Genomic DNA, 57,671 nt, shown 5'->3' on the forward strand with positions numbered 1-57,671 from the left:
ATAGCCATCATCTTCTTACGCTTGGCGGGGCTGGTTTCGGTCGTGGTCATGCTTTGCATCTGGGCGTCCATTGTCTGCATCTTGGCAGCCATTTCCCCCATATGTTTTTGCATGTCGCCCATATGAGCTTTCATGTCAGACATGCCGCCAGGTGCCATTGGCATCGCCGGCGACGTTTTCATCGGTGCCGTCATAGGCATCGATTGGTTTGGCGTCGTCGCAGTTTGGCCGTGCACTGTTCCGACAGAAAGGGCCAAGGCAGAGACCAGCAGAACAGATTGGAACTTGATATTCATGGTATTTCTCCAGGTGTTGTGATTGGGAAGGTGGGTCACCAGCTTTTGCGTCTGTTGCCAAAGAGGTAGAGCAACTGCAGGAAGAGGTTTATGAAGTCGAGATACAGGGTGAGAGCGCCCAAAATGACGATCTTGCCCACGCCTTCACTTTTGTCGGTGAGCGTTGCGTACGGCAGCTTCAGTTTTTGGGTGTCGTAAGCCGTCAGGCCGATAAAGACGAGGACTCCAATGATGGAGATCCCGAACTGCAGGGCATTGCTCTTTAGAAACAGATTGACGACTGATGCGGTAATCACGCCGATCAGCCCCATGATCAGGAGCGCGCCAAGGCCGGCGAGGTCGCGCTTGGTCGTGTAGCCGTAGAGGCTCATCAACCTTTTCGGGTCAACCGGGCGCGTGGGCAAACCGGGCGTAAGCGCGTAGCTGTGGCCCTTTAGGGCTTGTAGTTCCAGGGCATCAACGCCTCGATACTGCTGCTCGGCCAACGGTTTGCGATGTGCGTCAGAGTCTGCGTCAGCCAAGCCAGCGGATCGACATCGTTCATTTTGGAGGTCTGCAGCAAGGTGGCGATAGCGGCCCAGGTGCGACCGCCGCCGTCGGAGCCGGCGAACAGCGCATTTTTTCTAGTAATGGTCTGGGGCCGGATTGCCCGCTCGACGATGTTCGAGTCGATTTCGATGCGGCCGTCCTGCAAGAAGCGCGTGAGCGTTTCCCGGCGCGTCAGAGCGTAACGGATATCTTCAGCCAGCTTGGATTTTCCGGAGATGCGCGGCAGCGTGTCCTGCCACAGCTTGAACAGGTCCGAGACGATGGCGCCCGATGTCTGTTGTCGTGCGGCAGCACGCACGTCTGGCGCCTGACCTCGCACCTGCGCCTCGACCTCCCAGACCCTGGTGAGTTGTTCGACAGTCGATGTCGCGACCGTCGACGTGCCGGCGACATGGTGTTCGTAGAACCGTCGCCTCAGATGTGCCCAGCAGCCGGCCAGGCGTACACCTTCGTTGCCCTGATCCGTCCGGGCCAAGGTGTTGTAAGCCTGGTAGCCATCCACCTGAAGGATGCCTCTATAACCGTGAAGGTGCCGTTTGACGCAGTCTCCGGCGCGGCTGTCCTCGAAGCGATAGGCGATCATAGGTGGGCCACTGCCGCCGAAGGGGCGATCGTCCCGAGCTTAGGCCCATAGATAGGCGGTTTTGACCTTGCCGCTGCCCGGAGCCAGTGTCGGCAGGGTCGTCTCATCAGCGAAGACCCGTTCGCCACGCTTGATCTGTGCGAGCACGTAGTCCGCCAGGATTTCCAGCTCGAAGCCCACCTTGCCCATCCATTGGGCCATCAGCGAACGGCTGATCTCGACCTTGTCGCGCGCGTAAATGGCTTCCTGACGGTAGAGGGGAAGACCATCGGCATATTTGGAGACGGCGATCTGGGCGAGCAGAGCTTCGGTCGGGATGCCGGCCTCGATGATGTGCGCCGGCGCCAGGGCTTGGATGACGCCGTCCTCGTTTCGGAAGGCGTATTTGGGGCGGCGGGTGACGATGACGCGGAACCTGGCCGGCGTGACGTCGAGCCTTTCGGAGACATCCTCGCCGATCTTGACCTTCTCCTTGCCGGCGTGTTCGGGAAGCTCTTCAGGCTCAATGACGACCTCGACCCGTTCCAGGTGAGCGGCAAAGCCCTTGCGCGGACGCGGCGTGCGCTTGGCAGCACCGGAGCTCTTGCCCTGGTCGACCTGGGCCTGCAATGCCGCGATACCCGTGGCGATCTCGTCGAAGACAAACGCGCTTTGCTCGTCGTCGATCGCGGGAGTTGCGCGCTTTTCCGAACGGCGCCCGAACCGTGCCCGGTCAAACGCCTTCAGGATCGACGTCAAGCGCTCGATGCGCGCGTCCGCCGCTGCTTTCAGCGATTTGAGTTCTGTATTTTCAACCTCCAGCACGTCGGCACGCGCCGCTTTTTCCGCCATGGCCAGGGCAAACGCCCGCAATTCTTCAACGGTTTCCGGAAGGGCGATTGCAGGAGCGGACATGCCCAGCTTATAGCAAAAAGCCCTTTATCTGCATAGGTTTTTGGGCCGATGGGCTCTAGTTTTTCCGAGCTTCAGCCCACCGTCTGTGGCCGCCGGACGCTTTGCGGACGAACGCGTTTCCAGTCAAGGCCGTCGACCAAAGCGATCAGCTGAGCATGGCTCATCTGGACTCGGCCGTGCCCGCCCTTCGGCCAGCAAAACCGGTCCTTTTCCAGCCGTTTAGCGTACAGGCACACGCCAGTTCCATCCCACCAGACGATCTTGACCCGATCGGCTCGCTTCGCCCGGAAGGCATAGAGCGCGCCGCTGAAAGGGTCGCTGCCAGAGTCCCTCACCAGGGCAAGCAAGCTGTCGGGACCCTTGCGGAAGTCGACAGGGTGCATAGCCAGGAACACCTTCACACCAGACTGGATCATGATTGGCGCACAGCCCGGATCACACGGCGCAGATGCGCCTCATCGAAGCCCGCTTCGCAGCGGATCGTGGCACCGCCAAGGCTGATCTCGATCGTGGGGATACGCGTCTCCGGCACGGGTAAAGCCTTCGTCGCCGCTGGCGCAGGTGCCTGCGAGATCCAGCCAGCCCGAACCGCCGCTTTGCGCCATTGGTAGATTTGCGAGGCATCCACCCCGACGCGCCGTGCAATTTCCGAAACCTTCGCGCCCGGAATCAGCGACTCCGCCGCGATCTCCGTCTTGAAGGCATCCGACCAACGCCGGTGAACCTGCGCCGGAGCGCCTTCGAAAGGTTCGGCCACCGCCTCGATCATCTGGAACGTCGCAGGAGAAGTCATAGGAGGTCTCACGGGAGGCAACACAGGCGGCCTCACTACGATCTCGTATTCCTCAGTACCAGATGGGAACCGCTACGCGCTTACAACCGGGCCAGCGAGGCCTCATCAGTTGAAGTCCGCGACAGATGTTATTTCAGTCCCTCATGTGATTGAGGGAGTGAGAGTTGAACACCTTGCCGGGCCATCTGCGACAAGAGAGCTGGCCACGTTGGTTTGGACACGTATTGGGCTGATTTAAGTGGGATGGCGCCGCTTGCCAGGAAGAAGAGGACGAAATCAAACCGCAGCCCAAGGGCAGGGCAACCTTGATGAAATCCATACCCATGGGTGAAAACACGGCTTAGGATCGAGTTCTGAGTTCCCGTTCGGACGATTTACACTGTTCGGCAAGCGCAATGGGGGGAACCAGTTCGCGCGTGGCAGCATTTGAAAGTGCTGTCACGCGCGGTTACGTCGAAGGTCGACTGTTGTATAAGCGGCCGCTAGTTCTTAGCGCGAATGGCTGTGACCTCTGTGTCACTGCCCTTTACTGAAACATCGAACGAAATGCTCTGGCCGACCTTGGCATTGGAAAGGATCTCCGGGCCGGCCTTGAAGGCCATTGTCATAGCAGGCCAACCAACTGCCGGGATTGGCTCATGACTGATGGTTACGGTCCCGGCAGTCTTGTCGATTTCAGTAATCGTGCCGGTGCCGCTGCCAGTCTTCGCATCGGCCTCCATCGCCATCCCGGACATACCGGACATGTCACCCATGCCGTCCATGGGAGGCGCGGCTTCGCTGGAAGGTGCAGTGTCCTGGTTCTCGGGCTTCGGACTGCACGCGGATACAAGCAGGGTTAGACCAAGCAGCGAAATGGTCGTGAATATTTTCGCTCTCATGGAAGGCTCCTTTTGTTGAGTGATGGAGAACGGATTGCTCGCCGGCGGTGCAGCAGTAGATAACCTGCAGGCACCACGAGCATCGAGAGAAGCGGCGCCGTCAACATGCCGCCGATCATGGGTGCTGCGATACGACTCATAACTTCTGACCCAGCACCGTGGCCAAAAAGTATCGGGAGAAGACCTGCGAGGATCACGGCGACCGTCATTGCTTTTGGTCGCACGCGAAGGAGCGCGCCTTCACGCAACGCGGCTTCGATTTCAGCCATTGTCGGATTAGGTCCGCGTGCCTTCAATGCGTCCTTCAGGTAGATCAGCATTATTACGCCGAACTCCGCTGAGACGCCCGCAAGGGCGATGAAACCTACGCCTGTGGCGACTGACTGGTGAAATCCGAGCACATATAATGTCCAGATGCCGCCTGTCAGTGCGAACGGAAGCGTGAGCATGATCAGAGCCGCCTCATCGAAGCGCCTGAAAGTGACGTAGAGCAGAAGAAAAATGATAGCAAGCGTGGCCGGAACGACAATCTTCAGCCGCGCGACGGCCCGCTCAAGGTACTCGAACTGCCCAGAGTAGGCGACAGAAACGCCGGGAGCCAGCGGCACGTTTTTCGCGACCGCTGCCTGCAAATCCTTGACGACCGAGGCCAGATCGCGTCCACGCACGTCGACATAAATCCAGGTCGAAGGCCGTCCGTTTTCCGTCTTCAGCATGGGTGGGCCTTCGGTGATTTCCACCCGTGCTACGGTACCCAAAGTGATCTGCTGACCTGAGGGGGTCAGTACCGGCAGATTTCGCAGGCCTTCAAGGCTGTCGCGCAGTTCGCGCGGATAGCGGACGTTGATAGGGTAGCGAGCCAATCCTTCGACGGTCTCGCCTATATTCTCCCCGCCAATGGCGCCCGAGACAATGGACTGCACGTCGGAGATATTGAGTCCGAAACGTCCCGCGGCGGCCCGGTCGATTTCTACATCGACATATCGTCCGCCGGTCAGGCGCTCTGCGAGGGCAGAACTGACTCCTGGCACCGTCTTGGCGACAGTCTCGATTTGATGCGCGATTCGGTCAAGTTCTGAGAGATTGGCCCCGTAAACCTTCACGCCGATAGGGCTCTTTATCCCGGTCGCCAGCATATCAATGCGATTGCGAATAGGCGGGACCCAAACATTGGCGAGACCGGGCACCTTCACCACGCGGTCGAGTTCATCGACGAGCTTATCCGGCGTCATACCGGGCCGCCATTGATCCTTGGGCTTAAACCTGATGGTCGTTTCGAACATCTCAAGGGGCGCAGGGTCCGTCGCACTTTCGGCGCGGCCGGCTTTGCCGAAGACACTTTCAACTTCCGGGACCGACTTTATCATACGATCAGTCTGCTGAAGGAGCTCCGCAGCCTTGCTGGCCGAGAGGCCGGGCAGCGCGGACGGCATGTACAGTAGGTCGCCTTCATCGAGTTGCGGCATAAACTCACCACCCAGGCGGCTTAGGGGCCAAAGCGTGGTGGCAAATGCCACGGCTGCTATGGCGAGTGTCGCTTTCGGATGCTTCATGGCCGCGTCGAGAACAGGCTGATAGACGCTTGTAAGAAAGCGATTGACGGGGTTTACCTCTTCCTTCGGAATTCGCCCACGGATCAGATATCCCATCAGGACAGGGATCAGCGTCACCGACAGGATGGCGGCACCGGCCATGCTGTAGGTCTTGGTGAATGCCAAAGGCGAGAACAGGCGGCCTTCCTGGCCTTGGAGCGTAAAAACGGGAATGAAGGAGAAGGTGATGATCAGCAGGCTGAAAAATAGCGCCGGTCCCACCTCGACTGCAGCTTCAGTCAGAACACTCCATCGTTCGGAACCCTCGAGTCGATCTTCGGGGTGATCGTGTTCCCAGTGCTCGATTTTCTTGTGGGCATTCTCTATCATCACCACGGCCCCGTCCACCATGGCACCGATGGCGATGGCGATGCCTCCTAGCGACATAATGTTGGCGTTCACCCCCTGGAGGTTCATCACGATGAACGCAAGCAAGATGCCGACTGGAAGCGTGACAATGGCGACAAGCGCCGATCTCACATGCCAGAGGAACAGGGCGCAAACCAGGGCCACGACGACGAACTCCTCAATCAGCTTTTCACTAAGATTGCTGATTGCATGGTCAATCAGCTGCGAGCGGTCATAGGTCGTGACGACCTCGACACCAGGAGGCAAGCTCTTCCTCAATTCCGACAGCTTCTGCTTCACGGCCGCAATGGTCTCGCGAGCATTATCACCCGATCGAAGAATGACGACGCCGCCTGCGACTTCACCCTGACCATTCAGTTCTGCTATGCCTCGGCGCATTTCTGGGCCGACTTGAACCGTCGCCACTTGACCAAGGGTAATTGCCAGCCCGCCTGAAGTTTTGATGGGTACCGCACGGAAGTCGCCGAGGGACTTCAGATAGCCATTGGCGCGGACCATGTATTCCGCCTCAGCAAGTTCCAACACAGAGCCACCGCTTTCCTGGTTGGCGCCCTGGATAGCGGACACGACCTCCTGATGGGTAACGCCATAGGATGCCAGCTTCACCGGGTCGAGGACAACCTGATATTGTTTGACCATGCCTCCGATACTGGCGACTTCGGCAACCCCTGGAAGGCTCTTGAGTTCGTATCGCAAAAACCAGTCCTGCAGGGACCGCAGCTGAGACAGGTCATGGCGGCCGGTTTTGTCGATGAGGGCATACTCGAATACCCATCCAACTCCAGTTGCATCCGGCCCCAAGGCAGGCTTGGCACTTGCTGGCAGCCGTCCCTGGACCTGGTTCAGATACTCAAGCACGCGAGATCGCGCCCAGTAAAGATCGGTGCCATCTTCGAACAGCACATAGACGAAACTGTCACCGAAGAAGGAGTAACCGCGTACGGTCTTCGCACCGGGCACGGACAGCATGGTCGTTGTCAGCGGGTAAGTGACTTGGTTCTCGACAATTTGAGGTGCCTGGCCCGGATAAGGTGTTCGGATGATAACCTGTACGTCCGACAGGTCCGGAAGGGCGTCCACGGCCGTCGAGCGCATGGCGAACACACCCGCGATGATGACCGCGATCGTGGCGAGGATCACGAAGAAGCGGTTGGCGACCGACCAACGAATGATGGCAGCAATCATCGTGCTGTGCCCTTTCGCATGGTTTCGACAATTGGCCCTTCGGCCTTTTGAGCGAAGCTGAAATCGACCTGATCCCCCACCTTCAAGCCGGTTGCAATTGATGGGGAGGCGAGCTTGAATGTCATGGTCATGGCAGGCCAGCTAAGTGCCGGAACAGGCCCGTGGCTAAGTGTCACTTGTTCAGTCGTCAACGTTTCAATGCGGCCCTGGGCCGTAAAGACCTTTGCTGTTGCTTCTTGCCCTACGCCTTCTCTATCCTGGATCGCCCTGGCGGAAATTCCCGACAGATTTGCTTCGGAGTCGACGAGAAACTGGCCCGACGCGACGACGTTTTCACCTTCGGTAAGCCCTGCGAGGACCTCCGTACGATTTTCCGACTCTCGGCCGACCTGAATTTCGACGGGCTCGAAGCGCCCGTCGCCCTTTGAAAGCATTACTATGGTTCGCTTTCCGGTGCGAATAACGGCTTCGCTAGGTACGCTCAGAGCCGTCGAAGTGTTTCCTGGAAAATGTACAGTGGCATACATCCCTGGACGCAGACGTCCGTTCCGGTTGGCCAGTTCAACCCGGACACTGAGCGTCCGGGTATCCGATTGGGCGGTCGGCAGAATAGCGGACACCTTTCCTGAGAAGCTCTCGCCGGGAAACGCTGCGAGCTTGGCCTTAACCGGTTGTCCCAAGCTAACTTGTGATGCGAGGGCTTCGGGAACTGCGGCATTCAGCCAGACGCTGGACAGGCCGGAAACCTGGGCCAGGGTCTGGCCCGAGTTCACTGTCATGCCTTGTCGGACGTCCAAGGTTTGGATTGCTCCGCCAACAGGTGTCGAAATAGTAACGATTGTGTTGGGCTTCCCCGAACGGGAAACCTGATCGATCAGTCCTTGAGACATGCCAAGCAGAGTCAATCTTTGCCGTGCCGCACGCTCGAGTGCCGGATCCGCTGTACGCCTTACCGCAAGATACTCCGACTGTGCCGCGGCCCAGGACGGAATGAGAATATCAGCTAAGGGAGCGCCGGCACCGACTATGTCTCCGGGTGCACGGGCGTATACACGTTGGACAAAGCCGTCCGCGCGTGCCTGGACGATAGCGACGTCACGCTGGTTGAACTCAACAGTACCGGCCACTGTAAGATCCAGGGCGAAGTCCGTGCGCTCAACCTGTGCCAGCCGGATGCCCAAGTTTTGTAAACGGCCAGGGTCGATCTTGACGCCGCCCGCCTTCGCCTCCTCATCCGCATACTTCGGCACCAAGTCCATGTCCATGAAGGGCGATTTTCCCGGATTCTCGAAGTGCTGGCCCGGAACCATAGGGTCGTACCAATAGAGAACTTTTCGACCACTGGCCTCTGAGGTAGAGGTGAGGGCCTTTGACGTGTTCAGTCGTGATATCCCATAGCCTGTGCCGGCAGAGACGAGAGCAATGGCGACCCCATAAGCGAGGATCTGTTTCCGGCTGAGCGTGATGTTGCGGATCATTGCTCGTGCTCCCCGTACGTAAAGTGAATGCGGATGCTGTTGCGAGCCAAGCTGGCTTCCCGCGCAACGGCGTCGATCCGCGCTTCGGCGAGCAGAATTTGGGATTGAAGAACATCTGCGAGACTAGCCGTACCTGCGCCGTAACTTGCGAGTTCAAGGTCAGCTTTCTGCTGCGCAAGCGGCAATATTACCGTTTGTGCACGAACCAAACGTTCATAGTGCATAGTGTGGTCGGCCAAGTCGGATTGAAGCTGAGCCTCAACTTGACGGCGCGCGGCATCCTCATTGTGGCGGGCGCGCGTGGAGAGCTTTGCCTTGCTTTCGATCATCGGGTCTTGCCGATTTTTCGAGAACAACGGGAGGCTGATGGTAACGCCTGCAGAAATCATGTCGCCCCAGATGGGATCACGCCGCTGGTAGCTAACCTCCCATCCCCAGTCGGGGCGCTTTTCTGCTGTAGCAGCCGCCACGTCAGCGTCGCTGCGTGCCGTCATGGCGCTCATTGCCGCAAGGTTCGGATTACGGCCTAGCCCTGCATGCAATGCGATTGGATCGATCTCAAATTGCGGGGCTTCACCTGAGATGTCCGCGGTGGGATCACCCGTCCATCGTATGAGTTCTGCCCGGGCCTTCGTGGCCTCGGCCGTCAGTTCGGACCGGCGGTCTGCAATAGCGGCTTCCAATTCTGCGGCTTCGAGCGACTGCGCTGGACGCAGGTTTCCAGCTTCGACTTGTGAGGTTGCCGTGGATTTTAGAGGGGCAATCGCTTTTTCGACCTCATCCAGCGCCTTGAGCTTGCGCCTCGCAAAGTATAGGTCGACCCAAGCGAGTCCGGCGCTGAGGCGTGCGTCTCTGGCATCGACCGCATATGCCGCTTCCGCTGAGAGAATTTCCGCCGATGCCTGTTTCTTTGCGGCGCGGCGTTTTGCGCCATTTGGTACGTCCTGCATGATGCCAAAACTCTGCATGGTCATGCTTTCACCCGATAGAGATCCGGCCATCGGCCCAGAAACCGGATAGTTCTCGAAACCGGCGCGAAATTTTGGATCAGGCAAGCGCCCGACGGAACGAGAGGCGGCCGTCGCCGCATCGATTTCCGCAACTCTCGCGGCAAGGGAAGGGGCTGACTGTTCCGCACGCGTCAACGCCTGTTGAAAAGTAAGTGGTTCGCCGAAGGCAGGCGCTGCCAGGATCGATATTCCCGCAGCCAGGAGGAAAGAGGTTCGCATTGAAAAACACCTGGGACATCGAGTTGCGCGGCGGTCGGCCACGGAAGCGCAGCCTCCCGCAGGCGGTGGCAGCCTGCTCAGGAACGACGGCGCGCTCTAGGTGCGGCGAGGGCCGCACACAGTTCAGGTGTGGAAGCGGGGAGGGGGCACAAAGAGCGCCGGTTCATCTGCATCGAAATTGACAGGCGAACGCGTGAAAACGACGAGTTCGATATGCAAAATCGGAAGACTTACAGGCACGTGGGTGTCGGACGTAGCGCTGATCCCGCACATTGCGATGCAGTTTTGAAAGCAGGCCTGATCCGACGACTTGGTAGGCTTTTCGTCTTCGCAACATGGCATGGCCATATCCGAGTGGGCTTGGGAGTCTGCCATGGTCATCTGCATCGGCTGACTCATTTCGAGACACGCGTTTTGGGCCGCCTGTGCGCTTACAGGCGAAATCAAAAGACCCAGAAGGGCAAAGATGTAGAGAACAGCCTTTAACATTGTCCGCCAGGATAGATTTCAATCGTTAAAAGTCAATGAGCCAGCACCGAGCATGCCGAATGTAACCTGTTCTCACTTTTCACCGAGTTTCTCGGCCAGCAATTTTCTGGCGCGGTAGACTCGCGTCTCGACCGTCTTACTGGTGACGCCGAGGATTTCGGCGGCTTGTTTCTGTGAAAAGCCTTCGAGTGCCGTCAACAAGAGCGCCTCTTTGAGGTTTGCCGGAAGGCGAGCCAGGGCCTTTTCGAGCTGCGACACTTCGTGATCGAGGATAAGGCGATCGTCTGCGTTGATTGATCGATCAGTAACATTCATAACTTCGAAGTCATCAGAGGACTTCGTGCCGAATATCAGGTTACGCACCTTCTGCCGGCGGCCGCGATCCCGGGCTTTATTAATGGCGATCGTTCTTAGCCAAGCGCCAAATGGCCGACGGGCATCATATCGACGGATTGCCTTCCACGCGGCGATAAACGCTTCATGTGCCGCTTCATAAGCCTCGTCGGAATTACCGTTGTAGCGGCGCAAGAGCCGATAGACGGCCTCCTTGTGTCGGCCGACAAGAATGCTGAACGCGCGGTCGTCGCCTCTTGCTGCTGAACTTGCTAGCACCTCATCTGAAACTTCGGCATCGGAAGTCACTTTTGCTCTTCGGTCAGAGAATTAACGACTGTCTGATCGAATTCCACAGCCTGCTGCGGAGTGAGGACCGACCGCATTTCGAAGGTATGGTCAATCGTCTCCTTTTGCAGGTCCCCCATAGCGGCGTGAAACCGGTCGATCGCGGCCTGAACCTCAGGGGTATAGGCGTGTTTTTCTTGGAATGCTTTGGCAAGATCGGCGTTTGCAGCGCGCATCTCCGCTTCCAATGCCTCCTTTACCTCCGCATGTTTCTCTTCCATTGCAGCGATGCGGTGCGTCTGTTCATCTGTTAAGTCCAGTCTACGATGCACAAGCTCATGCATCGGCGTCGGCTTTTGCATCTTGTGAATGACGTACTGAGCCCCCCCGAAAGCTCCCAGAGCTGCTCCCACGAGCGACAGTACTAAAGTGACAATCATGCTGCGGGCGAGCGTCATGGGTACCCTTCGAGGAGGCTTGAGGGTGCGAGCCGCAAGGATGAGTCAAACGGCTCGGCATGGTCTCTTATCTCGGATGACAAGGCCGCCGCGCCGCCGGCTGTTGTGCCGACTACAAGTGCAAGTGCAAGAGATGCCGCTCGAAGCGGCATAAGAACCGTGACGGTTCGAGCCTCAGTCCTTTGAAGCTCGATATTTCGGGAAATGTTTTGTTCAAGATCCGCCAGCGATCGGTCGATCGGCCGGGTCTTCAATTGCGCCAACAGCGCATCAATACGGTCACTCATGTACTTGTCCTCGCCTCCCAGTACATAATACGCATAGCGAAGCAATATCCCTCATACCAGGTATTTCTAATTTCTAGACGCCTGATCTTGGACATTAGTTACCCATATTTTTCGCCGGAAAATGCTGTTTTCAGCTTTCGGGCGGGCTATGACCGGAATGCCGTGCATTCTTGTTTTCCAACCTATTTCTAACATGTGCTTTTTTATGAGGGCATCCGCCTTTTGAGACGTAACTATCAAAGGAGGGATCAACGCATTCCCTCCCTGACTAGGACCTCCAAATGACAGATATTCATCGGCGCAAGCTCCTGCACAACCTGTCGATATTCGGTACGGCGAGTGCGGTCGGCGGGTTACTGCCATCCTGGGCGAGGAGCGCGACGCCCGGATTGAACCACACGCTGCAAACTGTTTCCGGTTCTGAGATCCGGCTGAAACTTGAACGCGCCCGTTGGCCGATCGACGGAAAGCTTGGCAATGCCATAACGATCAACGGCACGCTTCCAGGGCCGATCATTCGTCTCAAGGAAGGGCAGAACGTCAAACTCGTTGTGGAAAATCACTTAGACGAGACATCCTCAATTCACTGGCATGGTCTCCTGGTACCGTTTCAAATGGACGGTGTCCCAGGCGTAACCTTTCCCGGCATCCCGGCACACTCGACGTTCGAGTACGAGTTCGAACTCAAGCAAAGTGGCACGTACTGGTACCACAGCCACTCGGGCTTACAGGAACAGGAAGGGCTTTATGGTCCAATAATCATAGAGCCGAAAGATCCTGATCCGGTACAATTCGACCGTGACTATGTGATTATTCTTTCTGACTACAGTTTCATTCGGCCCGAAACCCTTTTCAAGCGTTTGAAAGGGCAGTCCGGTGTCTTCAATTATCAACGTCAAACGATTTCGGGACTGCTGGCCGGAAAAGATCAGACTCTAGCGGAGCGGATCGAATGGGCAAAGTCGCTAATGGATCCGACCGACGCCTCTGATATCACTGGAGCCGTCTATTCGTTCCTTATCAATGGCCACGGACCGAAGGACAACTGGACTGGTCTTTTCACGCCGGGTGAGCGCGTGCGCCTTCGCTTTATCAACGCTGGCGCACAAATGGTCTTCAATGTCAGAATTCCCGGTCTGAAAATGACGGTTGTGGCAGCCGACGGCTTAAATATTCGGCCTGTTGAAGTCGATGAGTTCCAGATCGCGAATGCTGAAACGTACGACATCATTGTTCAGCCGATCGAGGACAAAGCCTATACCCTTGTATCCGAAGCTGTTGATCGTTCCGGAATGGGGGCGGCGACGCTCGCACCACGCCTGGGCATGACAGCGCCAGTTCCTTCGCTGCGTGAGCGCCCCCTGGCCACGATGAAGGATATGGGTATGGACATGTCCGGCATGAGCATAGGTGGAGCGGACACGGCAGGGCATGACATGTCGTCAATGTCCATGGATCACGGTTCAATGGAAATGACGTCGGTGCATCCCCCTGGTATGGCACCGCCGAAACCCAGGGGGTCGGACATAATGGCTGACATGGGCGGCATGGAAATGTCCATGCGAGACCCTGCTAACGCGCCCCAGATCAAATTAGGGCCTGGAGTTCAGACGATCTCGCCAATGCCTATGGATCGGACCGGTGACACGGGACAAGGTTTGGAAAGCGTTGGGCATCGCGTCCTCGTTTACAAGGATCTTGTCGCGCTTGAGCCGAACCCGGACACCCGCACCCCGACGCGTGCCCTCGAAATCCGCCTTACCGGCAACATGGAACGCTTCATGTGGGGCTTCGACGGACGTAAATTCAGCGAAACAACAGGGCCATATACTTTTGCGACCGGTGAGCGGGTTCGAGTTACCCTTGTGAATGACACCATGATGGCCCACCCAATCCATCTCCATGGACATTTCTTTGACCTGGTGATCGGCGCACCGCAGGATCACAAGCCGCGCAAGCATACCGTGGCTGTTTTACCCGGAGGAAAGGTGTCGTGGGATTTCACCGCCGAGACAGGTGATTGGGCATTCCACTGCCATATGCTCTATCACATGCACGCAGGCATGTTTCAGGTCTTTGCGGTGCGTCCGCGCGATGGAGGCGCCCAATGAACCGGGTCGCAATGATAGCACTCGTCCCCCTATTCCTGGCAACGCCCGCTCTGGCGATGCAGGATCATTCACAGCATGGCAACATGCCTGGTATGACAATGCCAGCGCAGCCGCAGCCTAAAGCCAATGCTAAGCCTAGGCCGAAAGCTCCGCCCTCTAAGCCGAAAAAGGCTGCGACCAAATCGCCGGCCGCGCCCCAAGCGACTTCACATAGCGCCCATCAAGCAGTTCCCGCGGAAAACAAGTCGCAGACTTCACAGGCAAATTCAGTTCAACAAGAGATGCCTCCGAAGGACGGGGAAGCTCATGCTGGCCATGACATGTCAGAAATGAGTATGTCTGGCATGAACCACGACAACGAAGAGGCGAGCGCCGAGGTAGAAATTCCGCAAACACCGCCGCCGCCGCCGGCAACAGATCATTTGGCGGACCGGTATTTTGACTCAGCGCAGATGGCCGAGGCTCGTCATATGGTACATATGGAGCATGGTGCGATGAACTTATCCAATGTCATGTTCGATAGGCTCGAGCTTCGGCCCGACGATGGCGGATATGCATGGGACACGGAATTCCGGTATGGCGGGGATATTCATCGCCTTGTGGTGAAGTCAGAGGGTGAAGGAAGTAACGAAGACGGAGTTGAAGACGCTGAAGTCCAAATTCTCTATTCGCGCGCGATCACGCCTTACTTCGATATTCAGGCGGGCATCCGTCAAGATTTCGAACCCCAGCCGCGCACCTACCTGACACTTGGTACGGAAGGTATTTTTCCCTATTGGTTCGATGTGGAGGGCGCCGTCTTCCTTTCGAACGAAGGCGAACTTCTGGCGCGTGCTAAAGGTACTTATGACCTGCGGCTGACGCAGCGCATGATCCTTCAACCCTCCGCGGAAGTGACTTTCTCAGCCCAGGACATTCCCGAACTTGAGATCGGTTCGGGCCTCTCGAGTGTCGAACTCGGCTTGCGCTTACGCTACGAGATCCGTCGTGAATTCGCGCCATATATCGGGATCGTTTACGAACGCAAGTTCGGTGACGCCGCTGACTTTGTGCGACTGTCGGGGAAAAATCCTGAATCCACAAAAGTCGTCATAGGCTTGCGAGCCTGGTTTTGATCAGAGTTTGGCGGGAGCGTTTGGCCGGCTTTCCAAGAGCCGCTCCTGCTCAACATGTGGGTCGTGCAACGGATAAGCCATAAGCTAGGAGGGATTGGATCATTTTCGCGCCATACTAGCCGCTTTCTCAAACAAAGGTTCACAGTCATTCCGTTTAAATTGGGTAGTAGAGTAAATTATGACTCAATACTTCATACTCCTTCATACGATCGGCTCTCATAGTGAAAATTCCCCTGGGTACCTGGGCGTCGTTTTTACAAATTAGCCTCTTTGTCTCTTAATCAATGCCGTCAGTGACTTGGCGAACTCTTGCGCCGGCGATCCTATGTAATTTGTCAGGGCTCGAGATAACAATAAGGTACTAACTACGGTGACGGCCAAATAAATGACAAAACTCGGGAAAGTCGGCATCGCCCAAGTGTTTGCAACCGTCGAAACAACTGCCACTATTGGCCAATGAGCCAAATATATAGCGTAGGAATCGTTGCCCAGTTTAGCCATGATTGGACTTGGATAATGGGGTTTGGTTGCGTCTCGGGATGCAAGGCACCAGATTATGACGCTCGCGGGGAGGCCACATAGAGCAACTCGCACCCATTCAGCGACACCCGACGGCAGTGAGGGCGACACAGCATTGAACAGGGCCGCTCCGCCCAAGAGCAAGACGCCAGCTGCAACGAGGCCAAGCCAACCATTTAATCTCACACCCCGTTTGATTAGAACGGCAATCCAGACGCCCGCGAGGAACTCGAGAACGAGCGGCGTATAGACGTGATGGACGATGGTGATCTGGGTTGTGATAAAGGTACCGAGAGCGGCGGCTGTTATCGTCCAGACCGCAAGGACGCGGAACCGCCCTTGCGGCGAAAGGACTAGGAGTATCGCAAACACGAGGTAGAACACCATCTCGAACGACAGAGTCCATGCAGGCCCGATCAAAAAACCGCCTTGCTCAGGTATCAGCGCGATTTGGCAGGGAACACTGCATTGCTGGTCATGGGAGAGGGCGGCAGGGAGCCATAAGGCAAAACCGTATGTAGCAGCGAGAGTGATCCAATACATCGGATAAACCCTGGCGGCGCGGGTAATAAAAAAGGATAGGCCTACCCGAAAGCCGCCGGTCTTTCCATCCGTTGTCCACATCATCAAAAAGCCGGACAAAACGAAGAAAAGGTCGACGCCCGTCCATAGAAGGCCGCTTGCTGGCAAGCCGTAAGATGAATCGAATGTCGCAGAACCAAATTGCCCCAAGTGGTGGTAGAACACTCCCAGCGCCGCTATTGCCCGGAGACAATGCAATCGTCCTAGTTGCTTGGTGACGGAGGCCGATTCTGCAATCATCGGTCTTACGCGCCGCCCTGTGGCAATTTGAATAGTCTATACTGCGCCACTGTTGACTTAGAACGCCATGTGCCCGGCGCCATGGGTCACATCGCCACCCAGGTATGCTTGGATGAGAATGAGCGCCACAGCGACGACCAAGGTGGTTTCGTAGAGCCGGGAGCTTGGTTGGTTGACCGCTGTCTCTGCTGGTCGCTTCAAACGCCACAGCAACAGATAGACGAAGGGAATAAGAGTCCCGATCCAGCGGTGCCAAGTGAGGGCTGTACCGTCATCCGCCGCAGGCAGACCTGCGTTCGCCCAACCTAGGGCGGCCGCGGCGAACCCGCCTGCCGTCGCGAATGCCAGCAACACTTTATTGCCTGCGTTGTAAACCGGCTTTTTCCGAGCGGCGGCCAACACTTCTAGAAGAGCGACAGTCAGGAGCAACGCGATCGGAAAGTGAATGACGGCGGGGTGCCAAGCGCCGAGCCACGAAACAAGACGCCCACCGAATGTTTTTGGCTTCTTGTGGTCCATCTCCATGCCCATGCCGGGCTCGGTCGGCCAGGCCATCGCCATAGGGGCATCTTCCGGATTATTGACGGTTGTACTCGCTTCGGCAACGGCTGAAGCGCTGGATGAGCTTTGATTTTTGTGAGCCATCGCTGGCGGCGCCGACAGAAGGAGCGAGGCTATAATGCCGGTGAGGGCAAGAAGACCTGAGACAAGGGGAAAGATTTTCTTGGCCATCTGGAACTCCGTACGTGTCGGATGTATGAAGGAAAAACCCAGGCCTACAGGTCCTGGGTCTGAAATTACATCGCGTGAATAGCCGTTACGAGTGGCTGGCCGTTGTCGTTCTTCATCACGAAGTGCACTTTTTGACCAACCTTGGCAGAGGCGATAGCTTCTGTCGTCGCCTTGAATTTCATCGTCATAGCCGGCCATTTCAGCGCCTTGATGGGACCATGCTGAATCGTCACCGTACCGGCATCCTTATCAATGGCTTTCACGACGCCTTCGCCTTCGGCCGTTTGCGAGTCCGCGGCCTGCTTGTGACCTTCGTGTGCCATGACAATCACCGGGGCGGTTGCGCCTATAGCGGTCACAAGCGCCAGTGCTGCAATTAACTTCTTCATACTCTATGTCCTTGGAACTGTTGCCACCCGTGGGATATACGCGCCGCGACGCGCAATCCCTCAAGGTGTTTAAGCGGCGATTTGGGTTGCTTCAAACCCGGCAAGTGCGAGGGCTTTTGTAATCTCGTCAGTCTGATCCGACGAGATCTCCACGGTGCGCTCAACGACGTCAGCCTCGACCTTCGCCGTTGGGTCAAGGTTTTGAGCGATTTTGGTGACACTACGGACGCATCCGCCACAAACCATAGTTTCGATGTGATATTTCATGAGCTTTCTCCTTTTGCCGGGCTCATTCTGTAATGTGGGGCTTCCCACTATTGGAAGGTCAAGACCACAAGCATATTTTTTTGCCGGAAGAGGAGGGGGCTGGCGATGACGAAGCTACTGCCTTGGCCAATCGGTCCGACTGTCGAAATTTCAGCCATGGTCGGATCAGGCGCCGCCGCTTGTTTTATCAAGTAGATGAAGGCGATGCGTGGCGCCGATTGCCGCTGCGTTTTCGTCTGATATCCCAGCCTGTTGAGCGAAATCGGACCAGCGGCTCACAGTGTTGATGATCTCCGCGAGGATCGCCTCGGCGCGCCCGCGTTTCATCGAACAAACGGAACCACACGTCTTGAAATCTTCACGTGTGAAGCTGTCGAGCTTTCCATTCATCGACATCTGATGCCGGGATGTCCACTCGCCGCTCGGATTAAAGGCATAGTTTATGTCGTAAGCCGGTGAGAGGGCCCACTGACCGGACTTGTCCATCAGGAAAGCGATATTCTTGACGTGATCGTCCTGATTCCGGGCCACAATATTAAAGGCCATGCGTCGAAATTGCTGTTCAATCGCGGGCAGGCCAAGCTTCATTTGTCGCATGACCATCGCGGCTTGCTCGTAGCTGTAGGCGCCAGCCATGTTGAAATCATAGTGAGCCAATGCGCATAATGACTGCATGTGCAGCTTGGCGCCCCCATCGGTCCGGTCGAAGCGCTTCGTCATAAAATGATGGCGAGGGCCGTCCTCAAGCAACCGGCATTCGGTCATATTGATCCCTGCAGCCCGCGCCATAAGGTAATAGGCGTACTCGATTGCGCCGAAACCCTGCGGATCTTCGAGTTCCTTGTCGCGGTTACCGGATACGCCGTCGAATTTCAGAAGCCAGTAGCTGAAGCCCTGGCCGGCTTCGACCTGACCGGAGCGCACCTCATTTGTCTTCGGGTTCCACGCGATCACTGCCTTAGCGCGCGCGCCGCCGGCCGAGGTGCCGACACTCAGGATTTCCTGAAGGGCCTGCTGACGCTTGGGAGCGGCAAATGACTGGCTCAGATCGTGGCGATTGCGCAAGACTTCTGAGGCTAGACCGACCAGTGCATCGATATCGACGCGTTTGCTTTGCCGCTGCCGTGGCCCGCTCGTAGGGCGGAACTCCAGCGCGCCCATGCCACGCGCGCCGGTGTAGCACAGGCGCTCAACGGCATTGAAACCCTCGGGTGCGCGGCCTTGCGTCGCAAGCCAGGCATTTATGATAGCGTTTCCGAACTTGTCGGGCAGAGCATCTGCGAGTAATCCTGGCAGACCATGGAAAGTCCTGAGTGGTAAATCCGGGAAGCGATAGACCGTCCGGTTGATTGGCATGGTGAGCGGCGCAATTTCGATGCCGCTGCGCACGAAGTCTGGATCGTATTCGAAGTCGGCAAAGGGACTGTCATCACCGAGGCGTACGGCGCCGATACGCGTCCCCCACATCATGATTTCGGCGGTCGTACTCATTTTTCGTCACCCCATGACCAAGGGCGGCTGCTTTTGGCTTCGGTTTTTGTGGGTTTCACCCTTTTTCGGCGATGCCCTTGATGCTCGACGACATCGAGCGGTCGCACAGTTGGCGCGGGTATCAGGTTTTCCACACCGTGCGCAAGGTCGAGGCCCCGCAGTACCCGGATCAGGTTGACAAGCTGGACGCTTTCGCCATCCTCTAGGCGCTCGACCGTGCGTTTCGAAACGCCGGTCTGTTCGGCTAGGCTAGCTTGCGTCAAGCCATGGTCTAGCCGACGCTGAGCTAATCTTTGCCCGATTTCGTTCAAAATTGCATCGTCTGTTAAGGTCGGCTCAATCTTCATAAGTCGTCAATCCTGACGATTAATATCGGGAACGGATCATAATTCGCCATTTGTGACGATATATACTCCGAAATTGCTTATATCATGTAAATCGCCATGTCTGGCGAATAAAATTCATATACAATCATAAATCGCCTTTTATGGCGAGTTATATTACAAACAATAAAAAAGCGAGCGCCTATTGACCTTGCAATGATTGGAACCTCTATTTAGGCATGCAGGACAAGCAAAATGAAAGCCTGCGTTATGGAAACAACGCTGAATTCCAAAGAAGAAGCCGTCACCTTACAAATCGAAGGTATGACCTGCGCCTCGTGCGTTGGCCGGGTCGAGAGGGCGTTGCGGGCCGTCGCAGGGGTCACCTCTGCCGAGGTGAACCTTTCAACGGAGCGCGCCTTGGTAAGGACCTTGGGAGCTATCTCGCGAAATGATCTAATCGAAGCCATTGAATCGACAGGCTACGCGGTGCCAGCGCCAAGCGCCCTGGATTTCTTGGTTGAGGGAATGACCTGCGCGTCCTGCGTGGGCCGCGTCGAACGTGCGCTCCAGGGCGTCCAGGGTGTCGCACGTGCATCGGTCAATCTCGCTACCGAGCGCGCTCACGTCGAACTGAGTCAAAACATCGATCCCGTCAGGTTGATTAACGCTATTGAAGAAGCGGGCTACGATGCCAAGCTGGTCGAAGCGGCGGCCGCCGCTAACGACCAGGCGGTCGAACGCCGCGAAATCGAGACACAGGCGCTCAAGCGCGATCTTGCCATCGCAATTGCACTAACCGCTCCGGTTTTCGCGCTCGAGATGGGCTCGCACCTAATCCCCGGCGCGCATTCACTCATTGAAGCGACAATTGGCATCACCTCGACCTGGTGGCTGCAGTTTGCGCTTACCACTGCCGTTCTGTTCGGGCCTGGTCTTCGCTTTTACAAGAAAGGGCTTCCGGCATTGTCTCGCCTGGCGCCCGATATGAATTCGCTCGTCGCTGTCGGTACGATCGCGGCTTATGGCTACTCGCTTATCGCGACTTTTGCACCGCAATGGCTGCCGCGCGGCACCGTAAATGTCTACTACGAAGCAGCCGCTGTCATTGTCACCCTGATTTTACTGGGAAGGTTTCTGGAAGCAAAGGCCAAGGGCCGAACATCCGAGGCCACCAACCGCCTGATCGGCCTTCAGACAAAGACCGCCCGCATTGTGCGAGATAGCATCGCCTCGAATATTGATGTCGTCGATCTGCAACTCGGCGATCATGTCGAGGTCCGCCCTGGAGAGCGGGTGCCGGTGGATGGCGAAGTGCTAACCGGCCGGAGCTTCATTGACGAGTCAATGATCAGCGGAGAGCCGGTGCCTGTCGAAAAGGCACATGGTGCTACTGTTGTTGGCGGCACGGTCAATCAAACTGGAGCTCTGACCATAAAGGCAACCGCCGTTGGCCATGATACGCTTTTGTCGCAGATCATACGGATGGTCGAGCAGGCGCAGGGGGCCAAGCTGCCGATTCAAGCCGTGGTCGACAAGGTGACGCTTTGGTTCGTTCCGGCGGTCATGGCCGTAGCGGCATTGACATTCTCCGCATGGCTCGCCCTGGGGCCGTCGCCTGCCTTAACATTCGCACTGGTAAACGCCCTAGCGGTTCTCATCATTGCCTGTCCCTGTGCCATGGGTCTGGCAACCCCTACCTCAATCATGGTGGGCACTGGCCGAGGGGCTGAACTTGGCATCCTGTTCCGAAAGGGAGATGCGCTGCAACGGCTGAAAGATGCGAAGGTGGTGATGCTCGACAAAACCGGCACCCTGACGCTTGGCAAGCCTGTTCTGACAGACATGCACGTGCTCCATGGCTTCGATCGTGACGATGTCCTTGCCCTTTTGGCAGCCGCAGAAGCCAAATCGGAACACCCGGTCGCTCAAGCCATCGTTAAGGCCGCCAAGGATGAAAACTTGTCTATTCCGGCGGTCGACGATTTTTCCTCTGTTACGGGTTACGGCATTGCAGCGACCGTAAATGGGCGACGGGTTCACGTGGGTGCCGACCGCTTTATGCGCCAACTGGGTCTTGAGCCGGCGGTTTTTGAAACTTTGGCTAACGCCCTGGCGGAGGAAGCGAAGACACCGGTCTACGCCGCTATTGATGGTGTGCTCGCGGCGATTGTCGCAGTTTCAGATCCGATCAAGCCGACAACCCCTGGAGCCATTAAAGCGCTTCACAGCCTCGGCCTTAAGGTCGCAATGATCACGGGTGACAACCGCCATACCGCAAACGCAGTGGCCAAGTCGCTCGGCATAGACGAAGTAGTGGCTGAGGTTCTCCCTCAAGGAAAACTGGACGCGGTGCGCCGTCTCAAGACACAATTCGGAGCGAGCGCTTATATCGGAGACGGCATCAATGATGCTCCGGCACTGGCCGAAGCGGATGTTGGCTTAGCCATAGGCACAGGTACCGATGTGGCTATCGAAGCCGCAGATGTCGTACTTATGTCCGGTAACCTGCAAGGCGTCCCAAACGCCATTGCCTTATCGAAGGCTACGCTTGGCAATATTCACCAAAACCTGTTCTGGGCGTTTGCTTACAATATCGCGCTGATACCGTTGGCTGCCGGCGCGCTTTATCCATTCACAGGAATGCTTCTGTCTCCTGTCATAGCTGCGGGGGCAATGGCCTTGTCGTCGGTATTTGTCCTCAGCAATGCGCTCAGGCTTAGACGTTTCCGTCCCCCTTTCATCGTTTCGGCCGTCTGACTGGAGACATCACATGAATATCGGACAAGCTGCCAAGGCATCTGGCGTTTCCGCCAAGATGATCCGCTACTATGAGGAAACGGGCCTGGTCATGCATGCGCAGCGCTCTGAAAAGGGATACCGACTGTATTCCGAAAAGGACGTTCATACCCTCCGTTTCGTTCGACGCGCGCGAGACCTTGGCTTTACGGTAGACCGAATTGCCGATCTTCTGGCTTTGTGGCGAGACACTGGGCGGCAAAGCGCCGAAGTCAAACAAATGGCCATCGGCCACGTGGCCGCACTCCGGAAGAAGATCACCGACCTGGAAGAGATGGCGGCCACTCTTGAGCACTTGGCAGATTGCTGCGCCGGCGATCATCGTCCCGACTGCCCAATCCTCAGCGACATTGCCACGGGCGCCCATGGGCCGGCGAAATCGGCACATCGCTTCGGAGCCCTTTCGGACAAAAAATCCTAATGCCTATGCTTCAGGATAAGAAAAAGCTTGAGAAAAAGTAGCGTGCTGACGACAACGACGACTCCAATCCCGGTCCTCAAATCCCAGGTCAGAGCAGATTGCAAACGGCCAGGAGGACAAAAAATCACGGCCGCGTGCAAGCTAATCACAACCACACTCCACCACAATTGCCGGCTGGGCCTCTCTCGGTGGGCAGGGCGTGCACCTGAGAACGCGCCGAACTGTTCAGAATTAATTTGCAGGGCGCGCCATTTAGTTCTGAAAAGCTGACCCCGGCGAAACACCATTGGCATTTTTCCCATCGCCAGGAGCATTCCGCTTTGTCGCTAAGCAGACAGCATGTTGTGTAGTGCTGTCGATAGCAAATTCATTGAAGCTACTTTATCGCGCCAAGAGAGTGCGATAACCGGACCAATATCCGTCTTATTGACGTCCACAATGTAAATGCGCCCGTCTGATCGGTCCCGCAAAATGTCAAGTCCGCCCCAGTCCAGTCCCATATGCGCCAAAAACGCGGCGATCTTCACCATCTCATCTTCGGAAAATATATCAGAGGGCGCCTTTAGGAATGCGCTTTCGTTATTGATTGAAAAGAGGCCTTCTGGAGACTTGAGCTTGATCCAAACCAAAACAGGATTCCCACCGACGCACGGGGTCCTCAGGTCGCGACATTTCCCGTCTACGCCACGGGTATCGATAAGTTTCTGATAGGTAAAACCCTTCCTGGGCATCATCGGACCATCGACAATGCGGCCGCCATGCACGCCGTTTTTTTCAGGCTTTTCAACAATCTTTCCGACGACCTCGGCGGGATTTACAGATAGATGATAACCAAATACGTCTTCAAATACTTCCGCGACACGGCTTTTACTGATATCCGTACATCGATGATTGAAATGCGGCGTGATAGTAACTAAAGGCGGAGAGCCTACGGTGCTATCATCGAAATATACCGCGGCATCGGCAGTATCGACGCTGTCCGCCAACGTTATGCCTGACCACATGGCGACGCCACGCATGAGGTACCAAGGCCTTGGCTCGTCGGGCCCAAACCACAAGGTTTTCTTGTGCCTTCCCGCGACAGTAACCCAAGCTGCCACGAAGTAAAGCAGCGCAAGGTATAGAACCCAATTAAACAATTCCTGAAATAATGCACCGCTGATCTCCAAGCGAATGCCGGTTTTATTTATGCAAAGTTTTCCGCCACTCCATGAAAAATCAGACCACCAGAACGTTGCGTTTCGCGGCTTCTTCGCTCGGGGATGCGTAGGAACGCAGTGTTCCTGGCCATTTTCTGAGCCTATCATAATATGAAGCATACCGAGCGCATTTCGCAACCATTCTCCAAATAATGAGGCCACAAAGACGTGGGTGTCAATTAGATATACTTAGTGTTTTAGTTTCGTTTGAAGTATTTATATCGCGCTTTGATAGCAGAGCGCTTCCATAGAAACGAAAGGAAACAAACCATATCAGTTTTCCCAATCCTCGCACCGCTTTATCCAGTGTGGGCGCAGCCTCGGGCCGCCTCAATAGCAGGAGAATTAGGCCGATAGGCGTCATGACAGTCGCCTGAATAAGGCCCTTGAGCATCCACGCGACTGCCGACCATGTTTTGCCCGCCTTGGCTGCCGTGTAACTCGGGCCCTGTCCGAAGTTGAACGCCCGGCGAAGGGTGTACGAAAGTCGCTTTCGTGACGGGGGAACGTCCTCATAAACAAAGGCATCTGCCGCCCAAGCAAATTGCGCCCCGTCTTGCATAAGTCGGTGAAATAGCTGGTCATCCTCTCCACCGAAGTCATTGAGTTCGGTAGAGAAGGGCTGTGGACCTATCATACAATTGCGGCTGATTAAGCTGTTTCCACAACCGTAGTATGAAGAAAGAACTTCTGATTCTGCTGCGCCAATGCGAGAGAAAAATGACGCAAAGTAGCTGTCATATCGGGTAGTGGGGCTACTTAAGCGAGCATAAACAGGGCCAAACACGACATCAGCTGCAAAGCGCTCCTGAATTTGAACAAGGTTAGAAATCCAGTCTTGCGGGGCTTCTTCATCATCGTCGAGAAACGCGACGTAGCTGGCCTCACACACGGCAACCGCGTGATTTCTGGCATTGGCAACACCTGGTCTCGGTTCGTGGACATATTTCAGGAAATAGTGAATCGGGTAGGCCTCGACAAATGACCTTGCCCCGGCGTCAGGGCTGTTGTCGCACACGATTACACTTAAGTTGATCTGATCTAAGCCAACCTGCGCTGCCACCGAGCCCAACGCTCGTTTCAACCCCTCGGGTCGCCGAAACGTAGGTATGATAACACAAACATCAGTCGCGCCCGTCGAAGCTTGGACGTTTTCCGACATGGTGTTTCTCCGGGTGCTTAGGTGCGGGCGCGCCTGTTCCTCCATATACGCTTACTAGGGAAACTCCCCTTAGAAATATGCGACAAATTTCTGAAATATTACGGGGCTGACGGCGACGTCCCAGGGCGTCGTGTAGCTCCGTTGCCAGCGAAGCCGGCTGTGTTGCGCCAATGTCGACGCCATCGTGCCCATCGCGCTAATTCTCGAGACATGGATCAATTCCGCTTCTCTATGTCGTCGCGCTCTTTCGCCGAGAGGTCGCGGATGAAGCCGGTGAATATGTCGGCATATCTTGCTTGTTGCTGAAACCGTTTGAGTGCGGTCAGCGCCGCTAGATGTGCTTCGCCGCCAGGTAGGGGATGGTGAGGATCATCATCAATAAGGCGAGAATACCCAGCACACCCCCGCTAGGATGCCCGGGAAACGAGGCGAGACATGATTGATGAACCCCAGCGGGAAGATCACGATGAAGCCCAAGAGGAGCGTTACGAGGATGTCGCCACGTTCACGCATCAGGCTTCCACCACCAAGGGCTTTGCGACAGCTTCGGTATGGCAGAGCACCTCAAGGAAATCAGTGCCGCGGTCGATCCCGGGTGTCATGCCGCCTTGATCCTGGATCAGGCCGGGTAGCACACATCCCGAAAGCTCGTCGTTCCTGAAAACATAACTCTTTTGCCGCTGCCTTCCAAAGCCCCAGAACTCCACCCAGTCGAAAACCTCTGGCAGTTCGTGCGGGAAAACTGGCTGTCCAACCGCATCTTCCTATCCTACGACGACATCGTCGACCTATGTTGCGAGGCATGGAACAAAATCGCTCAAACAGCCATGGCGCATAATGCCAATCGGTCTCAGACAATGGACATATAGGTCAAAATCAATGCAGGTTGGTATCAGTTGTCGTCAGCTCGCTGCTTAGCGGTTTGTCTGTTAGGCGGATCGCCGCGCCAGGATAAATTAGACTTGGGCTGATCGCCCAGAACCCCGTGGTGGTGGTGAAAAGGCCTGCACAAATGGATCACGTGTGATGGGCGAACACACGCGTACGGCCTCGTTTGTCGAACGCAAGAACGTCGTAAGGGTCGCGCCGTCCGTCAGGAGCCTCCATACCGGGTGAGCCAATCGGCATGCCCGGCACGGCCAACCCGACTGTTCCTTCGAGTGGGGCAGATAGGTAGCGGACAATGTCCTCTGCAGGGACGTGGCCCTCGATTAGGAATTTTCCAGCGGTCGCGGTGTGACAGGAGGACACAGATTCGGGAATTCCAAGGCGTCTCTTCACACTCGCAATATCAGCAACGATCTCGACGCTGGGCTTTAGCCACTCGTTCGTTTGTAAAGAGGCAACCCAAGCCCCGCAGCAGCCGCACGCGGCATCTCTGTAAACATGAATGGCCGTTCGAGTTGGTTTCGCTGCGCATGCCGGTGTAACCGCAAGTGCGCTAAGAGACGTTATCAGCAAGCGACGCGACGGTTTCTGATAGGAGGCAAGCATTCGAATCCAATATCTTAGAGTTTTGCGCCGCGTATTCGCAGACTTTTTCCAATAAACGATACTGAGCCCAACGCTCGTTTCAACCTGTCGGGTCGCCGAAACGTAGGTATGACAACACAAATCAGTCGCGCCCGTTGAAGCTTGGACGTTTTCCGACACGGGTGTTTCTCCGGGTGCTTAGGTGCGGGCGCGCCCGTTCCTCCATATACGCGTACCGGGGTAACTCCCCTTAGAAATATTTCTGAAATATTACGCGCACGCCGCAGCACTAGCCGAGATACGGTCTGTGACTCCTCCAATTACACGCGAGAAGGGTTCTTATCGCGTGTTACCGGTCACCAATTTCTCATAATGTTTATTATGCGGGTTTTGACAAGTCTCTGAATCTGCTGTAGAATCTGGCTAATATCGCTAGGATCTGCACAATTATGTCCATTAGATTATCTCGTGTTGACCCCACCAAGAATATGGCGCGGTTTTACGAATTGGATGTTCAAAATGGACTATTCGGTGACGTTTGCGTCACGCGCCATTGGGGTCGGATTGGCGCGAATGGTCAAGGCAAGGAGCACTGGTTAGACAGCGAGGCCAAAGCAATTGAGCTCGCGTCAAAACTCGAACGCCAGAAGCGGCATCGCGGGTACAGCGCCCCCCCACTCAGTTCTAAAAGTTAACAGGTGGATAGCGTCGGGGCCGCTTTGCGCCCATTCCGGAAGTTTGGGTACAAATTACATGCCAAGCCGGAAACCGGACAAAATATTGCTGCGCCCCCTACTCCGCATTGATATGTTGAATTTCTGGGCAATGTCGATTTGGCTGGCCTTTGCAGTCATATATCGAACTTTAATTCGGTCTCGTAGCAGATCCTTGAAGGAGAAACTGGTTGCGATCGCGCGCGACGACGAAGGATGCCTGGGTCATCTGAACTAGCGTTCGTTTCGCTACTGACAATACAGCATTTAGTCCCCGTTTCGTAGACGAGGGTCATGCGGCAGCACATCAAATGGGTGGCCACCACTCGCAATGAAATCGTCGATCATCGCCTGACGCTCAGCAGAATTTTTCCAACTTTGTTGTGGGAAATCCAACGGCTGGCAATCACCAACTACCTCATAACGGACTTTGATCGTCCCCATTTCGAACTCGATCATTTTTGTGCTGATGAGCGAGTCGGCGACCTCATTATAGTCGTCGATGACGCGCTGAATCAACACTATGTCGCCATCCGCGCGCCTCAACAATCGCTCCAGTGTGCGAAAATTCATTATTGGCGTTTCCTCATCACCGAAGAACATCCCGGCGTTATCGGACGTTACGATTAGATGGTTGATCACCGTTATGAACCCGTCGAAATGGGGCAGCCCTTCTTGCGGCAATACGGAACGCAGAAAGGCGATGCCTTGCTCGGTTCCGAGGAAATCTTCTATTGTCTTCGCCTGTTGAAACGCTTTAGACACGCCGTCTTTATTCAGGACGCGCAATTGATCTTTCGCCCATCGCGGAGGGACAGGACTCTTAAGCTCGCAAACAAACATGACGTACCCGAGTGTGGGCTCTTCCGAAATGACGAGTAGATCGATGTCGGGTAGCGACGGGTCAAATTCCCGCAGCGATACGTTCTTACGAACTATAAAGCCTTGTGCATCCCATGCGCGCTGTTGACGTGCGACAAATCCGTCGCCAAGTGCCTGACTGATGTTCTGCAAAAATAGCCTCGGGCGCCGGGTGGCAATGACCCGAAGGACGTTGACCAGCCCTTCGTTGATCGCAAAATGGTGTGGACGCATGACAATGTCATCGTCTTCGTGGCGCCGGTAGAGTGAAAAATACGAAGCGTCGACGCGTTCCTTGACCGCTGCTTCGTCAAAAACGATATCTCGCAGAATGGCCTTTGTCACCTCAGCTGGCAGACTGGATTCTTCCATCGCGGCAGCAACTAATTCGTGCTCCGGAATAAAAACGGGGCCTACCTTATCGTTCACGCTGGCATGATAGCGGTGATACAGCGCCTTTTCGAGAAGAGCCCGGTAAAGGGTAATGAACTGCGAGTAGCTGTAGTCTCCCAAACTGATATCGGCGTCATGAGCGATAATGCAAAAGTATGCATCTAGCTTTATTTGAGCCTCTTCTCGAATGATCGCGTAAGCCGCTTCGGTGGCCGGGTTGATGTCATTTTCTTCCTGGCCGCGCAGGAGATCGCGAATTTCATGTCCCCGATTAAATCCTTCAAAAACTTCCTTGGACCCGAGGACCTGGTCGTTCCAGACCGTAAAAAACTGTCTCGGGATCGTTTGGTCAGCAAACTTTACTTCCACGGCATCGTCCGAGAAGGTCCATGCGAGACTGCCCGGAGCATTATAGCTATAATATAGATACTCCCGCAGCATGTAGTAGTGAGAGGCGAATTGCAGATCTTGAAACAAGGCCTCGAGGTCAGTCTCGCAGCCGGCATCGCCGCTCACGAGTTTTCGTGCGAGCACCACCATCGCAATGGCTATAAAATCGGAATTTTTGGTGGTGCTTTGCTTTGATACGAATTCGTAGGCCAAGCAGGCCAAGGACAGGCATTCGTCGGCATTTGCACCGTTCACCGGCAAATTTGAAAATGCCTCGTCAAGCTGCGCCTCGAATTTCTTAAGGTCAGCGCTCAATTCCAATCCCCATGGAAACGCCTTCGGCACAGCATATTAGTCCTCGAAATCCTCGAATGGACTGGTGTGAACGCAGCGTGCGATGAACAGGCCTATGCAGATCACGCCAGGGAAGCGTTCGTTCAAGACTTGCTGGACAGCTCGAAAATGTGTCCCGGTCGTCAAAACATCGTCTACGATGCCTATGACCTCGGGCCTAGGATGAGCCTGGGTTTCGTCAACTTGGTACAAGCCCACCAGTTCCTCGATCGTCCGCCTCGGCCCATCACCCGCCTCGTGCGAGGCCTGCGTGGATGCGTTTTGAATAATTAGCCGGCGCACATCGACGTTCTGGCCGAGCCCGCGGCAAATACGTTCGATGCGATCATCGAAATCCGGATCACCCACGGCTTTCGACCCGGGTACCGGTACGAGGGTGGCATTTGCAAGCCAGTCAGGATTTAGCGCATCTCTTAGATCGGTACTGCACTGGATTATGGCCTGTCGCTTATAGTGATAGCCAGGCCGTATGGCCTGGCTTGGTTTCTTCTTCAGATTGCTAATTAGATTGTTGGTCTGGCTGTAGGCGTACGTCTTGCCGGCGGTGTACTCGTATAGGAATAGGCATTGATCCGACGATTCCAGATAATAGTGGTCGCCGATGTTGGATTCGTCGATCTTGCTGAACCGCGGCACTAGCCCAACGCATCCCAGATGTCGTTCATCCCGCGCACACGAATAGCGCCTTCGGCCTCAAACCGCGCCGGCCAGGTGATGTCCTTGTTCTCAAAGCAGGAATCAAGGATAAACAGCTTACGTCCCTGATAAAGCGCGGCGCGCGCCTGAGTCAGCGTACCCGACGTTTCCCCCGCTTCAACGATCACGGTCGCTTGTGTAAGGGCGCTCATGGTCACATTCCGCTCAGGGAAAAACAGACGATTTTGATTTACGTTCTGTTTCGCATAGCGAAGCACGGGTATTTGCGAGATAAGAAGATGATTGGTGGCAATCTCCTCTTGAAGCTCCATGTTTTCCTTAGGGTAATATTGTCCTAACGGCGTACCAATCACAGCGATCGTACGCCCCTTACAGGCAATTGCCGCCGTGTGAGCGGCCCGATCGATACCCTTTGCCAGGCCAGAAACGACGGTGTAGTCGCGCTCTACCAATGCCTTGGCAATCTGCGCCGCGCGCTGCACGCCTTCAGGCGTGGCGTCACGTTTGCCGACGACCGCTACCGCCGGCTTCTCTGAGATCTCCCAAAACCCCTGGTAATATAGCAGTTCAACAGGATGACGGGCATCGCGCAGCTTTTCAGGATAATCGCCCGCATGATTTATGCGAACGCCAAACTGGTGCACGCCCGCGCCTTTAAGTGCGGCCAGCACTTCGTTCGCACGCTCATCCGCGACAGTCGGCGACACAAAGTCCGAAGGCAAAGCAGTCGGATCAAGTGCAAACTTTTCCGCGAGTGTTTTGAACGTCGCACCGGTTTCGAGCCACAAGGCCTCATAGGCTCCGAATTCCCTTTTCGGGGAAATCGGTGCAATTGCGGGTCCGTCAGATGCCAACGCCAGACGCATTTATATCCCTTGAGTCGTTAACGACACTATGAGCCGAACATATTGCTCTCAGCAATGGGTATTGTCGCCAGATCTCATTAGAGACTGATTATCGCAATTGTTCTCTTTTTGTTCTACACGAGTCGGATGCTGTCTGCAAGCTCGAGAGTCAACTGTTGCGCCGCGATAGCGCTCGGGTAACAACCCGTATCTGGGATTCTATCAACGAAGCAGACCTGCCGCACTCTAAGGTTGAAGGAGCCTGTCTGCTTTTTCCGCTTTAAGCGATGCGCGAATGGCTCCTAAGGGCCAACTGCGGTCATACAATGATGTCAGCTAATGGCAAAAGCTGATCTCACCCCGCCGCCATTGATCGGCGGATATTAGTAATTATGGGAAATTTTCGCCACATTCCAGAAAATGTCTACCCTAGCGGCGCCCTCAAAGCATGCAGGCGCGGAAGGGGTATCATTTGTAGGAGCGGAAAATTTCAGCTGTCGGACGTGTCGAAATCAGTAGCTGCGATCTCCTCCATTGCCTTGTATGGTGTGACACCAGACAGTAGCAGCTTCTGAAGTTTACCCATCTTTTTGATCATCCGAGCGGGGTCCCCGCGCACGCCGTGGCTTACTTTGATACCATTCCGTTCAAAGGCGACGTATCCAGAGTTATCTTCGATCATGTCTACTTCGTTGTCTGGGATGAACTCAAAAGTATCCGGCGCACCCATGGTGGATGGTGTTATGCACACAAGTTCACCTTCAATTTCAATCAACGAATGCAGGACGTAAACGCGATCGGCGTCTTGTAACCATCCAAGACATTCTCGGCGCGCAGGTTCTCCTTCGGCATACCATCTGCAATTTGCATGGCACATATTCGGCGGCATTCCCATGAGTTGAAGCCGTTCTTTGGGAAGCCGCCTAGCAGGCCGGCGAGGTAGAGTGTCAAGAATCAAAGCAAGTTCAATTTCTTCATTCGTAGCTGGAGCAGACCATTTGTTTGCCTCGCTAAGGAGGTGTTGTCGAAACGCTTCCCGCTGTTCCGCCACTATACGCAGCCTCCTACTCTTTGCCTCACCCATTAGATGCCCCTCTTCTTTCGACTAAATTAATTCCGAGCACTACGTGCAGTGACCGCGCAAGGTGTTCGAATGATATCTATAACTATTGAAAATATGCCTGATCGGCCTGAGGCGCACCTGTTTCGCTGAAGTTAAGCCATCCTTATGCGTTGTGTAAGGCGACCTCCGATATGGCAACCAATTCACTTTTTAGTATTCACGGTTCACATAATGTTCTATTCTGCCGGTCATGTCAAAAACCATCACACCGAATCAGCTGATCGGGGAGATCGGGGAAGCCGCTGTCCGCTTGCGGTTTCTTTCCATGGGGTTTCAGTTCGACGGCCGCTCCAGACTTGAGGCAGGTATCGATGGCATTGCGGAGGTCATGGACAATGGCCGGCCCCTCGCCCGCATGATTGCCGTTCAGGTGAAGGCTACCGAGGGCCGCAAGTATAGCAACGAAGATGCAGAAGGTTTCACATACCTTCTCAAAGGCGAGGACCTCAAATATTGGAAGGGCTCCAACCTTCCGGTCATCGTTGTGCTTTACAGGCAATCCGACGACACCTTTTATTGGCAAAGCATCCATGATGGCGCGCGCACAGCTGATAGGCGTCTGCGCTTCAGCAAGACGACTGACATTCTTAATCGTGACGCTGCGGATAGGCTAGCCGTCCTAACAGTTCCAAAGGCCGGCTTTGGATATTTCGTGCCCCCGCTCGGGGGCGGCGAAGACGCACTCGTCAATATTTTGCCGCTGGTCCTACCTACTGAAATGTTTGTGGCGTCGACTTCCTTAACGCCCGGCCAGGCAATAGCCACGCTCTTGGAACATGAGGAACCCGCACGTTTCGATTGGGTAATGAAAGACGGGTCGTTTTGGTCCTTCCATGACCCACGCGAGTCGGCCTGCAGGGATATTGTCGACCTCGATCAGGTTGAAGCGATTGAGACGAGCTATCTCGCTTTCAATGAAAATATCGAGGAGCAAAACACATTCGCCTTCTTGCTCCGCCGAGCGTTGCAGCACCAAGTTCGCGAAGATCTGAACTGGCACAAGGACAAAAGCTTATTCTATTTCCGCGCCTTGACCGCCGGTGAAAGTCGAACGTTCAGGTACGATGCTTCCAAAAATCGCACCGAGGCTGAGGTCGTCAATGTCGCCACCAAGGATGGCAACATCAGTTTTGTGCGGCACCATGCCTTCGTGCCGCGGTTCGAATTGATCCTTGACCAGTGGTATCTGATCATCAATCCAACCTATTACTTCACCACCAATGGGTACACCGAGCATTCCTATCCGGACGCCTTGCTGTCGGGCAAAAAGAGAATGGACAACAGCTCTGCCGTTCGGGGCCAAGTCATTATGTGGCACCGTTTCCTGACCAAGTCGGCCGATGCAGATGGTGGCCTCTTCATGGAGAAAGCCGCCACACCAAACGTACTGAGCTTCGGATTGCCACCTGTCGTGCACCTTCCAACAAAGGTTCCGGAAGATGCTTGGAAAACAGTGAAACCCAAAAGTGACGCGTCGGATTCGATGCAAGTGGAGTTGGATTTCAAATGAACTTCGACGTTCGCATATTCGACGAGCCAGAACTAGAATTCGGCGGCCAGCAACATCATCCTGATCCACGCCTCGGCTTAACCGAGGCAGGACCACTCCAGACCTATCCGGGCGATGCAATAAAGGTTGGTGTCGTTGGCAGCTCTAAGACAATCGAAAGCGCGACGGTTTTTTTCGCAGCTATGGCAAACGGCTTCGAAGGTAAATCGGAAAAGCACCCCAATTTGCATCCGGCTTTTCCCGGCCTTGGAAATCAAAACCCTTTCCGATGCCGCTTCGACATAGACGCTAACGCGACGGGAATTGTGACCCAGGCCAAAATCGATAAGATAGTGAAAGAGCCCAGCCACACCAAGGCCGTGGAAATGGCAGTGGATGCGATCTTTACCGAATTGCAGGCGCTTGAAGATGGCGGAAATTCGCCGCAAGTCGCCCTCGTTGCGTTGCCCGTCGCCCTTATCGATCGGGTTTGGGGAGCGAAGGTGGAAGCCAAAAGCTCGACGGAGTCAGAAGACAGCAGCGGTTCGGACGCGCCTAATTTCCGTGGCATGCTGAAAGCCAAATGCATGGCACTCAAATTTCCTATCCAGATTCTTTGGGAGGACGTAATTGACGAGAAAGCGGTCATCTCGCGAAAAGTAAAGGAAACCAGCGCTCGCAACATTCAAGACGAAGCCGGGCGGTCCTGGAACCTTCTCGCCAGCCTGTATTACAAAGGCAGCGGGCGCATTCCGTGGAGGCGGTCCCCCAAGGAAGGGGAATTTGCCGCGTGCTATGTGGGTATCAGCTTTTATCGCGAAGCTGGAGGCCAGCAGTTGTTTACAAGTGCCGCTCAGATGTTCGACGAGCGAGGACGTGGCTTCATTCTTAAGGGCAAACGCGCTTGGACCGAGAGCCGCGGCCGGCACCCTTATCTGACCAAGGAAGACGCCAAGGAATTGGTGGTCAACGTACTTCAGGCATATTGGGATCATCATAAACATTATCCGGCGCGGGTTATCGTTCTGAAGACTTCCCGGTTCCGCGATGAGGAAGCTGAAGGCATACTTGAGGCGCTAGAAGAGGCAAACACGGAGATGCGTGATCTCGTCTGGGTGCAGGAATCGTATTCAGTCAAGGTACTGCGTGACGGGAATTATCCAGTACTGCGTGGCACATTCGTTGATCTCGGCGGCAAGGGGCTTCTCTATACCAATGGCAGCATGCCCTACTACGGGACCTATCCAGGGCAGTACGACCCCCGCCCTTTGCTTCTTTGCCCCCACTCAAGCTGCGAGAGCACGATTGCGCAGATCGCTGAAGAAGTGTTGTCGATGACCAAGATAAATTGGAACTCGACCCAAATGAATCAAAAACTTCCTATTCCGATCCGGGCCGCCCGGAAGGTTGGTGAGGTCCTGAAATATGTCCCAGAAGGGCAACCGATTAGCCCCGATTACCGGAAGTATATATAGGCAGGTTTGTTGAAATCACTCGGTAGCGCCCGCGCACTGAGTTTGTTTAACACGATGACGGAGATTTGGCGCCATGGCCGAATTCGCTACCGCCCGTTGACCCAGAATAATTGATTACTGAAAAATGTTGAGATGCGCCGCCTGACAAAAGATGAAATTGCGAGCTATAGATTGCGACTTGGCTCCTGGCTGCCCCTGGATGATGTCGATGCGATTATGGCGGAAGTGGGTGACCAGACGCAGATGTTCGCTGTTGCTCAGGGCGGATTGAAGTTTTGGCGAGAAACATGGATCGCCATGTCATGTGCCCAATTAATGCACGCGCGTCGGCTGAAGCTAGGCGATGACCCACCGGATTTTTGGCTCGATTTTGGTCGCCAGCAACAGGCTTTCGAGATTGTACAGGTGATGCCTCGGGATTATCGTCCTGGGGTTATTTACGGGCAATATGCTGCCGATTTGACCTCAAAAGGGTCGACCGAATTGGTTGAACGTTCTTTTGATCAGGTTGGCATTGATCTGGAAAATCTTCCTAACGACCTAGCTGCTCAACTTAGAGCCAAATGCGCGAAAAAATATGACTCCGACCTGATCCTGATCGTAGATTTGCTGCACGATGTAATTTTGGAGGCCGATAGCGGCGTCGTGTTGGGAATGGTGCGTGTCACGCGGCCAGCCCTAAATACATTTCGTGAAGTTTGGTTGCGAAGAGGCAATGCCATTGTGAGGGTGACCGAAGAGTCGGTCTCATTAGTGACTAATCCCCTCCCGGGATAAGGCTTACTGGCTACAGTTGAAAATAGGTGGAATATAGATAATGGCGCCGATTAAGATCAGATCAGGTCCAATCCGTGTGCCGAACCACGAGGAATATTTAGGGTTCGACGGAGCGCACTGCAAAATTCTTTACGCAGGCTTGTCCAAGGATTGGACATGCCCTGGATGCGGGCGATCAAGATATCAAATTCTTCGTTGGACGTTGATCTATCCTAAGCGTCCCGATCGGCACGAAGGGTGGGCCGCCGGTCTTCATACTCATCATGATCACGGCGGCGACGCCCCGGCATTGTTCTTCGGCCGCGCGCCGGCGCGCTTCAAGCCGGTCGTCATCTGCGAGCAATGCAACTCTGCCGACGCCACAGCCAAACGAAAACTGGGCCTTCGGAAGGATTTCTCATTTTCTCCGCTTGAAATGCGCCAATTTGTGCGCGCGACACCACACGGCTTTCATCATATCGACTACGATCTGGCACTGCGCATTTATACAAATGCTGTTGGGTGACAGATGGGGCAACGCAACATCACTCGGCGAATTCTGCCTTATCTAGCTTCGCCCTCAAAGCACGTCCGAATTGTCAGCGTTTCTCCTTGTGTTCAGCCCGCAACCCTGCGAAGAGTACAAAAGAAATCATTGACTTACAGGGGCGGTAAATGTCGAAGTTCTATGGAGTTGCATATCTGACGTTCGCGACTGAACTATAATCAGTTAATGCTAACAAGCGCCGCGAAAACTAAATTTACCGATTGGATTTCCGTGGCCGAATGCCCGGATCTGCGAGGACTGCTGTTTTTAGGTGCTGCGGAACAGCGTATCACACTTTATTCTCAGCAAGTTCGAGCTCTTCGGACAGTTCACGCATTGAAAGAGCTTTCGCGACTAGAGGCGAACAGCCGAATAGCGGTTGTCGGTGCCGGCGCTGGCGGAACCACAACGGCGATCGCATTGGCTTTGCTTGGTCACAGGGTCGAGCTTATAGAACAGGCGACCGGCATCCTGCATTTACAGAGTAAGTCGCAAAGGATGCTCCATCCGCATATTTATGACTGGCCACGGGCTGGCTCTTTGCAAACACACGCGGCACTACCGATTATGGAATGGATCGAAGCCGCTGGTGGTGACGTCAGGAAAGCGCTTGATAGCTTTTTTCTAGCCGTCAAGGCCAATCACACAAACCTAACCTTTCGACCGAATTCTACAGTGACAGATCTCACAAGGACGGCTGGCAAATGGTCTATTTCCGTAGGGGCGGCGCCAGAAGAATACGACTTCGTTGTTTTAGCACTAGGTTTCGGAGATGAGCGGGTCATTGGTGATGCTCCGCTGCATGACTATTGGAAATCTTCGGATGCAATCGGCGCCGCGGTAGACAAGGAGTCAAGGCAATATTTCATCAGTGGAAATGGTGACGGAGGGTTGGCGGACGCTATAGCCGTTCATTTCGAAGAATTTGAACAGGTCGCGTTCGTCAAATGGTTCTTGTCGCTTTTCAATGGCCCGGAGTTGGCCGCCGAGGTGGGGGCAATATTTGAGAAGGTCCCGAATGACGGCGATCTGGAACCAGCTTTTACAGAAACCTTATTGCCGATCTTTCTAAGCCGCGGAGTGGTCAAAGACATAAAACAAAGACTCCGCAAAGACAGAACGGTGACATTAAACTGCTCGAAAATTCTTCTGCAGAAAGGCCGCGCTGCCCCCCTCAACCAAGTGATCATGTTCGCGATTTTGAAAGCGTGCGAAGAAACAGACCAGGCTGTCACACGTACGCTTGGCGCGATCACGAACGTAACCAAGGCGGCTTCGAATTATATTGTTGACGGCCCTGCATTTGGCACGTCCAGCGCACATTTTTCAGATGTGATCTTGCGCCATGGCCCCGACCGTGCCGGCCGCTACAAGTTTTGCTCCTCCTTTTACGACCAATACGCAACGTATATCGCGGCTTTGAAGGTATCCTCGGCGGACAAGTTCAGCCCCCCTGAGCTTGATCCTGCTAGCTTCGCATTTTTTACAGATGCATTTCGAGCAGGCATCGCGGATGCTACCCAGGCAACCGCGTTAGACGCACTAACGGCTCGGCAAAAGACCACAATTATTGTGAACTGGGATGACTCCGTTCAAAAGCCTACCCAACAAGGCACGCAGACGATTCAGGAGATGTGCTCAAGATGTAGCGATATTGAAGCGCCGCTCGTAATTCACCTAGCGTTACAGCGGTCACGGATACCTGAATTCGCCACAGAATTAGAACGGTTTGCTCGGGCAAGCGGCGGGCGAATTTTGCTTGAGGCGAGCCCGGCGACCTTTCCTTCATGGTCGGACAGCGGAGTGCCCGTCAATCCACAACTCACCTTTGTTAGTCCATATCGGTCCAATGAATTGCCGACCGTTGCGGAACTACGGAAGCTTTTCGATACCTATTTGATCCAACGCCTGGATGCTGCGATCGCCCACTGCGCAGCGGGAAGCTGCGGTGTATTTAAGGACGTTCACCCATCTCTCTACGGGACATTCGCCGAAACCTGGTCAGAGTGGAAACTGATCCTCGAAGGTGACCACGAACTGCGTGGAAAATTTCTGCGTGTGCTTGCAAGAGCGATTGATGATGGGAGTGGATGGGACGGTGCTGAAGATGGATTCGTGGACCTTGTCGCGGGCTCTTTCTTAATCATGGCGGCGCATGCCGGCCGGTCAGCCACGCCGACAAACTCGCGGCACGGAAACGTGATTTTCCAAGGTGACGCGATAGGCGTTGCGTCTGGATGTAAGATTTTGGACGGCAAATTGATCTCCGATGTCCCTGCAGATGAGTTCTGGAGTGCGGACGCGCTTATTCTCGCGGGGGCCTATGAAGAGATGCGTACCGGTCGAGACCTGATTACCGACGGGGGCGTCTCATCCAGAACACTGCTGACATCCGAACGGGTACGTCCCGCTATTATTCAGAATACGCGTCGATGGAGAGATGCCCTGAAAGGGGATCTGAGAGCGTGGATCGCAAATATTGAGGCCGAGTTCCAAGACTGGAAGAGCCGCCAAGACGCCCAACTGGAGAAACAGCCGTGACACCTTCAGAGTTCGGGGCCCGCCTAATCGAGAGCGCTGTCGGGCGTAAGTGGTCAGCCTCCATGGCCGAAGCCTTTTCAGCCAAAAGATTTCGAGGCCGCGACGATGATTCTGACGTCGCATTGCCGCCGGAGGTGTATGGCGTTCGGATTGGCGCCTATCCGGTTCTCGTATTGGCCATACAGTTGATTGATGCCGAAACCGTTCTGCACACTCTTAGACAGGCGCACAACCAGGTTGTGATCGCGCGATCCTATATGAAAGCGTCCGACGTGATCAATACGCATGTTTTGTTTGTGGCTACTCCGCCTCCTCCACAAGCCGATTGGATCAAGCTTATCGACTTGGCGGAACGGGACGAGACCGTGTGTAGGAAGTTGGTTTGGATACCGAAAATCACGTCCATTGGTGAATCATACGACGCCTTCCTAGAACGGACATTCCTCGCCCAGCCGTGGCTCACAACCGAAGAGGTCGATAACGCGCCCCTCGATCAGAACGACCGCCTAGTCGAAAATGTTCTCCAAGCTCAGGGTTTAACGCCGGCCGCGGCCGCGAAGTGGGTCGAGATTGCGACATCCCAGGTAGAAGATCCCCAGGAACGCGTCGAGCAATTCGTGTCTGCTATGGAGCTGAGGTCATGAGTTCCATCTATATCTCTCAAATTCAACTAAAAGAGTTCCGCAATTTCGGCGATTTGACGATCGATTTGCCCGCAGCGCCGGGGGTGATGATTGTTCATGGTACGAATGGTCTGGGAAAGTCTTCGCTTTTCGATGGGCTCGAATGGGCGCTCACAGGTGAAATTGATCACTTTAATGAGTGGAAAAAGGGCGCAAAGCCGAAGGATTATCTCCGGCGTTGGGACGCGCCGGCGCAAAATCCCACCGAAATCTCGCTAGCTTTTTCTGATGGAAACTCCCTTCGCAGGATCTTGCCCAACACGCTAGACGTTAAGGCCGGGATCGACGACGTGACTGGTTTTCTCAGAGATGAAAATTGGAAGCAGAAGATCGATAGTTTGCACAGGTACTTGTTGCTTACGCATTTTTTGGGCCAGTCCACCCTTTCTCGAATGACCCACCGGAAGCCTGAAGAGAGATGGGAATTTTTGGAGCAACCGGCCCAAAGCGAATGGGCGACGGAACTCATCAACACCATCCATGGTCAAGGAAACACCAACAACGCGAAAGCTTATGACCGTAGAATCGATGCATGGACGGATCAGCTAGATATATTGCAAGATTTGCTGGATCGTGAAGCGAGTGAGTGGGCCGACGCTCAAGGTCAAGGAGCGCTTGATGATAACGCAGCATACGTCGTAATCGAATCGATCACGCGCGCTCTCCCGAGTGTATACGATAGTGGAAACGCGTCTTTGGAGTCGCCGGGCATCGACGTCCTGATTGATCGTATCGCAGCTGGGGAAGTAATAATCTCGGGCTTTGTTTCGTCACGCGCAGCAAATATGGAGCGCGCACGAGCAATATTGGAGCAGATTTCCACGCAGGATAGTCACGATCGCGATAGTTCCCTGGTGATTGAGGCGTCACGTAACAACTTGGAACCCTACCGCCTTGCGTCAACTGACCGAAAATCCGAGCAGGCAAGCGCGGAATCGAAAGTGCGGGCGCATGAAGATGCGATCAAAAACCAAAAGGAAAAATTGGACGAATTGCGGCTAATCCGAACGCAGCATAGTCAGATCGAACAATGGAACACTGAGCTTACCGGCGCCACGGCCCAGACCTCTCAGATTCAGTCCGAAATTGCAGAAGCAAAAACGTCGGCCGAATATCACTCGAAACGCCGCAGCATTATCCAAAATCTCGACCTGCGAGTGGCAGAGTGCAATCGGCAACTGGCGGAGCAGCGGGAGCTCCGTCTTAAGGCTGAACAGCTACTAAAGTTGATGCCTGCTTCATTTTACGTTGAAAAAATTGGCACGCTTCAACAATCTTCGACGGCCGCCTCAGGTTTGATAGCAGATTTCGACCTGTCCTTAGAGGCGCTCCAAACTCAAACTCGACAAGGTGAACAAGAATTAGAAGCGGCTAGGCTCACATTTGACAATATTACAGGTGCCGTCGCGAAAATAGCGGAAAAATTGACTAAATCGGACTGCGAATGCCCAGTCTGCGCCTCTACCTTCGATCCAAATGGCGAGCTACAGCGTCGCGCGTTCGAAGCTGTCGAACGGCTTGCTCCAACTTTAGTGCCGTTCCAAGACAGACTGTCCGAACTACGACGCAAGGAAACAGAGCTAAAACAGAAAAAAGTCGAGGCGCTTGTAGAGATAGCATCGTATGGCAGCCAAATTGCCGATTTCAATCGTGATTTAGCGCAAAGAAATGAAATAGTCGGATCAATATTCGGCACAGCCCAAGAAGAGCCGATAGAAACCGTCTTGGAGCGAATTTCGGTCGCGGTCGACAGGCTCAGTTCCCGTGCGGAACAGTTGGACAGGCGGCGCAAACTGCCAGTTTTAGTGACGGATGGTGATGCCTTCGACGCCTGGACTGCTGCAATTCGCCGGCAAAACGCTTTGGAAGCCAACTTGGCTTCTCTCGTCAGAGATATCACGAGTCTGGAAGGGAGAGTTGAGGCAGAGAAAAACGCCATTGAGGCTACGACGCAAGCCTTAGGCGCCGAAGCCGATCTTGGAGCACTAATTGCGGATGCCGAACTAGCCCTAACTTCCCAAACTCAGGAACTCGTTTCAGCTCGCCAGGCGTTGGATGCCGCCGTGCAGGCAGCAAGCCAGGCGTCCCTCGTTTTAGCTCAAACCGAGGCCTCGTTGCAGGCGATGATCGAGGAAGTCGAGCGTGGTCGCAATTTAATAAAATCGCTTGCCGACGAATGGAGGTCAATGGACTACCTAGGCGACGCCATCAATAGCGAAGCGCTTAGAAGCCAGGCCCAAATGTTGGCCGAGTTGTCGGCAGCACTCGAACTCGTGCGTCCACAAATCGTTCGCCTACGCGACGGGAGGCGAATTTGGGCAAGGCAATCGAGTCACAGGGAAACAATCGAACGGTTACGGGAAAGGCTAACGGCGGCGCCAAATTTAGAGCGTGCCGGTTTACGGCAGGAAGCGGAACGCGTGATCGGGGTATGCCAAAAACGGATCTTGGATATTGGGCGAGCCAAGGAAATCGCGCAAAATGCAACAACCGAAGTAAACCGCAAAGTCCAAGAATTTAACGCAGATTTCCTTAAGCCGCTAAGTGCGCTGATGAATAAGCTCAACCGGGCAATTCTAAGTGAGCCTGATATCGGGCTAGATCTGAAGGTTGAAAAGAAAAAGATCGCCCAAACGGCGATCAAATCGGCAGATGCTCCCGATTTCGTTTCCAAGCTAAATCCTCAACTGGTCCATAGCGAAGGCCAGATGGCTGCACTGGCTGTTAGCATGCTTTGTGCGGCGAATTTGAGTTTTCCCTGGTGTCGGTGGCCGGCTTTGGTGATGGACGATCCACTCCAGCACAATGACGTCATTCACGCCGCCGCCTTCGCAGACATAATGTGCAATCTAGTCGAAGCTCGTGGACATCAAGTCTTCCTGTCGACCCACGATATCGCACAAGCTGAATTTCTAAGACGCAAATTCAGTTCGCGAAACATACCATGTACGTCTGTGCATCTTCTTGGTCGCGGAAGAGACGGGTTGGAGGTCCAGGTTAAAGGCTATGATAGCGGATCGGGCAGGCAGGCATCGGCGGTAACAAATTAACGCCTCATTTGAAATCCCGGCTTCGATGCTGAATTTGCGCCCTTCCCTGCCGTACGACCCGCGGATCGACGCCTGGTCCGCCGTTCCTCAATTCGTCCCCTGGCTGGTGCGGTAACTGGAGCGGCGTGTCACGCTCGCCGACGCTGGCCAGCATATGCGATAGGTCGACGACCGTCCGTGCAATGAGATGGACGACGTCGCCTTCCTTCTGGATAAAGCCGGTGATCAAGACCAGGCTTGAGCCATAGACGGCGCGCTTGTATTCCAGCCCGACCTTTTCCCAGACAACGATATTGGCATCACCGCTCTCATCTTCGATCGTCATGAAGATGACGCCATTGGCTGATCCCGGCCGCTGCCTGACATTGACCATGCCCGCGACCTGGACGTAGCGCTTGTCCTTTGAGGTCATCGCCTCCCTGCAGGTGATGATGCTTCGCTCTTTCAGATCCGCTCGCAGGAAGGCGACCGGATGTGACCCTTTGGTGAAACCAACCTGGTTGTAGTCCTCGACCACCTCGGCGCCGTCGGTCATCCGCTTGAAATCCATGTCCGGCTGATCGATCTCGGACAGGCTTCGGCCGGTTTCGTCGAGCAAGCTATCGAAAAGCGGCAGGGCGTCATCCCGAAGCGCCCGGATTGAAAACAAAGCCTCGCGCCTCGACACTTTGAAAGCTTGCTCAAACACGTCGGCCCTGGCCAGCTTTCGCAAGGTCGCGACCGGGGTCTTTGCCCGGCGCCACAGATCAGGGACCGATTTATAGGGCAGGTCACCGCGCCTCAGGATCATCTCGGCGATCTCCTGACTGCGTATGCCTTTGACAAGCCGGTAGCCCAGGCGAACGGCGAACCTGCCAGGCCGCTCGGTCGGCTCCAAGCTGCAGTCCCAGCGTGAATTGTTGACACAGAACCACCTGACTTCGACGCCGTGCAGTTTCGCATCGCGAATAAGCTGCCCTGGCGCATAGAACCCCATGGGCTGGCTATTCAGGATCGCAGCCAGGAAGACATCTGGATGGTGGCATTTCATCCACGCGCTGGCTTCGGAGATAATGGCAAAGCTGAAGGCATGGCTTTCGGGGAAGCCATAGCTGCCGAAGCCCTCCAACTGTTTCACCAGGGTCAGGGCGAATTCCTCAGTGTAGCCGTTGCCCTTCATGCCGTTGATAATGTCCTGCGCAAGGGGACCTATGCCGCCGGTCTTCTTGAATGTGGCCTGCGCCCGGCGAACAAGATCAGCCTGGCCGGCCGTGAAGCCAGCACAGACGATGACCACCCTCATGGCCTGTTCCTGGAAGAGAGGCACGCCCAACGTCTTACCCAAAATAGCGGCCAGCTCCGGCGTCGGAAACGTCACCTCCTCCAAACCTTCGAGCCGGCGTAGGTACGGATGGACCATGTCGCCTTGGATCGGCCCCGGCCGGACGATCGCCACCTGGATGACCAGGTCGTAGAAGGTGCGCGGCTTGGTGCGCGGCAGCATCGACATCTGGGCCCGGGACTCGATCTGGAAGGTGCCGATCGTATCGGCATTGCGGATCATCGCGTAGGTCTTCGGGTCTTCCGGCGGGATGCAGGACATGTCGATATGGATGCCCTTGTGCTCTCCAAGCAGGTCGAACGCCCGCTTCATGCAGGACATCATGCCCAGCGCCAAGCAGTCGACCTTCATGAACTTGACTGCGTCGATATCGTCCTTGTCCCATTCGATGACCTGGCGGTCTTTCATGCGCGCCGGCTCGATCGGCACCAACTCGTCTAAACGATCGTGGGTCAGGACAAACCCGCCGGGATGCTGGGAAAGCTGGCGCGGGACGTCGAGCAACAGGAGGTGAATTTCAAAGGCGAGTTTCAGGCGCCGGTCCTTGGTATTCAGATTCAGTTCGGCCGCATCCTCTTCGCTGAAGCCGGTCGAGTGCCAGTGCCGGATAGACGAGGCCAGGGTCTTGATGGTGTCTTCCGGAAACCCCAGGACTTTCAAGGTATCGCGCAGGGCGCCGCGCGTGCGGAACCGCGTGACGACAGCCGTCAGGGCAGCGTGGTTACGGCCATAGGTCTTGAAAACCCACTGCATGACCTCCTCGCGGCGCTGATGCTCGAAATCGACATCAATGTCCGGCGGCTCCTTGCGCTCTTCCGAGATAAAGCGCTCGAACAGCAGGTCGTTGCGATCCGGATCGACTGACGTGACACCCAGCACATAACAGACGCAGGAATTGGCGGCCGAGCCCCGGCCCTGGCAAAGGATGTCCTTCGACCGGGCGAACTGGACGATAGCGTTGACCGTCAGAAAGTAGGGTGCGTAGTCGAGCCGCTCGATCAGATCCAGCTCGTGCTTCAGCAGCTTGATGACCTTGTCAGGCACACCCTCCGGGTAGCGCCATTTTGCGCCCGCCCAGGACAAACGCTTCAGCGCCTCAATGGCCGACATTCCGGACATCAGCTTTTCTTCGGGGTACTGGTATTCCAACTCCGCCAGACTGAAACGACTGCGGTCGGCTATCTCGATCGTGCGAGCCATGGCCTGGCGATAGTCGGAAAACAGCCGCCCCATTTCTTCCGGCGATTTCAAGAAACGGTCGGCATAGCGGTGACGGAGATCGCCCATGGTGTCGATGGTGCAGCGGTTGCGGATGCAGGTCACAACGTCATGCAGCATGGCGCGCTCATGGATATGGTAGAGGACGTCATTGGTGACGACGGTCGGAACCCGGTGCTTAAAGGCCAGGTTCGACAGCTCATGCAGGCGCATGTGGTCGTTCTGCCGGTGGCGCAGGGTCAGAGCCATATAGGCCCGGTCGGCGAACACCTGCTTGAACCTGCGCAGGCGGACGGCGCACAGTTCGTCGGCTTCATCGGGAATGAAAATCGCGATCAGGCCTTCGTGGAAATCCTCGATGTCCGACCACTCCAGGTCACAAGCACCCTTCCCTCCCCGGCTCTTACCCAAGGATAGCAACCGACAAAGGCGGCCATATCCCGCACGATCGACCGGGTAGACCAGGATTGACATGCCGTCCGTGAGATCGAGCCGGCAGCCAATGATCAACCGGACACCCGTTTCCTTGGCGGCGACATGGGCCCGAACGATGCCGGCCAAGGTGTTGCGGTCGGCGATGGCCAGGGCCTCCATGCCAAGGGCCTTGGCCTGCGCGAACAGGTCGTCCGGTGCGCTGCAGCCGCGCAGGAACGAAAAATAGGAGGCGCATTGCAGTTCGACGTAATCCGGCATGGTCAATCGAACTTTCCATGCAGATACCATTTCAGCGAGCCGGTGCCCTCGTGCTGGCCATCGCCGGCCCTGAACGCCCAGAAGCGCTCACCGTTGTCGACCTCCAGAATGAAGTAATCCCGGACCTTCCCCTTCTCGTTATCATTGCGCCACCACTCACCACGCACCCGTTCAGGTCCGTCGGCACAAAGGACGCTGTAGCGTTGGCCGCGCCAGGTGAAGGCGCGCGGCGGATGATCTGGCAACGCGGCAAGAGCGAGGATAGGTTCGGGCCTGCGGTAGATCCGTTGCGGCCGGCGGTAGCTGGCATTGCGTTTTGAGCCGACCTCGGTCGAGGTCGGGGATGTGCGTTTCACGGCGCGCTCCGGTATGTCGGTCGCAACCGACACGGCCCGGTAAAGGCTCTCCCGGCCATAGCGGTTGGTGATCGTGTCCCATAGCTCTTCGACATCCGGCCGAGGCGGCGCCGAATATTGAGCGACGACCTGCTTTGGCACCAGTGGCTCAACGAAGGCGGCTGTGAGGGTCATCTTGTCGACGCCCCAGCCCGGATCGACGGTCTCGATCTTGTCGCACAGCAGGCGGCCCAAGCGTTTGGGGTCGCGGACCGGCTTTGCCGTCGCCACGAAAATGGTCTCGATGCGGTTGTCGACGCGCGTGTAATGCAAATCCAGGCGCCGGCTCCCGAGCCCGGCCTCCTCCATCCGATCGCAGATCATGTCAGTCAATCGGCGGGTATATTTCTCAAGCGTCTCCGGTGCCCCGATCGGCTCGGCGAATATCCGCTGCACCGAAATCAATTCCGGCGATTCAACTGGCTCGATCGGCTCAGCGAGGCGGCCGAAGGCCTGGTCGACACGGCGAAACAGCTTCGGCCCAAAACTTTGGGTGAGAGGCGCACGCGGCTTGGCTGCCAGTTCGCCAATGGTGTCCAGGCCCAGGAGCAGTAGATCCGGCATCATCTCTGCCGGCAGCCTCAGGGCGGCAATCGGCAGCTTCAGAAGTGCGTCGGATTGTCCGCCCGGCTCGACGATCCGCGTCGTCTTCTGTCCAAAACGCGCCAAAGCGTGTGCCGCCCCCCATGTGTCGGCAAGGGCCGCATAAGCCGTAATGCCAAGATCGGCCAGCCGCGCGATAACATCAGAGATCAAACCTGCCTCGCCGCCGTACAGGTGGGCGGCGCCCTGGATATCGAGGACCAGGCCATCGGGCGTATCGGTCGCGACAATGGGCGAATAGAGTCGTAAGGCCCAAATGGCGAGCTTCTCCAGCCCGACCTCATCGCCACGAAGGTCGGCATCCATGATAACCAAGTCAGCGAACAGGGACTCGGCCTTCGCGACGGGCATGCCAATATAGATGCCGTTGGCCCGGGCGAATTCATCAATGGCCGTTATGACGCGGCGCCGGCCGTCCGAGCCTTTGAGGGCGAACGGGACATCAGCTGGCGGCGCGGTGTCGCCAAGCTTCCGTCGCAGCCGATCCGTCGGCCAGGTCGGAAGATAAAGCGATAAAACCCTGGGCATCGCACGCTTCCACTTCAAAGTCCGCACTCTCACCACCTCGACAGCGCATCAATTCGAGCTGCCACCTGGCGCGACCCACGCCGCGGACCGGCAGGGGTGCTGAATTCAATTCTGTCACCCGCCAGCGCGTAAACGCCGCGGTCGGATTGCCGAAATCACGGGCATCGACGTGCCGGCGCCAGCGGCGCACGGCCAGGCCCATTGTGCCCGAGGTCTCGGCGGCCAGTTGCAGGCGATGCGACGACACACGGCTCAAGCCTGCCAGCTCTGCGACCACGGCCGTCAGGCCGCCATGCCGCAGGGCTTCTTCAAAACAGCCGAGTATCGACGCCTCATCCTTGGCTTCAAAAAAGACAACCTGCTCTTCGGTCAGTCCGGATTGCGCCAGCGCCGGCGCGAACAGATCGGCCTGCGTGTAACACCACAGGACCTTGCCCCCTGTACGCGCCGCGATCCCGGCGGCGAAGGATGCCGCCGCCGCCCCGTCTACCGCTCCATTGGCGCCACCGGCGACCTCGTGAAGGGCCCCGAGCGCAAGCCCGCCCTTGGGTAAGCGCCGGTCAATCCCAGGAACGCCGAATGGGAGGACAGTCTTGGTCCTGGCCGCAATCCCGCCAATCCTTTCGATGCGTTGCCTGAGGTCAGAAATGACGGCGGCGTCAGCGGGGGGCATGGCATAAATTGTCCTTTCTGGAGTGGTTTATGGGCGTAAAATCGCCTGCGTTTACGAAATACGTTCTTTATTTGTTCTCATTTAAAACGAGAGTCAAGCTGACCACTGAGCGTCTCCTTACGTCATGCGGTATGTTTTTGAGGCTTGAGATAGAAGTTAGGTCCATCAAAACAAGGGCTTATATTCCCAGGTTTCATTGCCAAAAAAATAGTGGCGAACCCTCTTTGAGAAACGGTTGGCTTGGAATGGTGATGCAATAGCGAAACGATTGCGCTATGTGTTTCCCCGGTGCCGTACGCGCGGCACTGGGGTCGTAGAAAGCCCCGGGTTTATTGGTTGATGCCGACCATTTCGGCACGAACCTCCTTTGACCTTATGGTCGGGGAGCCTGTGGCGTATGCAACAGGCCCCGGCTAAAGGCCACAGGGACCGAGTAAACCCGGTTTTCTAACTCCCCGATCTCCAAAGATCAGAGGAGGGCTTTACGCGGGGGCGCACCGCGACAAAGCCTCTTAGAGCCTCGTGATGAATGAGACGCCGAGGGCGATCCAACGAAAATTTTCTGCGCCTGCAGAGACATCCACTGTGGATGCCTATATCGGTGCGCGGATTCGTGGACGCCGGTTGATGTTGAAGCTTTCAGCAGATGCCTTGGCGAGCAGGCTGTTTCTTCCCGTCGCCGTTATTTACGCTTTCGAGGAAGGGATGGTGCGCATCAGGGCCAGCACACTCCATGACATCGGCAATATCTTAAAAGTGCCAATTCGTTTCTTCTTCGACGGCTACACGGCGTCGGCCGACAACGACGCTTAACGCTTACGTCTAATCCACCCATCCGAATTCAAAAAAAAAGGCCCAGCTACACAGCTAGGCCCAAGTTTACAGGGAGGAAACGCACAGGAAGGGCATCGACATAAGAACGTCGAACAAGCCCAATTTATGCTGCAACGCAGCAATTGCAAGTGTCAAATTATCCGGAAACGATCACAAAGGCCCAGGGTATTGGACCAACTGGTAATAGTCCGTGACCACAGACTATGCCTTGGCCAGATCCCGCTCACGCCTGGCCGTCGGAATTGCGTCAATAACTGACGTCGGAATGGGATCGTCCGCCACATGCCACTCGACACTTAAGGATCGACCAGCGTCCTGCAATTCCCGACGTGCCTCGATCAGGGCATCACTGTCGTCAGGCTTGACGATATAAAGCGCCGTCGGCTGCTCGGGCGTGTCGGTATAGAGCATCGCGGCCAGCGCCCGACCGGCGCCCATATTGTATTTCAGGGGTTTGATGAACTGCCGGCCGGTTGCAACGGAATAGTCGACGACCACGGCCTCCTGTTGATCCGCGACGGGTATCCAGTCGCCCGTCGCCGCCATCAACGTCGTTTCCTCGATATTGACGATCCCGCTGGGCTTCACCGAAATCGTCCCGAGCGCCACCAAATGACACTGGCCATGCGTGCGTTCGAACATTTCCAGTTCGGTGGCAAAGCGCTTGCGCAAAAGCTTGTAGAGGTCGGCCGTCAGATAGAAATTGTCGTCGGGCACATTTTTGGCGACCAGCTTGTACCCGTAGGGCGACGGCGATATCTCCTTGACCTCGAAAAGGAACATGAGGAGTTCACGCGCGGCCTTTTGGCTCGCGACGGACTGGAAAAGTCCGCGCCGTCGGAGTCTGATTTGATCCTTCGCCTCGGGCTTAAAAGGTTCGGGGATGTAGAGCCGCTTTTGAAGCCGCAGACCCTTTGTCGTCATCCGTGCCGCAGCATCGAGTAGCCGGCTCTGAACCACCCACCAGTTTCGCTTGTTTTTCATGCCGGGTTTCCAGTGCGTCAATTCGGCCTGGTCCCAGAGATAATGCAGCACGGCCCGCAAGCTCACCTTGCTCGTCGAGCCTGCGGCGCTTTCATTGAGGTCGCTTTCCTGGCCTTGGGCTTCTACCGAATCCGCGGTGACGGCGGTCCGCGGTTGCTTTTTCAGGGGGAAGCCCAGCTTCAGCTCGATGTCGCCCGTCAACGTATCCTCACGGATCGCCGAACCCATCAACTTGCCCAAGCCCGATGCCTCCGGTGGCGCCTCGTACCGATCGCAATCAACCGCATGCTCGTGGCCGCTGCCGGGCCAGCGCTTCAACAGGTAGCGCTGCCCGAATTTGGCAATATACATCCGTACATGGATGTCGGTGCAAAGACATAAGGGCGGCTTGCCTTTGAAGCCGGCATAGTGCCGTCCCAATTGCGCCTGAAGGATCGCGTCATCGACAGTCTCAGCCAACCGCTCGTCACACAGCATAATTCCCGGCATGGTCCCCCTCGATTCCGTCTTAGGCTTTGCGTTTGGCTCGGGTCTGACGACCTTTCACACCCAGTTGCATGGACTTCGCCATGGCGGAGCGCGCGGCAGAATAGGCCGGCGCCACCATCGGGTAATCCTTGGGCAATCCCCATTTCGCACGGTAGGCATCGGGTGTCAGACCGTACTTGCTCTGAAGGTGGCGTTTCAGGGATTTGAACTGGCGGCCATCTTCCAGGCAGATCAAGTAATTCGGGGTGATGCTTTTCTTGACGGAAACGGACGGCGCCTTCACTTCGGCGGCAGGTGCGTCTGGCACGCTGGTGTGATTGAGCGATGCGTGGACGCTTTTGATCAGACCAGGCAGGTCCGCGCCCGGCACGGGATTTTTCGTTACGTAAGCAGAGATGATATCTGCGGTACGCTCAAGGAGCTTCTGATTGTTTTCCATAGGGGGCCTTTGCTTTTCAGCGGGTTAAGGGACTGACCTTCAAACCCGTGAGACCGGCAAGGCGCCAAGTCAATCACAAATAGACGGCCAGAGTGGTTGCCAGAAAGATCGCGCCGATCATCGCCGGAACCTTGCGGGTGTAGTTCAGCTCTTGCTTGACGACGAGCCTCAGAAAGCTGCGGACTGGCTTTTGCTTCCATTCGAAGCTGTTCTGAGCGCACGTCTCCCGAAATGACAGGTATTGCGCCCCGCCGATCATCAGGATCGTGCCGGCAAACAGGCATATAGTTTTGATGATTCCGACCTGATCGACGATATAGTTGAGCATTGGGACCTCCGAAAAGATACATCATGCTACCGCGTGAAGATTTAAGTCCGGTTTCCAATCTCTAAAACATACGTTAATTCAGGGCTTTAAATAGGATTACATGCTGCGCTCCGGTTGCGGTCGTTCCATGGCCTTTTGCTTGTCGCCCATATCCATCGTTCCATCGGACTTGTAGCGCGCCGCGTCGCCGGGCTGGTCCCTCATAGTTTTCGCCGCATTGGCAAGGTCGGACTTGGACCCCGCCAGTTCCGGTGGCTTGATAAGGCTTTCAGCGGATACTAGGTCCTTCTCGATCGGGTCTTTCTTCTTGTCCTTTTCGCCAAAGCCCTTGGGCATCCTGATCACATCATCCAGCCTCAGATTGTCGAGGCCAACGAGGTTGATGCCGTCGTGTTCTGTGACCTTGCGCATAAGGTCGCGAAAGCTGTCGGTCACGAGGCTGAGGTTTTCCTTGGCGCGAGACGACATAATGTAGGCGCGGGCGTGGTTGACGAAATCGCCCTGGCCGGCCGCCTTCAGCACCGCGATGACGCTATCGAAGGACTTACCCTGGGCCTTGTCGGCCGTGACGGCATAGGCATAGGTCATGAATTCAAGCTGCGGATCGGCGCGCGGCAGGCTCAGGCTCCGGTCGCTGCCATCTCTCGCTTCGACGTGGACGCCCTTGTCATCGAAGCCGGTGATCCGGTATTCGTCGTTCGTCTTGATGCCGCGCGGCTTGTCCGTCTTGTTGAACAGAACCAGCTCGCCGACGGCAAATTCTGTGGTCGTACGCTGATAGACGCCGAACGGCACATCGGACCGGCCGCCGAGATTGCGCTTGATGTCCATCTTGACCGGCTTTCCGTCTCGGTCGGTCCCTTCGAGGACATTGCGCTTATGGTTGAGCGCTGAGATGGTCAGCGTGTCGCCAGCCTTGAATTTTCCGACCTTGGCAAAGAAATAGAGCGTCTGACCCGCCTGGTAGAGCCGCGACGTCATCTTGTCGTGGTTCGACATGCCGGCGTCGCGATAGGTCGGCTGGCTGAAGCCGTCTTCGGAAAGGGAGCCCTCGCGGACAAGTTCGCCTCGGATACGGCCGTTCATCAGGCCGCGCATCTTATTGGTATCGACGACGACCTTTCCGGTGCCACCTGTCTCCTTCCAAAGCTCGAATGCCTTGTCGGCGATGACTTCGTCGCTGGCGCTCCTGCCCTGTTCATGGATGAAGGGCTTCAGGCGCTTCATTCCCTCGGCCGATTTGCCTTCCGCGAAGGCGACGACGGCTTCTTTCAGGGTCGGGTTGGCGTTCTGGCGCATGATGGTCGACAAATCGGCCTTGGCCATCTGCTCATTGTGCTCCATCCCCATCTTGAAGGGCGCGCCGGCCTGGAGCGAAGCGATCTGGCGGATGTCTCCCGATAGGATGACTTTGTCGATCTTGAGATCGGTCTGCATCTCAAAGACCTTCTCCAGTTGGCGATTGCCCATCATCGACGCCTCATCGACAACAAGGGTCGCGCCTTTGAACTCTTTGCGCATTTTGGTCAGGGCTTCAGGCGCGCTGGTTTTGCCAAAATCATAGCGCGACAGGATCGACGAAAGCGTATCGGCCTGGATATTCTTGTCCGATAGCTCCTTGACGGCCGCGTGGGTCGGCGCGGCACCCTTCAAACCGCCGGCGATATGGCGAAAATCGTCAAGTTGCTGCTGGCTCGCCAGGGCGACTTTCACCGGCGCCGTCTTAGGAGCGAGATCGGCGCGCGCGTCCGCCAGCGCCGTCAAAGCCGAATAGACGCTTTCCATCGCCTCATAGGCCGTCGTTTTTCCGGTGCCGGCGAAACCCTGAATGGCCACGACGCCATCGCGGCTCGTCAGGGCGACAAATACCGCCCTGTACTGGTCATCTGTCAAAGCGACGTCAATACCACGCCGGCTCAACGCCTCAGTGGAAAGACTCTCTGATACGGCCTCGGGTTCAAAACCCTTGGCCTTGCCGAACCGTTCCTGGATATGGGCATTGATGCCTTTTTCGCGGTCGGTATTGTCCTGCGTCGTCAGGCCGGCCAGGACCTTCCTGTCGGCCGGCAGAAATTCCGACCGGTCGAAAAAACCCGTTTCGATGTAGTCGCTGGCGCGAAGGCGATTGCCATTGGCAACGATGGCGCGGAACAACATGTCGTGCTGGGTCGCGACCGTGGAGGTGTGAAACGCGGCCTCCCGGCCATAGGCCAGAGCCTCTTCAGGCCGTTGGAAGGCGCCCTTCCCGCCGTGAAACAAGTCCTTCAAGCTCTCGATGGCATTGAGGAACGGCGATGGCTTGGCAAATGACAGATCCCGGCCGGCCTCTGCGTCCTTGGCCGTAAGGCTGATCGACCCAACGTCCAAGCCAATCGAATGGTTCGCCGCCGCCCAGTTTTCCTGCAACTCTTCGCGGGTAAGCTGGACCTTCCCAGGCCGGTCAAGCAGGACAGCGGCCTCTTTCTCCGCTTGGGTCAGTTGCCGACCCTTGTCTTCCTCCATCGCCGTCATATTGGCCTTGATCTGAGCGTTGCGGCTGGAGTGCTGCGCCAGGGCGGCAGCCGGCACGGCGGCAATCTCGAACGTGTTCAGCGTGTCGCCGTCACGGACATCATGTCCGATCTCCTGCGTCAGGTTTCTCAACTCGGCCTGATAGACGGCGCCGGCCAGCTTCATGTGCTTGAAGATGTGCTCACTTTCCAGCGCCCGCCATGTCCCCTCCTCGTCCTTGGTGGCGTTCAGAACTATGACGTGGTCATGCAGGTTCGGATCGCCGGCCCGTGACAGCGTATGGGTCGTGCGCGCCATCAGCAGGTTGCCGCTGATTTCCTCCCGGCGTTCGCCATCGCCGTCCCTGACCCGATAAACCGAGAAGTGCTGCTCGACATAGCCAAGTGCGGCATCGACCGCCAGGCGATGAGCCTCCTGCAGGCGGGGATCTCCCTCTGCGTCCAAAGCCACGATAGACACGGATTTTGGCGCACTGAAGGTCAGGTCCCAGCCGGCCACGTGCTTTTCATGATGGTCCTCCGCCGCCTTGATCCGTTCTTCCGGCGACATCGAGGCCCACGCGCTTTTCGGTTCGGCGCCACTGGCTTTGTCTTCGTCGGGCAGTGCCGGCGGAACATCGACTTCTGGCGCTGCCGGGTAGTCGACTATGGGGTCGGTTTGCGGCTGTTCCGGTGCACCAGCAGTTTCCGCCATTTCCTTTTCAGCTGCCTCGCGCAACGCGATTTCCAGCTTGCTGATGGCCTCTCCTTCCGGATCGGGATTCAACCCGTAAAGCACTGCACGGAAATCGGCCTCGTCAACCGGACCTTCCAGACCAAGCTCTTTTGCTCCCTCCCCGTCCCAATACAGCGGCGTGCCCAGTTCGTCCTCAGACACAGCATAATAGGCGACAAGACCGTCGCTCGTCTCGATCTCGGTAACAGCGCCGCCATCGCGCATGTCGAGGCTGCCGCTGCGCGCATAGTCTTCCTTCGTATAGTAGCCGGCGGCTCCGCCAGGCGAACCAATCCGTGACACGCTCAACATGACTTACATGCCACTGAACAGGTCGGGCCCGTTGACCATGTCGTTCAACGAGTCGAGAATTGCCCGGTTGTCGGCTTGCGGTAATACGGCTGCCCTGCCTGCCTTCTTCCCGGCGGCATCTTCGACAGTTAGCCCGGTGACGCTGCCTTCCTCGACCAGCGCCTGGTGCGGCGCCGAGCGAACCGCTTCGGATTCGACAGGTGCGAGATCGGCGACGTCATCACGTGTCGCCTCCTTGTCGAGATCCTGCTGTCCCGTCACTTCGACACCTGGAAGCCCCTTCGCCTCTGGAGGTGTCATCAGGCCGCCCAGAGTTTCATCCTTCGCAGACAACTGCTGGAGATAGTGAATCTCGATCGGGTTCTGCCTATTGTGCGGAACAAAGGATGGTGCCCGGTGTGGCCGTTTGACGAACGGATAGGTCACCAGGGATACCGGGAAGGCTGAGCCCTGTTGTCCCGGAGAGAACATGATGTAGCCGGTGCGTGTCGGCAGGCGTTGGATCTGTTCAGGCATGGCGATGGGCTCGACCGTATCCTTCGGCGCCAGGCCAACGCCATCGCGGATATTGTTGGCGCCGTAAGAGGTCGTCTCCTCTATGCGACGCACTTCGCGCTTGCCGATGAGATCGGACATGAACTCGCCGGTGCGCGGATCGTTACAGGCGAGGATCAGCTTGTTGCGCAGCTGGCCGACGATCGAGCGCGCCTTTGGCTCGCCATAAATCTCTTCGATCTGGCTCACCTGCTGCATACCGACGACCATGCAGCCGCCGAACTTTCGCAAGCGCGCCGGCGAGTCCGCCAGGCTGTCCATTTTTCCAAGGGAGGTGAACTCGTCGAGGATGATCCATGTTGTCTTCTTCGACTGCTCCGGGTCACGTGACAGGAGCGCGGTAATGGTCAGTGACGAGAGATGCGCCAGGATCGGTTTGATGGTCGCGGCGAGGTCCTCTGGGGCGCTGAGGAACAGAAAGCCTTTTTGATTGGGATCGTTGATCCAGTTGCGGATCGAGAAGTTCTCCTTGGTTCCGAGCAGGTGGCTGAGACGTTCCGCGCCCGTGATCAGGACTGATCGTAGACTATCCGACCTCGGACCCGCTTTTTCACCCAGGGTGTTGGCTGCCGGTGTGTTCTTCAGATGCTCGTAGAGTTTGTCGTGCGGGCCAACCAGGAGCGCCAGCAGCTCGCTGATCGTTGGGTTGCGACCGGCACGACTGCGCATCTTGGTGCCGAGCAGCCAGCCGGTGTAGGAATAGATGGTCCGTGTCGCCAGGGTCCAATAGGGATCGCCCGTCTTCGGGTCTGGAAAGAGATCGGCCGCGCTCGACTGCCAATGGGTCAGGTCATGCAGGTCCATGTATGGCGACCAGTCGACCGAGCGCATATCGAAGGGATTGAAGATGAGATCGATGCCCTCGCGGTAATGCGCTCGAATGAATTCACCTTCAGGATCGTAGATGACGCCGGAGTCGCCGCAACGTTTGATGTTGTCGATCGTATCATGGATCGCCACCGACTTGCCGGAGCCGGTGCCGCCAACAACCAGAGTGTGCTCGAACTCAGCCTTATAGGGGTAAGGCACCTTGCCAATCGTCGGCCGACGGAAATCGCTCGGACGAACATAAAAGGGTAGCCCGCGATCAGCCGCCTCGTGCGCGATACAATTCAGGATATCGCGGTGATGCTTGTCCAGCCGGCCTTCCGCCCAGCGCCGATCCTTGAGGATCGCGTGTGGCAGGTCTGAGTTGGCGCGGACCTCGTCGAGTAGGCGATTATAATGATCCCCATCGGTCAGAAGCGCTTCAACCTCGCCTTCGGTGTTGGATGATTTCCCAGAGACCCGTCCGACCACGGAGATGATATCGTCACGCGCATCCGCAAATCCCTGGGTGACGTCGCGCACCTTCATATAGGCTCGATGCAGAAGGTCGTTCTTGATGCTCGCCGTCGGCAGCGACAAAGCCCGCAGCGTGTCTTGATTGATGTCGCGGGCCTTGGAGAGGTTGTAGCCGCGGATGAGTTCAAGCAATGTCCGCAAGGGAACGATCTGCTGGCCGCGGATGTCGTGGCTCTCAAGCTTCTCGTCGCCCGACCTGATGAACGCATAGGAGACCAGGGTAAGGGTAGCGATGCTGCCGACCAGCCAAAGCCAGAAGCCCTGCCACATGTAGCCGAAGTAGCGGTCGACCGCCGCGTTCACGAACGGCAGCGCATCATACATCTTGGCGGCAACGACGTGGCTGACGCCAGTCGGGTCAGGGACATTCAATTTGTCAGGCAAGGGTGCGCCGATGTGCGTGTAGAGCCACGCGACGACGTGCAGGCCGGCGTACACCTGGTCTTCATCGGGAGCTGCATGGTCGGCGATCGCCCAGCAGACGACGGCCCATAACAGCAGTAGCCACCGAAGCTTTCGCCAAAGCTCCACGATCATGTCAGCGGTGTGTGCGATGGTTTGTCCGCCCCGAAGCCACGCGCTGCCAGCGCTGTTTTCGGGACGTTTCTTCTGCGCAGTGAGAGATGCGTCCATTGAGGTGTCGTCCGGATTTTAGGAGGTGTGAGAGGCTAACACCATACCACAAATCAGGACTTCACGCACCTACTCAGGCCTTATATTCCAACGGTTCTCGGCGTGCCGCTCGAACAACTCGAATAGCTCTGTGACGAATTCGGAATCGTCCGCGCTTTTGCTCTCAAGGAGGCCGCGGGGTATCTCCGGATTGGCCCCGAATGCACGGCTGGCCTGATCCTGAATTGACCGCAAAACCTCCTTTCGCACGTCTACGGGAAGAAGCCTGGCGGCGATCACATTGAGCCACGCCGCGCTGATAAAGCTCTGCTTGGCGGCCATCTGTTGGTGATACCGAGATGTGTCATCCAGTTCGCGCTCCAGGATGCTAACGACCAGATGGTTGATTGGCACTTCTTCGCGCGCCGCCCTGCGCTTCAATGCGTCCAGCGTGGCACCATCGAGACGTAGCTGGAACCGTTCATTGCGATTCAGGCCTGATGGCTTTCCTGCCATTATCTTCCCTTTCAATCCTCGCAGGCGTCATTGATGACGCCTGCTATGAAAGGTTTAAGGCATTGATTCCACTGCGTAAAGAGAATTTTCGTGAAGCAGTCCATTTTTATAGGCGTCATGAATGACGCCTAATACGTGTTGTTTTTTCGCTTAACTTTCAAAGACTTAGACAGCCGCCGGGTGGGCGTAAGGTGTGCA

General features: G+C 56.0%; 47 protein-coding genes and 3 pseudogenes. 16 read left to right on the forward strand and 34 right to left on the reverse strand.

The features are described 5' to 3' along the window. The 12 genes and pseudogenes from ABI_RS00005 to ABI_RS00065 all read right to left on the reverse strand — a co-directional run. A partial coding sequence (locus ABI_RS00005) for a hypothetical protein (protein ID WP_040308373.1) occupies positions 1–296 on the reverse strand: 296 nt, incomplete at its 3' end. A gap of 35 nt (positions 297–331) precedes the next feature. Further along, complete coding sequence (locus tag ABI_RS00010) at positions 332–667, reverse strand: Bax inhibitor-1/YccA family protein (RefSeq protein WP_006270729.1); 336 nt, start codon at positions 665–667, stop codon at positions 332–334. Between the two features lie 62 nt (positions 668–729). Then, a pseudogene (tnpC, locus tag ABI_RS00015) lies at positions 730–2,322 on the reverse strand (IS66 family transposase). Between the two features lie 71 nt (positions 2,323–2,393). Beyond that, entirely contained in the window at positions 2,394–2,738 is a 345-nt protein-coding gene (gene tnpB, locus ABI_RS00020) for an IS66 family insertion sequence element accessory protein TnpB (protein ID WP_006270731.1), read from the reverse strand. Further along, positions 2,735–3,115 carry a transposase gene (locus tag ABI_RS00025; protein WP_040308374.1) on the reverse strand — a complete coding sequence of 127 codons (381 nt, stop codon included), beginning with the start codon at positions 3,113–3,115 and terminating at the stop codon, positions 2,735–2,737. Before ABI_RS00025 ends, tnpB begins: the two co-directional genes overlap by 4 nt. 482 nt (positions 3,116–3,597) lie before the next feature. Beyond that, positions 3,598–3,996 carry a copper-binding protein gene (locus ABI_RS26385; protein WP_040308375.1) on the reverse strand — a complete coding sequence of 133 codons (399 nt, stop codon included), beginning with the start codon at positions 3,994–3,996 and terminating at the stop codon, positions 3,598–3,600. Next, positions 3,993–7,142, reverse strand: a complete 3,150-nt coding sequence (locus tag ABI_RS00035) for an efflux RND transporter permease subunit (RefSeq protein WP_006270734.1) — start codon at positions 7,140–7,142, stop codon at positions 3,993–3,995. The genes ABI_RS26385 and ABI_RS00035 overlap by 4 nt, the downstream gene beginning before the upstream one ends. Next, a complete protein-coding gene (locus ABI_RS00040; RefSeq protein ID WP_006270735.1) occupies positions 7,139–8,620 on the reverse strand; it encodes an efflux RND transporter periplasmic adaptor subunit in 1,482 nt (493 codons plus the stop codon). Before ABI_RS00040 ends, ABI_RS00035 begins: the two co-directional genes overlap by 4 nt. Continuing rightward, positions 8,617–9,849 carry a TolC family protein gene (locus tag ABI_RS00045; RefSeq protein WP_040308376.1) on the reverse strand — a complete coding sequence of 411 codons (1,233 nt, stop codon included), beginning with the start codon at positions 9,847–9,849 and terminating at the stop codon, positions 8,617–8,619. The genes ABI_RS00040 and ABI_RS00045 overlap by 4 nt, the downstream gene beginning before the upstream one ends. Positions 9,850–10,410: 561 nt before the next feature. Beyond that, entirely contained in the window at positions 10,411–10,980 is a 570-nt protein-coding gene (locus tag ABI_RS00055) for an RNA polymerase sigma factor (protein ID WP_006270737.1), read from the reverse strand. After that, positions 10,977–11,417 carry a Spy/CpxP family protein refolding chaperone gene (locus ABI_RS00060; protein ID WP_040308378.1) on the reverse strand — a complete coding sequence of 147 codons (441 nt, stop codon included), beginning with the start codon at positions 11,415–11,417 and terminating at the stop codon, positions 10,977–10,979. The genes ABI_RS00055 and ABI_RS00060 overlap by 4 nt, the downstream gene beginning before the upstream one ends. Beyond that, the gene (locus ABI_RS00065; RefSeq protein WP_157138644.1) at positions 11,414–11,704 is read right to left on the reverse strand and encodes a hypothetical protein; all 291 of its coding nucleotides are present in this window, start codon (positions 11,702–11,704) and stop codon (positions 11,414–11,416) included. Before ABI_RS00065 ends, ABI_RS00060 begins: the two co-directional genes overlap by 4 nt. 281 nt (positions 11,705–11,985) lie before the next feature. Here ABI_RS00065 and ABI_RS00070 point away from each other — a divergent pair, with 281 nt between their 5' ends. Continuing rightward, a complete protein-coding gene (locus ABI_RS00070) occupies positions 11,986–13,815 on the forward strand; it encodes a copper resistance system multicopper oxidase (protein ID WP_006270739.1) in 1,830 nt (609 codons plus the stop codon). Beyond that, positions 13,812–14,930 (forward strand): copper resistance protein B, encoded by a 1,119-nt coding sequence (locus ABI_RS00075; RefSeq protein ID WP_006270740.1) that lies wholly within the window; start codon positions 13,812–13,814, stop codon positions 14,928–14,930. The genes ABI_RS00070 and ABI_RS00075 overlap by 4 nt, the downstream gene beginning before the upstream one ends. A gap of 261 nt (positions 14,931–15,191) precedes the next feature. Here ABI_RS00075 and ABI_RS00080 read toward each other — a convergent pair whose 3' ends face one another. The 5 genes from ABI_RS00080 to ABI_RS00100 form a co-directional block, all read right to left on the reverse strand. Further along, positions 15,192–16,271 (reverse strand): acyltransferase family protein, encoded by a 1,080-nt coding sequence (locus ABI_RS00080; RefSeq protein ID WP_006270741.1) that lies wholly within the window; start codon positions 16,269–16,271, stop codon positions 15,192–15,194. Between the two features lie 57 nt (positions 16,272–16,328). Then, positions 16,329–17,003, reverse strand: a complete 675-nt coding sequence (locus tag ABI_RS00085) for a DUF2231 domain-containing protein (protein ID WP_040308380.1) — start codon at positions 17,001–17,003, stop codon at positions 16,329–16,331. 65 nt (positions 17,004–17,068) lie between these two features. Beyond that, entirely contained in the window at positions 17,069–17,392 is a 324-nt protein-coding gene (locus tag ABI_RS00090) for a copper-binding protein (protein ID WP_006270745.1), read from the reverse strand. Between the two features lie 69 nt (positions 17,393–17,461). Beyond that, positions 17,462–17,659, reverse strand: coding sequence for a heavy-metal-associated domain-containing protein (locus ABI_RS00095; RefSeq protein WP_006270746.1), 198 nt, complete (start codon positions 17,657–17,659; stop codon positions 17,462–17,464). Between the two features lie 165 nt (positions 17,660–17,824). Further along, positions 17,825–19,150 (reverse strand): type II toxin-antitoxin system HipA family toxin, encoded by a 1,326-nt coding sequence (locus ABI_RS00100; RefSeq protein ID WP_006270747.1) that lies wholly within the window; start codon positions 19,148–19,150, stop codon positions 17,825–17,827. Between the two features lie 77 nt (positions 19,151–19,227). On the opposite strand from ABI_RS00100, the gene ABI_RS26390 reads away from it, so the two are divergent. Further along, positions 19,228–19,356: a hypothetical protein gene (locus ABI_RS26390; RefSeq protein ID WP_280959731.1), complete on the forward strand. Its 129-nt coding sequence runs from the start codon at positions 19,228–19,230 to the stop codon at positions 19,354–19,356. On the opposite strand, the pseudogene ABI_RS26570 reads toward ABI_RS26390, so the two are convergent. Then, positions 19,357–19,497, reverse strand: a pseudogene (locus ABI_RS26570) (helix-turn-helix domain-containing protein); the annotation flags it as partial. A gap of 231 nt (positions 19,498–19,728) precedes the next feature. On the opposite strand from ABI_RS26570, the gene ABI_RS00105 reads away from it, so the two are divergent. Then, positions 19,729–22,233, forward strand: coding sequence for a heavy metal translocating P-type ATPase (locus ABI_RS00105; protein ID WP_083811344.1), 2,505 nt, complete (start codon positions 19,729–19,731; stop codon positions 22,231–22,233). Between the two features lie 13 nt (positions 22,234–22,246). Beyond that, entirely contained in the window at positions 22,247–22,693 is a 447-nt protein-coding gene (gene cueR / locus ABI_RS00110) for a Cu(I)-responsive transcriptional regulator (RefSeq protein WP_006270751.1), read from the forward strand. A gap of 326 nt (positions 22,694–23,019) precedes the next feature. On the opposite strand, the gene ABI_RS00120 is transcribed toward cueR, so the two are convergent. Together ABI_RS00120 and ABI_RS00125 are read right to left on the reverse strand one after the other, a co-directional pair. Further along, a complete protein-coding gene (locus tag ABI_RS00120; protein ID WP_006270752.1) occupies positions 23,020–24,012 on the reverse strand; it encodes an ATP-grasp domain-containing protein in 993 nt (330 codons plus the stop codon). Between the two features lie 55 nt (positions 24,013–24,067). After that, entirely contained in the window at positions 24,068–25,054 is a 987-nt protein-coding gene (locus ABI_RS00125; protein ID WP_006270753.1) for a glycosyltransferase family 2 protein, read from the reverse strand. Positions 25,055–25,489: 435 nt separating this feature from the next. Between ABI_RS00125 and ABI_RS24790 the strand changes: the two genes are divergently transcribed. Further along, positions 25,490–25,666 carry a hypothetical protein gene (locus ABI_RS24790; protein WP_006270754.1) on the forward strand — a complete coding sequence of 59 codons (177 nt, stop codon included), beginning with the start codon at positions 25,490–25,492 and terminating at the stop codon, positions 25,664–25,666. Beyond that, positions 25,606–25,972, forward strand: a pseudogene (locus tag ABI_RS26055) (transposase); the annotation flags it as partial. The gene ABI_RS24790 and the pseudogene ABI_RS26055, both read left to right, overlap by 61 nt. Positions 25,973–26,071: 99 nt before the next feature. Here the strand turns inward: ABI_RS26055 and ABI_RS26575 are convergent. Continuing rightward, positions 26,072–26,548, reverse strand: a complete 477-nt coding sequence (locus ABI_RS26575; RefSeq protein WP_083811345.1) for a DUF411 domain-containing protein — start codon at positions 26,546–26,548, stop codon at positions 26,072–26,074. 428 nt (positions 26,549–26,976) lie between these two features. Between ABI_RS26575 and ABI_RS24105 the strand changes: the two genes are divergently transcribed. Next, positions 26,977–27,222: a WGR domain-containing protein gene (locus ABI_RS24105; protein WP_083811346.1), complete on the forward strand. Its 246-nt coding sequence runs from the start codon at positions 26,977–26,979 to the stop codon at positions 27,220–27,222. Between the two features lie 285 nt (positions 27,223–27,507). Here ABI_RS24105 and ABI_RS00135 read toward each other — a convergent pair whose 3' ends face one another. From ABI_RS00135 to ABI_RS24800, 4 genes are all read right to left on the reverse strand, one after another. After that, positions 27,508–29,199 (reverse strand): hypothetical protein, encoded by a 1,692-nt coding sequence (locus ABI_RS00135; RefSeq protein WP_157138648.1) that lies wholly within the window; start codon positions 29,197–29,199, stop codon positions 27,508–27,510. Between the two features lie 36 nt (positions 29,200–29,235). Further along, positions 29,236–29,874, reverse strand: coding sequence for a hypothetical protein (locus ABI_RS00140; RefSeq protein WP_006270758.1), 639 nt, complete (start codon positions 29,872–29,874; stop codon positions 29,236–29,238). Beyond that, complete coding sequence (locus ABI_RS00145) at positions 29,874–30,761, reverse strand: DNA-processing protein DprA (protein ID WP_040308384.1); 888 nt, start codon at positions 30,759–30,761, stop codon at positions 29,874–29,876. The genes ABI_RS00140 and ABI_RS00145 overlap by 1 nt, the downstream gene beginning before the upstream one ends. Positions 30,762–31,230: 469 nt before the next feature. Further along, entirely contained in the window at positions 31,231–31,824 is a 594-nt protein-coding gene (locus ABI_RS24800; protein ID WP_157138649.1) for a hypothetical protein, read from the reverse strand. Between the two features lie 229 nt (positions 31,825–32,053). Between ABI_RS24800 and ABI_RS00155 the strand changes: the two genes are divergently transcribed. From ABI_RS00155 to ABI_RS00185, 7 genes are all read left to right on the forward strand, one after another. Next, on the forward strand, positions 32,054–33,373 hold the full coding sequence (locus tag ABI_RS00155) for a DUF4365 domain-containing protein (protein WP_006270760.1): 1,320 nt from the start codon (positions 32,054–32,056) through the stop codon (positions 33,371–33,373). Continuing rightward, the gene (locus ABI_RS00160) at positions 33,370–34,827 is read left to right on the forward strand and encodes an argonaute/piwi family protein (RefSeq protein ID WP_006270761.1); all 1,458 of its coding nucleotides are present in this window, start codon (positions 33,370–33,372) and stop codon (positions 34,825–34,827) included. Before ABI_RS00155 ends, ABI_RS00160 begins: the two co-directional genes overlap by 4 nt. 132 nt (positions 34,828–34,959) lie before the next feature. Continuing rightward, a complete protein-coding gene (locus tag ABI_RS00165) occupies positions 34,960–35,604 on the forward strand; it encodes a hypothetical protein (RefSeq protein ID WP_040308386.1) in 645 nt (214 codons plus the stop codon). Positions 35,605–35,644: 40 nt separating this feature from the next. After that, positions 35,645–36,109 (forward strand): hypothetical protein, encoded by a 465-nt coding sequence (locus ABI_RS25825; protein WP_211211099.1) that lies wholly within the window; start codon positions 35,645–35,647, stop codon positions 36,107–36,109. 207 nt (positions 36,110–36,316) lie between these two features. Beyond that, positions 36,317–38,671, forward strand: coding sequence for an ABC-three component system protein (locus tag ABI_RS00175; protein WP_157138650.1), 2,355 nt, complete (start codon positions 36,317–36,319; stop codon positions 38,669–38,671). 62 nt (positions 38,672–38,733) lie between these two features. Then, a complete protein-coding gene (locus ABI_RS00180; RefSeq protein ID WP_157138651.1) occupies positions 38,734–39,315 on the forward strand; it encodes an ABC-three component system middle component 1 in 582 nt (193 codons plus the stop codon). After that, complete coding sequence (locus ABI_RS00185) at positions 39,312–42,404, forward strand: AAA family ATPase (RefSeq protein ID WP_040308388.1); 3,093 nt, start codon at positions 39,312–39,314, stop codon at positions 42,402–42,404. The genes ABI_RS00180 and ABI_RS00185 overlap by 4 nt, the downstream gene beginning before the upstream one ends. 4 nt (positions 42,405–42,408) lie before the next feature. Here ABI_RS00185 and ABI_RS00190 read toward each other — a convergent pair whose 3' ends face one another. The 3 genes from ABI_RS00190 to ABI_RS00200 are packed head-to-tail and all read right to left on the reverse strand — an operon-like array spanning position 42,409 to position 47,835. After that, a complete protein-coding gene (locus ABI_RS00190) occupies positions 42,409–45,636 on the reverse strand; it encodes an error-prone DNA polymerase (RefSeq protein WP_006270768.1) in 3,228 nt (1,075 codons plus the stop codon). A 2-nt stretch (positions 45,637–45,638) separates the two neighbouring features. Continuing rightward, positions 45,639–47,162 carry a DUF6504 family protein gene (locus ABI_RS00195; protein ID WP_040308389.1) on the reverse strand — a complete coding sequence of 508 codons (1,524 nt, stop codon included), beginning with the start codon at positions 47,160–47,162 and terminating at the stop codon, positions 45,639–45,641. Beyond that, on the reverse strand, positions 47,077–47,835 hold the full coding sequence (locus ABI_RS00200; protein WP_006270769.1) for an ImuA family protein: 759 nt from the start codon (positions 47,833–47,835) through the stop codon (positions 47,077–47,079). Before ABI_RS00200 ends, ABI_RS00195 begins: the two co-directional genes overlap by 86 nt. 585 nt (positions 47,836–48,420) lie before the next feature. Here ABI_RS00200 and ABI_RS00205 point away from each other — a divergent pair. Then, positions 48,421–48,648, forward strand: coding sequence for a helix-turn-helix domain-containing protein (locus tag ABI_RS00205; protein ID WP_157138652.1), 228 nt, complete (start codon positions 48,421–48,423; stop codon positions 48,646–48,648). A 222-nt stretch (positions 48,649–48,870) separates the two neighbouring features. On the opposite strand, the gene ABI_RS00210 is transcribed toward ABI_RS00205, so the two are convergent. From ABI_RS00210 to ABI_RS00235, 6 genes are all read right to left on the reverse strand, one after another. After that, positions 48,871–50,142 (reverse strand): DUF1173 family protein, encoded by a 1,272-nt coding sequence (locus tag ABI_RS00210; protein WP_083811347.1) that lies wholly within the window; start codon positions 50,140–50,142, stop codon positions 48,871–48,873. Between the two features lie 19 nt (positions 50,143–50,161). Beyond that, a complete protein-coding gene (locus ABI_RS00215) occupies positions 50,162–50,581 on the reverse strand; it encodes a Ros/MucR family transcriptional regulator (protein WP_040308390.1) in 420 nt (139 codons plus the stop codon). Between the two features lie 73 nt (positions 50,582–50,654). Next, entirely contained in the window at positions 50,655–50,909 is a 255-nt protein-coding gene (locus ABI_RS00220) for a hypothetical protein (protein WP_006270773.1), read from the reverse strand. 96 nt (positions 50,910–51,005) lie between these two features. Further along, the gene (mobF, locus tag ABI_RS00225; RefSeq protein WP_006270774.1) at positions 51,006–54,446 is read right to left on the reverse strand and encodes a MobF family relaxase; all 3,441 of its coding nucleotides are present in this window, start codon (positions 54,444–54,446) and stop codon (positions 51,006–51,008) included. Positions 54,447–54,449: 3 nt separating this feature from the next. Then, complete coding sequence (locus tag ABI_RS00230) at positions 54,450–56,978, reverse strand: type IV secretion system DNA-binding domain-containing protein (protein WP_083811348.1); 2,529 nt, start codon at positions 56,976–56,978, stop codon at positions 54,450–54,452. A gap of 69 nt (positions 56,979–57,047) precedes the next feature. After that, positions 57,048–57,473 (reverse strand): hypothetical protein, encoded by a 426-nt coding sequence (locus ABI_RS00235; protein ID WP_006270776.1) that lies wholly within the window; start codon positions 57,471–57,473, stop codon positions 57,048–57,050. Positions 57,474–57,671: the final 198 nt, after the last annotated feature.

The organism is Asticcacaulis biprosthecium C19, assembly GCF_000204015.1.
Lineage (GTDB): Bacteria > Pseudomonadota > Alphaproteobacteria > Caulobacterales > Caulobacteraceae > Asticcacaulis > Asticcacaulis biprosthecius.

Coding starts and splice junctions, on each gene's coding strand:
- ABI_RS00190 (WP_006270768.1), bottom strand. CDS start 45,636: ATGCCGGATTACGTCGAACTGCAATGCGCCTCCTATTTTTCGTTCCTG.
- ABI_RS24790 (WP_006270754.1), top strand. CDS start 25,490: ATGATTGATGAACCCCAGCGGGAAGATCACGATGAAGCCCAAGAGGAG.
- ABI_RS00035 (WP_006270734.1), bottom strand. CDS start 7,142: ATGATTGCTGCCATCATTCGTTGGTCGGTCGCCAACCGCTTCTTCGTG.
- ABI_RS00235 (WP_006270776.1), bottom strand. CDS start 57,473: ATGGCAGGAAAGCCATCAGGCCTGAATCGCAATGAACGGTTCCAGCTA.
- ABI_RS00085 (WP_040308380.1), bottom strand. CDS start 17,003: ATGGCCAAGAAAATCTTTCCCCTTGTCTCAGGTCTTCTTGCCCTCACC.
- ABI_RS00070 (WP_006270739.1), top strand. CDS start 11,986: ATGACAGATATTCATCGGCGCAAGCTCCTGCACAACCTGTCGATATTC.
- ABI_RS00210 (WP_083811347.1), bottom strand. CDS start 50,142: ATGCCGGGAATTATGCTGTGTGACGAGCGGTTGGCTGAGACTGTCGAT.
- tnpB (WP_006270731.1), bottom strand. CDS start 2,738: ATGATCCAGTCTGGTGTGAAGGTGTTCCTGGCTATGCACCCTGTCGAC.
- ABI_RS26385 (WP_040308375.1), bottom strand. CDS start 3,996: ATGAGAGCGAAAATATTCACGACCATTTCGCTGCTTGGTCTAACCCTG.
- ABI_RS00215 (WP_040308390.1), bottom strand. CDS start 50,581: ATGGAAAACAATCAGAAGCTCCTTGAGCGTACCGCAGATATCATCTCT.
- ABI_RS24105 (WP_083811346.1), top strand. CDS start 26,977: ATGTCCATTAGATTATCTCGTGTTGACCCCACCAAGAATATGGCGCGG.
- ABI_RS00045 (WP_040308376.1), bottom strand. CDS start 9,849: ATGCGAACCTCTTTCCTCCTGGCTGCGGGAATATCGATCCTGGCAGCG.
- cueR (WP_006270751.1), top strand. CDS start 22,247: ATGAATATCGGACAAGCTGCCAAGGCATCTGGCGTTTCCGCCAAGATG.
- ABI_RS00080 (WP_006270741.1), bottom strand. CDS start 16,271: ATGATTGCAGAATCGGCCTCCGTCACCAAGCAACTAGGACGATTGCAT.
- ABI_RS00125 (WP_006270753.1), bottom strand. CDS start 25,054: ATGTCGGAAAACGTCCAAGCTTCGACGGGCGCGACTGATGTTTGTGTT.
- ABI_RS00175 (WP_157138650.1), top strand. CDS start 36,317: ATGCTAACAAGCGCCGCGAAAACTAAATTTACCGATTGGATTTCCGTG.
- ABI_RS00040 (WP_006270735.1), bottom strand. CDS start 8,620: ATGATCCGCAACATCACGCTCAGCCGGAAACAGATCCTCGCTTATGGG.
- mobF (WP_006270774.1), bottom strand. CDS start 54,446: ATGTTGAGCGTGTCACGGATTGGTTCGCCTGGCGGAGCCGCCGGCTAC.
- ABI_RS00105 (WP_083811344.1), top strand. CDS start 19,729: ATGAAAGCCTGCGTTATGGAAACAACGCTGAATTCCAAAGAAGAAGCC.
- ABI_RS00145 (WP_040308384.1), bottom strand. CDS start 30,761: ATGCGTCTGGCGTTGGCATCTGACGGACCCGCAATTGCACCGATTTCC.
- ABI_RS00180 (WP_157138651.1), top strand. CDS start 38,734: ATGGCCGAAGCCTTTTCAGCCAAAAGATTTCGAGGCCGCGACGATGAT.
- ABI_RS00060 (WP_040308378.1), bottom strand. CDS start 11,417: ATGACGCTCGCCCGCAGCATGATTGTCACTTTAGTACTGTCGCTCGTG.
- ABI_RS00185 (WP_040308388.1), top strand. CDS start 39,312: ATGAGTTCCATCTATATCTCTCAAATTCAACTAAAAGAGTTCCGCAAT.
- ABI_RS00075 (WP_006270740.1), top strand. CDS start 13,812: ATGAACCGGGTCGCAATGATAGCACTCGTCCCCCTATTCCTGGCAACG.
- ABI_RS24800 (WP_157138649.1), bottom strand. CDS start 31,824: ATGGGTGAGGCAAAGAGTAGGAGGCTGCGTATAGTGGCGGAACAGCGG.
- ABI_RS00090 (WP_006270745.1), bottom strand. CDS start 17,392: ATGAAGAAGTTAATTGCAGCACTGGCGCTTGTGACCGCTATAGGCGCA.
- ABI_RS00025 (WP_040308374.1), bottom strand. CDS start 3,115: ATGACTTCTCCTGCGACGTTCCAGATGATCGAGGCGGTGGCCGAACCT.
- ABI_RS00120 (WP_006270752.1), bottom strand. CDS start 24,012: ATGCTTCATATTATGATAGGCTCAGAAAATGGCCAGGAACACTGCGTT.
- ABI_RS00100 (WP_006270747.1), bottom strand. CDS start 19,150: ATGAGTACGACCGCCGAAATCATGATGTGGGGGACGCGTATCGGCGCC.
- ABI_RS00195 (WP_040308389.1), bottom strand. CDS start 47,162: ATGCCCAGGGTTTTATCGCTTTATCTTCCGACCTGGCCGACGGATCGG.
- ABI_RS26575 (WP_083811345.1), bottom strand. CDS start 26,548: ATGCTTGCCTCCTATCAGAAACCGTCGCGTCGCTTGCTGATAACGTCT.
- ABI_RS00165 (WP_040308386.1), top strand. CDS start 34,960: ATGCGCCGCCTGACAAAAGATGAAATTGCGAGCTATAGATTGCGACTT.
- ABI_RS00220 (WP_006270773.1), bottom strand. CDS start 50,909: ATGCTCAACTATATCGTCGATCAGGTCGGAATCATCAAAACTATATGC.
- ABI_RS00160 (WP_006270761.1), top strand. CDS start 33,370: ATGAACTTCGACGTTCGCATATTCGACGAGCCAGAACTAGAATTCGGC.
- ABI_RS00065 (WP_157138644.1), bottom strand. CDS start 11,704: ATGAGTGACCGTATTGATGCGCTGTTGGCGCAATTGAAGACCCGGCCG.
- ABI_RS25825 (WP_211211099.1), top strand. CDS start 35,645: ATGGCGCCGATTAAGATCAGATCAGGTCCAATCCGTGTGCCGAACCAC.
- ABI_RS00155 (WP_006270760.1), top strand. CDS start 32,054: ATGTCAAAAACCATCACACCGAATCAGCTGATCGGGGAGATCGGGGAA.
- ABI_RS00010 (WP_006270729.1), bottom strand. CDS start 667: ATGAGCCTCTACGGCTACACGACCAAGCGCGACCTCGCCGGCCTTGGC.
- ABI_RS00200 (WP_006270769.1), bottom strand. CDS start 47,835: ATGCCCCCCGCTGACGCCGCCGTCATTTCTGACCTCAGGCAACGCATC.
- ABI_RS00095 (WP_006270746.1), bottom strand. CDS start 17,659: ATGAAATATCACATCGAAACTATGGTTTGTGGCGGATGCGTCCGTAGT.
- ABI_RS00230 (WP_083811348.1), bottom strand. CDS start 56,978: ATGGACGCATCTCTCACTGCGCAGAAGAAACGTCCCGAAAACAGCGCT.